Origin of the sequence: Plantactinospora endophytica, from assembly GCF_016862915.1 — a bacterium.
Lineage (GTDB): Bacteria > Actinomycetota > Actinomycetes > Mycobacteriales > Micromonosporaceae > Plantactinospora > Plantactinospora endophytica.
Genome location: NZ_BONW01000021.1, coordinates 403288 through 459916, shown reverse-complemented (window position 1 = coordinate 459916; position 56629 = coordinate 403288). Strand labels below are relative to the sequence as shown.

At 69.9% G+C, this 56629-nt stretch carries 60 protein-coding genes, 4 tRNA genes and 1 pseudogene (1 of these 65 cut by a window edge); 60 read left to right on the top strand and 5 right to left on the bottom strand.

Going from position 1 to position 56629, the window contains the following annotated elements:
• Positions 1-53: 53 nt before the first annotated feature.
• Positions 54-626 carry a Uma2 family endonuclease gene (locus tag Pen02_RS23110; RefSeq protein ID WP_203868143.1) on the bottom strand — a complete coding sequence of 191 codons (573 nt, stop codon included), beginning with the start codon at positions 624-626 and terminating at the stop codon, positions 54-56.
• Positions 627-815: 189 nt separating this feature from the next.
• Here Pen02_RS23110 and Pen02_RS23105 point away from each other — a divergent pair.
• The 8 genes and pseudogenes from Pen02_RS23105 to Pen02_RS23070 all read left to right on the top strand — a co-directional run.
• Positions 816-1424 (top strand): annotated as a pseudogene (locus Pen02_RS23105) (NuoI/complex I 23 kDa subunit family protein); the annotation flags it as partial.
• A gap of 230 nt (positions 1425-1654) precedes the next feature.
• On the top strand, positions 1655-2158 hold the full coding sequence (locus tag Pen02_RS23100) for an NADH-quinone oxidoreductase subunit J family protein (protein WP_203868142.1): 504 nt from the start codon (positions 1655-1657) through the stop codon (positions 2156-2158).
• On the top strand, positions 2155-2622 hold the full coding sequence (nuoK, locus tag Pen02_RS23095) for an NADH-quinone oxidoreductase subunit NuoK (protein ID WP_203868141.1): 468 nt from the start codon (positions 2155-2157) through the stop codon (positions 2620-2622). The genes Pen02_RS23100 and nuoK overlap by 4 nt, the downstream gene beginning before the upstream one ends.
• A complete protein-coding gene (locus Pen02_RS23090) occupies positions 2619-4559 on the top strand; it encodes an NADH-quinone oxidoreductase subunit 5 family protein (RefSeq protein WP_203868140.1) in 1941 nt (646 codons plus the stop codon). The genes nuoK and Pen02_RS23090 overlap by 4 nt, the downstream gene beginning before the upstream one ends.
• A complete protein-coding gene (locus Pen02_RS23085; protein ID WP_203868139.1) occupies positions 4556-6079 on the top strand; it encodes a complex I subunit 4 family protein in 1524 nt (507 codons plus the stop codon). The genes Pen02_RS23090 and Pen02_RS23085 overlap by 4 nt, the downstream gene beginning before the upstream one ends.
• Before the next feature lie 16 nt (positions 6080-6095).
• A complete protein-coding gene (locus Pen02_RS23080) occupies positions 6096-7697 on the top strand; it encodes an NADH-quinone oxidoreductase subunit N (protein WP_203868138.1) in 1602 nt (533 codons plus the stop codon).
• 130 nt (positions 7698-7827) lie between these two features.
• Positions 7828-8712, top strand: coding sequence for a zinc metalloprotease HtpX (gene htpX / locus Pen02_RS23075; protein ID WP_203868137.1), 885 nt, complete (start codon positions 7828-7830; stop codon positions 8710-8712).
• Positions 8713-9050: 338 nt separating this feature from the next.
• Entirely contained in the window at positions 9051-10316 is a 1266-nt protein-coding gene (locus tag Pen02_RS23070) for an MFS transporter (protein ID WP_203868136.1), read from the top strand.
• Between the two features lie 163 nt (positions 10317-10479).
• Here the strand turns inward: Pen02_RS23070 and Pen02_RS23065 are convergent, their stop codons facing one another.
• Together Pen02_RS23065 and Pen02_RS23060 are read right to left on the bottom strand one after the other, a co-directional pair.
• Complete coding sequence (locus tag Pen02_RS23065) at positions 10480-11976, bottom strand: FAD-binding oxidoreductase (protein ID WP_203868135.1); 1497 nt, start codon at positions 11974-11976, stop codon at positions 10480-10482.
• A gap of 343 nt (positions 11977-12319) precedes the next feature.
• The gene (locus Pen02_RS23060; RefSeq protein WP_107269378.1) at positions 12320-12814 is read right to left on the bottom strand and encodes a YajQ family cyclic di-GMP-binding protein; all 495 of its coding nucleotides are present in this window, start codon (positions 12812-12814) and stop codon (positions 12320-12322) included.
• A gap of 146 nt (positions 12815-12960) precedes the next feature.
• Between Pen02_RS23060 and Pen02_RS23055 the strand changes: the two genes are divergently transcribed.
• The 3 genes from Pen02_RS23055 to Pen02_RS23045 all read left to right on the top strand — a co-directional run bounded on the left by Pen02_RS23055 (position 12961) and on the right by Pen02_RS23045 (position 14116).
• A tRNA-Tyr gene (locus tag Pen02_RS23055) sits at positions 12961-13041 on the top strand.
• Between the two features lie 200 nt (positions 13042-13241).
• Positions 13242-13850, top strand: a complete 609-nt coding sequence (locus Pen02_RS23050; protein WP_203868134.1) for a cadmium resistance transporter — start codon at positions 13242-13244, stop codon at positions 13848-13850.
• A gap of 107 nt (positions 13851-13957) precedes the next feature.
• Positions 13958-14116, top strand: a complete 159-nt coding sequence (locus Pen02_RS23045; protein WP_203868133.1) for a hypothetical protein — start codon at positions 13958-13960, stop codon at positions 14114-14116.
• 67 nt (positions 14117-14183) lie between these two features.
• On the opposite strand, the gene Pen02_RS23040 is transcribed toward Pen02_RS23045, so the two are convergent.
• The gene (locus Pen02_RS23040; RefSeq protein ID WP_203868132.1) at positions 14184-15104 is read right to left on the bottom strand and encodes a Vgb family protein; all 921 of its coding nucleotides are present in this window, start codon (positions 15102-15104) and stop codon (positions 14184-14186) included.
• A 93-nt stretch (positions 15105-15197) separates the two neighbouring features.
• On the bottom strand, positions 15198-16835 hold the full coding sequence (abc-f, locus tag Pen02_RS23035; protein WP_203868131.1) for a ribosomal protection-like ABC-F family protein: 1638 nt from the start codon (positions 16833-16835) through the stop codon (positions 15198-15200).
• A 210-nt stretch (positions 16836-17045) separates the two neighbouring features.
• On the opposite strand from abc-f, the gene Pen02_RS23030 reads away from it, so the two are divergent.
• From Pen02_RS23030 to map, 49 genes are all read left to right on the top strand, one after another.
• Positions 17046-17621 carry a TetR/AcrR family transcriptional regulator gene (locus Pen02_RS23030; protein WP_203868271.1) on the top strand — a complete coding sequence of 192 codons (576 nt, stop codon included), beginning with the start codon at positions 17046-17048 and terminating at the stop codon, positions 17619-17621.
• Positions 17622-18096: 475 nt separating this feature from the next.
• On the top strand, positions 18097-18225 hold the full coding sequence (locus tag Pen02_RS42600) for a hypothetical protein (protein ID WP_275413597.1): 129 nt from the start codon (positions 18097-18099) through the stop codon (positions 18223-18225).
• Between the two features lie 42 nt (positions 18226-18267).
• Positions 18268-20796, top strand: a complete 2529-nt coding sequence (locus Pen02_RS23025) for a putative bifunctional diguanylate cyclase/phosphodiesterase (RefSeq protein WP_203868130.1) — start codon at positions 18268-18270, stop codon at positions 20794-20796.
• A 118-nt stretch (positions 20797-20914) separates the two neighbouring features.
• Positions 20915-20987 (top strand) — tRNA-Thr (locus Pen02_RS23020).
• A gap of 25 nt (positions 20988-21012) precedes the next feature.
• Positions 21013-21085 (top strand) — tRNA-Met (locus Pen02_RS23015).
• A gap of 132 nt (positions 21086-21217) precedes the next feature.
• The gene (gene rpmG, locus Pen02_RS23010; RefSeq protein ID WP_013288652.1) at positions 21218-21385 is read left to right on the top strand and encodes a 50S ribosomal protein L33; all 168 of its coding nucleotides are present in this window, start codon (positions 21218-21220) and stop codon (positions 21383-21385) included.
• A 315-nt stretch (positions 21386-21700) separates the two neighbouring features.
• On the top strand, positions 21701-22147 hold the full coding sequence (locus Pen02_RS23005) for a MaoC family dehydratase N-terminal domain-containing protein (RefSeq protein ID WP_203868129.1): 447 nt from the start codon (positions 21701-21703) through the stop codon (positions 22145-22147).
• 1 nt (position 22148) lies between these two features.
• Positions 22149-22541 (top strand): MaoC family dehydratase, encoded by a 393-nt coding sequence (locus tag Pen02_RS23000; RefSeq protein WP_203868128.1) that lies wholly within the window; start codon positions 22149-22151, stop codon positions 22539-22541.
• 151 nt (positions 22542-22692) lie between these two features.
• Positions 22693-22765: transfer RNA gene (locus Pen02_RS22995), tRNA-Trp, on the top strand.
• A gap of 276 nt (positions 22766-23041) precedes the next feature.
• Positions 23042-23431: a preprotein translocase subunit SecE gene (gene secE / locus Pen02_RS22990; RefSeq protein WP_203868127.1), complete on the top strand. Its 390-nt coding sequence runs from the start codon at positions 23042-23044 to the stop codon at positions 23429-23431.
• A 38-nt stretch (positions 23432-23469) separates the two neighbouring features.
• A complete protein-coding gene (gene nusG, locus Pen02_RS22985) occupies positions 23470-24189 on the top strand; it encodes a transcription termination/antitermination protein NusG (protein WP_203868126.1) in 720 nt (239 codons plus the stop codon).
• Positions 24190-24383: 194 nt separating this feature from the next.
• Positions 24384-24815 (top strand): 50S ribosomal protein L11, encoded by a 432-nt coding sequence (gene rplK, locus Pen02_RS22980; RefSeq protein ID WP_203868125.1) that lies wholly within the window; start codon positions 24384-24386, stop codon positions 24813-24815.
• Positions 24816-24903: 88 nt separating this feature from the next.
• Positions 24904-25617 carry a 50S ribosomal protein L1 gene (rplA, locus tag Pen02_RS22975; protein ID WP_203868124.1) on the top strand — a complete coding sequence of 238 codons (714 nt, stop codon included), beginning with the start codon at positions 24904-24906 and terminating at the stop codon, positions 25615-25617.
• Positions 25618-25790: 173 nt separating this feature from the next.
• Complete coding sequence (locus Pen02_RS22970; RefSeq protein WP_203868123.1) at positions 25791-26681, top strand: ATP-binding cassette domain-containing protein; 891 nt, start codon at positions 25791-25793, stop codon at positions 26679-26681.
• Positions 26678-27367: a hypothetical protein gene (locus Pen02_RS22965; RefSeq protein WP_203868122.1), complete on the top strand. Its 690-nt coding sequence runs from the start codon at positions 26678-26680 to the stop codon at positions 27365-27367. The genes Pen02_RS22970 and Pen02_RS22965 overlap by 4 nt, the downstream gene beginning before the upstream one ends.
• Positions 27368-27775: 408 nt before the next feature.
• On the top strand, positions 27776-28318 hold the full coding sequence (gene rplJ / locus Pen02_RS22960) for a 50S ribosomal protein L10 (RefSeq protein WP_203868121.1): 543 nt from the start codon (positions 27776-27778) through the stop codon (positions 28316-28318).
• A 61-nt stretch (positions 28319-28379) separates the two neighbouring features.
• Positions 28380-28763 (top strand): 50S ribosomal protein L7/L12, encoded by a 384-nt coding sequence (gene rplL, locus Pen02_RS22955; RefSeq protein ID WP_203868120.1) that lies wholly within the window; start codon positions 28380-28382, stop codon positions 28761-28763.
• A gap of 664 nt (positions 28764-29427) precedes the next feature.
• The gene (gene rpoB / locus Pen02_RS22950; protein ID WP_203868119.1) at positions 29428-32859 is read left to right on the top strand and encodes a DNA-directed RNA polymerase subunit beta; all 3432 of its coding nucleotides are present in this window, start codon (positions 29428-29430) and stop codon (positions 32857-32859) included.
• Between the two features lie 177 nt (positions 32860-33036).
• A complete protein-coding gene (locus Pen02_RS22945; RefSeq protein WP_203868118.1) occupies positions 33037-36924 on the top strand; it encodes a DNA-directed RNA polymerase subunit beta' in 3888 nt (1295 codons plus the stop codon).
• A gap of 101 nt (positions 36925-37025) precedes the next feature.
• On the top strand, positions 37026-37373 hold the full coding sequence (locus tag Pen02_RS22940) for a hypothetical protein (RefSeq protein WP_203868270.1): 348 nt from the start codon (positions 37026-37028) through the stop codon (positions 37371-37373).
• A 223-nt stretch (positions 37374-37596) separates the two neighbouring features.
• On the top strand, positions 37597-38481 hold the full coding sequence (locus tag Pen02_RS41925; RefSeq protein WP_239141103.1) for a hypothetical protein: 885 nt from the start codon (positions 37597-37599) through the stop codon (positions 38479-38481).
• 492 nt (positions 38482-38973) lie between these two features.
• Complete coding sequence (rpsL, locus tag Pen02_RS22930; protein WP_101368150.1) at positions 38974-39348, top strand: 30S ribosomal protein S12; 375 nt, start codon at positions 38974-38976, stop codon at positions 39346-39348.
• A gap of 1 nt (position 39349) precedes the next feature.
• On the top strand, positions 39350-39820 hold the full coding sequence (rpsG, locus tag Pen02_RS22925) for a 30S ribosomal protein S7 (RefSeq protein ID WP_101368149.1): 471 nt from the start codon (positions 39350-39352) through the stop codon (positions 39818-39820).
• 93 nt (positions 39821-39913) lie between these two features.
• Positions 39914-42010 (top strand): elongation factor G, encoded by a 2097-nt coding sequence (gene fusA, locus Pen02_RS22920; RefSeq protein ID WP_203868117.1) that lies wholly within the window; start codon positions 39914-39916, stop codon positions 42008-42010.
• Between the two features lie 236 nt (positions 42011-42246).
• Positions 42247-43440 carry an elongation factor Tu gene (gene tuf / locus Pen02_RS22915; RefSeq protein ID WP_203860672.1) on the top strand — a complete coding sequence of 398 codons (1194 nt, stop codon included), beginning with the start codon at positions 42247-42249 and terminating at the stop codon, positions 43438-43440.
• 356 nt (positions 43441-43796) lie between these two features.
• Positions 43797-44105 (top strand): 30S ribosomal protein S10, encoded by a 309-nt coding sequence (rpsJ, locus tag Pen02_RS22910; protein WP_007073037.1) that lies wholly within the window; start codon positions 43797-43799, stop codon positions 44103-44105.
• A gap of 11 nt (positions 44106-44116) precedes the next feature.
• Positions 44117-44782 carry a 50S ribosomal protein L3 gene (rplC, locus tag Pen02_RS22905; RefSeq protein WP_203868116.1) on the top strand — a complete coding sequence of 222 codons (666 nt, stop codon included), beginning with the start codon at positions 44117-44119 and terminating at the stop codon, positions 44780-44782.
• Complete coding sequence (rplD, locus tag Pen02_RS22900; RefSeq protein ID WP_203868115.1) at positions 44779-45432, top strand: 50S ribosomal protein L4; 654 nt, start codon at positions 44779-44781, stop codon at positions 45430-45432. Before rplC ends, rplD begins: the two co-directional genes overlap by 4 nt.
• A complete protein-coding gene (gene rplW / locus Pen02_RS22895) occupies positions 45429-45731 on the top strand; it encodes a 50S ribosomal protein L23 (protein WP_101368144.1) in 303 nt (100 codons plus the stop codon). The genes rplD and rplW overlap by 4 nt, the downstream gene beginning before the upstream one ends.
• 12 nt (positions 45732-45743) lie before the next feature.
• Positions 45744-46583, top strand: coding sequence for a 50S ribosomal protein L2 (gene rplB, locus Pen02_RS22890; RefSeq protein ID WP_203868114.1), 840 nt, complete (start codon positions 45744-45746; stop codon positions 46581-46583).
• Positions 46584-46598: 15 nt separating this feature from the next.
• The gene (gene rpsS, locus Pen02_RS22885; RefSeq protein ID WP_101368142.1) at positions 46599-46880 is read left to right on the top strand and encodes a 30S ribosomal protein S19; all 282 of its coding nucleotides are present in this window, start codon (positions 46599-46601) and stop codon (positions 46878-46880) included.
• Positions 46881-46917: 37 nt separating this feature from the next.
• The gene (gene rplV / locus Pen02_RS22880) at positions 46918-47409 is read left to right on the top strand and encodes a 50S ribosomal protein L22 (protein ID WP_203868113.1); all 492 of its coding nucleotides are present in this window, start codon (positions 46918-46920) and stop codon (positions 47407-47409) included.
• Positions 47409-48287: a 30S ribosomal protein S3 gene (rpsC, locus tag Pen02_RS22875; protein WP_203868112.1), complete on the top strand. Its 879-nt coding sequence runs from the start codon at positions 47409-47411 to the stop codon at positions 48285-48287. The genes rplV and rpsC overlap by 1 nt, the downstream gene beginning before the upstream one ends.
• 3 nt (positions 48288-48290) lie before the next feature.
• A complete protein-coding gene (rplP, locus tag Pen02_RS22870) occupies positions 48291-48716 on the top strand; it encodes a 50S ribosomal protein L16 (protein ID WP_192765393.1) in 426 nt (141 codons plus the stop codon).
• A complete protein-coding gene (gene rpmC / locus Pen02_RS22865) occupies positions 48716-48952 on the top strand; it encodes a 50S ribosomal protein L29 (RefSeq protein WP_101368138.1) in 237 nt (78 codons plus the stop codon). The genes rplP and rpmC overlap by 1 nt, the downstream gene beginning before the upstream one ends.
• Positions 48949-49224: a 30S ribosomal protein S17 gene (gene rpsQ, locus Pen02_RS22860; RefSeq protein WP_203868111.1), complete on the top strand. Its 276-nt coding sequence runs from the start codon at positions 48949-48951 to the stop codon at positions 49222-49224. Before rpmC ends, rpsQ begins: the two co-directional genes overlap by 4 nt.
• 113 nt (positions 49225-49337) lie before the next feature.
• The gene (gene rplN, locus Pen02_RS22855; protein WP_089244879.1) at positions 49338-49706 is read left to right on the top strand and encodes a 50S ribosomal protein L14; all 369 of its coding nucleotides are present in this window, start codon (positions 49338-49340) and stop codon (positions 49704-49706) included.
• A gap of 3 nt (positions 49707-49709) precedes the next feature.
• The gene (rplX, locus tag Pen02_RS22850) at positions 49710-50024 is read left to right on the top strand and encodes a 50S ribosomal protein L24 (RefSeq protein WP_203868110.1); all 315 of its coding nucleotides are present in this window, start codon (positions 49710-49712) and stop codon (positions 50022-50024) included.
• The gene (gene rplE / locus Pen02_RS22845) at positions 50021-50590 is read left to right on the top strand and encodes a 50S ribosomal protein L5 (RefSeq protein ID WP_372445645.1); all 570 of its coding nucleotides are present in this window, start codon (positions 50021-50023) and stop codon (positions 50588-50590) included. Before rplX ends, rplE begins: the two co-directional genes overlap by 4 nt.
• 41 nt (positions 50591-50631) lie before the next feature.
• Positions 50632-50817 carry a type Z 30S ribosomal protein S14 gene (locus tag Pen02_RS22840; RefSeq protein WP_007073023.1) on the top strand — a complete coding sequence of 62 codons (186 nt, stop codon included), beginning with the start codon at positions 50632-50634 and terminating at the stop codon, positions 50815-50817.
• Positions 50818-50971: 154 nt separating this feature from the next.
• Positions 50972-51379, top strand: a complete 408-nt coding sequence (gene rpsH / locus Pen02_RS22835) for a 30S ribosomal protein S8 (RefSeq protein ID WP_091426388.1) — start codon at positions 50972-50974, stop codon at positions 51377-51379.
• A 16-nt stretch (positions 51380-51395) separates the two neighbouring features.
• Positions 51396-51938 carry a 50S ribosomal protein L6 gene (rplF, locus tag Pen02_RS22830; RefSeq protein WP_203868108.1) on the top strand — a complete coding sequence of 181 codons (543 nt, stop codon included), beginning with the start codon at positions 51396-51398 and terminating at the stop codon, positions 51936-51938.
• On the top strand, positions 51935-52324 hold the full coding sequence (gene rplR / locus Pen02_RS22825) for a 50S ribosomal protein L18 (RefSeq protein ID WP_203868107.1): 390 nt from the start codon (positions 51935-51937) through the stop codon (positions 52322-52324). The genes rplF and rplR overlap by 4 nt, the downstream gene beginning before the upstream one ends.
• A gap of 68 nt (positions 52325-52392) precedes the next feature.
• Positions 52393-53007: a 30S ribosomal protein S5 gene (gene rpsE / locus Pen02_RS22820; RefSeq protein WP_101368132.1), complete on the top strand. Its 615-nt coding sequence runs from the start codon at positions 52393-52395 to the stop codon at positions 53005-53007.
• Positions 53007-53189 (top strand): 50S ribosomal protein L30, encoded by a 183-nt coding sequence (rpmD, locus tag Pen02_RS22815; protein WP_013735939.1) that lies wholly within the window; start codon positions 53007-53009, stop codon positions 53187-53189. Before rpsE ends, rpmD begins: the two co-directional genes overlap by 1 nt.
• Positions 53189-53632: a 50S ribosomal protein L15 gene (gene rplO, locus Pen02_RS22810; RefSeq protein WP_203868106.1), complete on the top strand. Its 444-nt coding sequence runs from the start codon at positions 53189-53191 to the stop codon at positions 53630-53632. Before rpmD ends, rplO begins: the two co-directional genes overlap by 1 nt.
• A 237-nt stretch (positions 53633-53869) precedes the next feature.
• A complete protein-coding gene (gene secY, locus Pen02_RS22805) occupies positions 53870-55201 on the top strand; it encodes a preprotein translocase subunit SecY (protein WP_203868105.1) in 1332 nt (443 codons plus the stop codon).
• Entirely contained in the window at positions 55202-55855 is a 654-nt protein-coding gene (locus Pen02_RS22800) for an adenylate kinase (protein WP_203868104.1), read from the top strand.
• 10 nt (positions 55856-55865) lie between these two features.
• Positions 55866-56629, top strand: the 5' portion of a protein-coding gene (gene map / locus Pen02_RS22795) for a type I methionyl aminopeptidase (RefSeq protein WP_203868103.1). The gene runs 85 nt beyond the window's last position; 764 of the gene's 849 nt are visible here — the first part of the coding sequence; the start codon lies at positions 55866-55868; its stop codon lies beyond the right edge, outside the window.

The following is a 56629-nucleotide window of genomic DNA, read 5'->3' as shown; positions in this document are numbered from 1 at the left end:
CGGGAGCAGCCCGCCTGGAAGGTAGCGACGGGCGTCGGGTGCGCCGGGGGTAGCTAGAGGTGGCGCGGGGTCAGCCGGCTGATCGGCAGGTTGACCGGCCAGGGTTCACCGACGTCGACGGACTTCGTCCACCGGCCCGTCTCGACGTAGACCTCTTCGACAGGGTCGATCCGATGAGTGTGTACGACCAGACCGTCATCGATCTCGATGCGCCAGTAGTAGGGAATTCCGGCCTTGCCGTACAGGGCCGGTTTGAGAATCCGGTCCATCGACTGCGAGCCCTCGGAGACGATCTCGACGGCGAGCACCACCTCGTGCGGCTCGTACCTCGCCGTGCGGCGGGCGGCTGCGGCTGCGGTGGTGACCAGCACGTCCGGGATGAACGAGCGGCGCTGGCTGATCCGCACCTCGACGCCCTGGGTGACGTCGTACTGGTCGGGGCAGTCCTCGTCCAGAGCGGCGGCGAGCCGCCAGGCGATGGTCTGGTGTGCCGCGGTGGGGGAGGGCGGCATGATCAGGAGTCCGTCGAGAAGTTCGCGGCGGTGGCCGTCGTCGGGCATGGCGTCGAGGTCGTCGGTCGTCCACCCACCCGCCGGCGGGTACGGACCGTTCAAGGCCGCGGTCACGACTTCCCTCTCGCGGTGCCGGGCTGGCTCACATCACCCGAAGCCACCGTACCGCGTCAACTGGGCGGGGGTGGTCGCGCCGGAACGGCTGACACGGCAGGATGGGCGCATGAGCGAGCGCAGCGAGCGAATCAGCGGGCTCAGCGCCGACGAGTCTCAGAACGGCCGGGTCCGGAGCGGAGTGCCGGCATGAGCGTCCCGGGCGAGGGGTTGGCGAAGGGGCTCGCCGTCACCCTCAAGACGATGACCCGCCGCTCGCACACCCAGCAGTACCCGGACGTCGCCCCCGACCTGCCGCCACGGTCCCGGGGCGTGATCGCGCTGCTGGAGGAGAACTGCACCGTCTGCATGCTCTGCGCCCGGGAGTGCCCGGACTGGTGCATCTACATCGACTCCCACAAGGAGGAGGTGGCGGTGCCCGGCGCGGCCCGGCCGCGTCAGCGCAACGTGCTGGACAGGTTCGACATCGACTTCTCGCTCTGCATGTACTGCGGCATCTGCATCGAGGTCTGCCCCTTCGACGCGCTCTACTGGTCCCCGGAGTTCGAGTACGCCGAGTACGACATCCGGGACCTGCTGCACGACAAGGAGCACCTCGGGGAGTGGATGGCGACCGTGCCGCCGCCGCCCGCGCACGACCCGAACGGCGAGCCGGCCAAAGAGGAGACCGCCGCGCTCAAGGCCGCCGCACCGGGCGCGGCCGGGGACCGGTCGGCCGGTCCGGCGGTACGCACCCGCCGCCCGGCCCGCCCCGCCACCGCCCGCCCCGGGACGACCCCGGCCTCCGCTCCGCCGGCTGCCGACGAGCCCACCTCTGCCCCACCGGCCTCCGCTCCGCCGGCTGCCGACGAGCCCACCTCTGTCCCACCGGCCGCCTCGCCGGTGACCGACCGACCCGCCTCCGCCGAGCGGCCGACCTCCGCCGAGCGGCCGACCTCCGCCCCACCGGCCGCCGACCGGCCCAGCTCCGGGCCGCCCGCCTCGACGCCCCCGTCCAGTTCCGGGCCGCCGGTCGACGGGGAGTCGCCGTGACCGCCGCCGACGTGCTGATGCTGGCCCTCGGCGCGGTGGCGGTCGGGGCCGGCGTACTCGTGGCCTCCACCCGGCACCTGGTCCGGGCCGGTCTCTACCTGGTGGTCTGCCTCGGCGCGGTGGCCGGGCTCTACCTGGTGCTCACCGCCGAGCTGGTGGCCTGGGTGCAGTTGCTGATCTACGTCGGCGCGGTGGTGGTGCTGCTGCTCTTCGCGGTGATGCTCACCCGGGCACCGATCGGCGCCGCCGACGACCTGGACCGGCCCGGCTGGCCGGCCGCACTGGTCGGCGGCGGGAGCGGCCTGGGCCTGGCCGCCCTGCTTGTCGACGCGTACCGGTGGTCCACCGTGGACCTGCCGGAGCCGGGCACCGCCGAACGCCTCGGCACGGAACTCTTCCGCGCCTGGGTGCTGCCGTTCGAGGTGCTCTCCGTGCTGCTCCTGTCCGCCCTGGTCGGGGCGATCGCGATCAGCGTACGGATTCCGGAGCGGCGCAGGTGAGACCCGCCATCCCGTACGTCGTCGCCGCCCTCCTCTTCGGCCTGGGCGTCTACGGCGTGCTGCGTCGGCGCAACGCCGTACTGGTGCTGATGTCCGTCGAGTTGATGCTGAACGCGGTGAACCTGCTGCTGGTCACCGCCGACGCCGCCCCGCTGCACGCGGCAACCGGCCGGCCTGCTCCGACGGTCGACGGTGCCGCCGCGCTGCCGCTGACCGGGCAGGCGTTCACGCTCTTCGTCATCGTGATCGCCGCCGCCGAGGTGGGGGTGGGGCTGGCGATCGTGCTCCAGCTCTACCGGCTGCGCGGCACGGTGACCGTCGACGACGTACGCCTCGACACGCACACCCCGGACACCGGGCCACGGGCGATCGTGGAGGCCCCGGCACCGGGAACAGCGGTAACAGCAGCGGAAAGAGCAGCGGGCAGAACGGCCGGACCGGCGACCGAAGGGCCGGGGCGATGAGCGCGGCGACGGTCTCCGGCGCGCTGCTGCCGGCCGTACCCTTCGGACTCGCCCTGGTCGGGCTGCTGCTGCCGCAGCGGTCCCGGGCCGTCGCGGCGGCGCTCGGCATCGGCGGCGCGGCGGTGGCGCTGGCGGCGGCGATCGCGCTGGTCGTCGCCCTCGACGGCCGGGGCACCGAGGCGAGCGCCGAGTGGATCGACTTCGGCGGGCTGTCGGTCAACCTCTCCCTGCGGCTCGACCCGGCCGCCGCCCTGGTCGCAGTCGCGGTGGCGACGGTCGCGCTGGCCGTGCAGGTCTACTCGGTCGGCTACCTGCACGACGACGACCGGTACGCCCCGTACGCCGCCCAGGTCGGCCTCTTCACCGCGGCGATGCTGCTGGTGGTGGTGGCCGGTGACCTGATCATGCTGCTGGTCGGCTGGGAGGTGATGGGCATCTGCTCCTATCTCCTCATCGGCCACGACCGCCGGCTGCCGGAGGCGCCGGCCGCCGCCGTGAAGGCGTTTCTGGTCACCCGGGTCGGCGACGTCGGGTTCCTGCTCGGCATCGTGATCCTCGGGGTGGCGGCCGGCAGTTTCCGGATCACCGACGTGCTGGCCCACGACTTCGGCACCGGCACGCTGACCGCCGCCTGCCTGCTGCTGCTCGCCGGGGTGGCCGGCAAGAGCGCGCAGTTCCCGCTGCACACCTGGCTGCCGGACGCGATGGCCGGCCCGACCCCGATCTCGGCGCTGATCCACGCCGCGACGATGGTGGCGGCCGGGATCTACGCGGTGACCCGGCTCTTCCCGCTCTTCGAGCGGGCTCCGGCGGCGCTCGCCGTGCTCGGCGTGATGGCCGCGGTCACCCTGCTGCTCGGCGCGCTGGCCGCGACCGCCCAGGACGACATCAAGCGGGTACTGGCCTGGTCGACGGTCTCTCAGCTCGGCTACATGGCCGGGGCGCTCGCCGTCGGCTCACCGCCGGCCGCGCTCTTCCACCTGCTCAGCCACGCCGCCTTCAAGGCGCTGCTGTTCCTGGCCGCCGGTGCGGTGATCCACGCCGTCGGCAGCAACCTGATGTCCGCGATGGGCGGGCTGCGCCGGCCGATGCCGGTCACCTTCTGGTGTACCGCGATCGGGCTCGCCGCGCTGGCCGGGGTGCCGCCGCTGGCCGGGTTCTGGAGCAAGGACGGCATCCTGGTCGTCGCCGAACAGGCGGCCCTGCACCACGCCGGGCCGACCGCCGCCTGGGTGGGCTGGCTGGTCTGGCTCGCCGGGCTGCTCGGGGTCGGGCTGACCGCCTGGTACGCCACCCGGCTGCTGCTGCGTACCTTCCTCGGCGAGTCCCGGGCCCAGACGCATCCGGTCGACACCCCGGCCGCGTACGCGAGTCCGGCGTCCGCGATCGACGCGCCGGCCGGGTCGCCCGCGCACACCCCGGCCGGGGCGCCGCACGATCCGCCGGGGCTGCTGCGCTGGCCGGTGATGCTGCTCGCGGTGCCGAGCGTGGCACTCGGGCTGGCCGTCTTCGTCACCCCGTTCCGGGACGCGCTGGCGATGGACGAGACGCACCTGGACAGCTTCGTGATCATCCCGGTGGCGCTGCTGGCGGCCGGTGCCGGGCTCGCCTGGTGGCGCTGGCGGGCCGATCCGGCCGCCGATCCGGCGACCGGACTGGGGCCGCTGCGCCCGGCCTTCGCCCGGGCGTTCTGGCTCGACGAGGTCCAGCACGCCCTGGTCGTACGGCCGGTGCGGGCGCTCGGCCGGCTGGCCCGGCGGGCCGACGAGGGGCTGGTGGACGGGGCGGTCGAGGGGACCGGCCGGGGGACCGCCGGACTCGGCGGCGGACTGGAGCTGCTGCACCGGGCCGGGGTGCCCCGGGCGGTGGTGGCGGTACTCGGCGGCGCACTGCTGCTCGGCCTCGCCGCCGCACTGGCCCTCGGGGGTGCGGTGTGACCCTCGGCGGGCTCGGCCTGGTCGCCACGCTGGCGGTGCCGGCGGTCGGCGCGGCGGTGCTCGCGGTACTGCCGGGCCGGTTCGACCGGGCCGCCCGGATCACCGGTACGGCCTTCGCCGCCGTGACTCTGGTGCTGGCCGCGCTGCTGGCGATCGGCGCCACCGACACCTGGACCGCCTACCAGCCGCAGTCCGCCGGAGCACCCGGCATCCACCCCTGGCACGAGCTGGACCTGAGCTGGGCGCCCGGGCTCGACCTGCGGTTCCAGCTCGGCGTGGACGGGGTCTCCTATCCGCTGGTGGTGCTGACCGCGCTGCTGACGCTGCTCTGCTGCGCGTACACCTGGTGGCGGGTGCCGGCGCCCGGGCGGGGTCGCAGTCTCGTCGCGCTGCTGCTGGTGGTCGAGGTCGGCATCCTCGGTACCTTCCTCGCCCTCGACCTGGTGCTCTTCTTCCTCTTCTTCGAGGTCGTCCTCCTCCCGATGTACGCGATCATCGCGGTCTGGGGCGGCGAGGACCGGCAGCACGCGGCCCGGAAGTTCGCCCTCTACACCCTCTTCGGCTCGGTGTTGTTGCTGGTCGGCGTCTTCACCGTGGTCACCGCCGCCGGCACCGCCGACCTGACCGAGCTGACCGGCGGCACCGGCCTGTCCCGGGGTACCCAGATCGCCGCGTTCGTGCTGCTGGCGATCGCGTTCGCGGTGAAGAGCCCGCTGTGGCCGCTGCACTCCTGGCTGCCGGACGCACACACCCAGGCGCCGACGGTCGGCAGCGTGATCCTGGCCGGCGTACTGCTGAAGATGGGCACGTACGGGCTGATCCGGGTGGCGGTCGGGGTGGCGCCGGAGGGGGCGAGGGCAGCCGCCGGAGTGCTCGGGGTGCTGGCGGTGGCGGCGATCATCGTCGGCTCGCTGGTCTGCCTGGCGCAGAGCGAGCTGAAGCGGCTGATCGCCTATTCGAGCGTCGGGCACATGGGTTTCGTACTGCTCGGCATCGCCACGCTCTCCGCCACCGGCATCCAGGCGGCGCTGATCGGCAACATCGCACACGGCGTCATCACCGGCCTGCTGTTCTTCCTCGCCGGTGCGGTCAAGGACCGGGCGCACACCGGAGCGCTGGCGGAGCTGGGCGGGCTGCGCGAGAGTACGCCCCGGCTCGCCGGGCTGCTCGGCTTCGCCGCCATCGCCTCGCTGGGGCTGCCCGGTCTGGCCGGGTTCTGGGGCGAAGCCTTCGCGGTGGTGGCCGCCTGGCGGGTGGGCGGTCCGCTCTGGACCACCCTGGCGGTGCTCGCCGCGCTCGGCGGGGCGTTGACGGCGGCGTACCTGCTGCGGCTGCTGCGCCGGGTCACGCACGGGCCGGCCAGCCCGGCGGTGCTGACCCTGACGCCGGGACTGTCCGGGGCCGAGGTACTCGCCTGGGGGCCGCTGGTGCTGCTCGCCCTCGCCATCGGGCTCGCCCCGACCCTGGTGCTCGGCTACGCCGAGGTGCCGGTAGGGGCACTGCTGGAGGCGATCCGATGAGACCCTCAGCCGGCGGGTGGATGCCGTGATCCAGAGCGTGGACAACGTGGCGCTGCTGCCGGCGTACCTGGCGGCCGGCACCGCCGTACTCGTGTTGCTGGCCGACCTGCTGGTGGCCAGGCGCGGCGCGACGGTGGCCGTCTTCGCGGCCGGGGCCGCCGCCACCGCGCTCGGCGCGGCGCTGGTCGGCGCGGCCGGCCCTCGGCGGACGTTCTGCGCCGGCCCCGACTGTTCCTACCTGGCGAACGGCCGGGCGGCGCTGGTCGGCTGCCTCTTCGCGCTGCTCACCCTCGGCGTGTTGGCGCTCTCCGCCCCGCTGCTCCGCTCCGGCCAGGTGCCACCGGGGGAGTACTGCTTCCTGCTCGCCTGCTCGATGACCGGCGGCGTCGTACTCGGTGCGGCCGGTGACCTGATCACCCTGGTCGTCGCCCTGGAAACCCTGACCCTGCCGCTGTACGTGCTGGTCGGGCTCCGGCACCGCAGTGTCGCCGGTGCCGAGGCGGCGCTGACGTTCTTCGTGGTCAGCGTGGTCGCCACCGCCGTCACCCTGCTCGGCGCCGCGCTGCTCTACGCGGCCACCGGGGCGGTGCACCTGAGCCGGCTCGCCGCCGTCTTCGAGGCGGAGGCGAACCGACCGGTGCCGGTCGGCGGCGACTTCTCGACCGGCCCGCCGCTGCTGGACCTGCCGTTGACCGTGGTCGGGGTGGCGCTGGTGGTGCTCGGGCTGGCCTTCAAGGTGGCGGCGGTGCCGTTCCACGCCTGGGCGCCGGCCACCTACGACGGCGCACCGGTGCCGGTGGCGGCGTACCTGTCCACCGCCTCCAAGCTCGGCGGCGTCGTCGCGCTGCTCGCGGTCGTCGCGACCGCGCTGCCGGCCGAGGTGACCGGCCCGCTGCTGGCGGCGGTGGCGGTGCTGACGATGACCGTCGGCAACCTGGTGGCGTTGCGGCAGCGCCGGATGGTCCGGCTGTTGGCCTGGTCGTCGGTGGCCCAGGCCGGCTACATCGTCGCCCCGCTCGGCGCGCTGGCGCTGTCGGCCGGCCGGACCGCCGAGGCGCTCGACACGGCGGTCGCGGCGGCGGTGGCGTACACGGTCTTCTTCGTGGTGTTGGAGTTGGCCGCGTTCGGGGCGGTGGTGGCGCTGCGGCCGGCCGCCGTAGACGGTGGCGAGATCGCCGACTACCGGGGCGCGGCCCGGCGCCGACCGTGGGTCGGTGCGGCGTTCGTGCTCGCGCTGGTCGGGCTGGCCGGGTTGCCGCCGGGGCTGGCCGGGCTGTTCGCCAAGGTCACCGTCGTACGGTCACTGCTGGCCGGCGAGGCCGGCTGGCTCGCCGTCGTGGTGGCGCTGAACGCGGTGATCGGGCTCGCCTACTACGTACGGGTGGCCGCCACCCTCTACGCCCCGGAGCCGGCGGCCGACCGGGCCGGCGACGCGGCTGCGGCCCCGGTCGTCCCCGCCGATCCGGGTGCCCCCGCCGCGCCCGTCGGCGCCCCGGTGCCGGGAACCGGACCGGTCCGGCCGGCCTGGGCGGTTGTCGCCGCGCTGGCCGTCGCCACCCTGGTCGCGATCGCCGTCGGCTTCGCCCCGCAACTGGTCCTGGACGTCGCCGCACTGTGAGATTGGCCGCCCCGGCACGCGAACGGGGCCGTTTCCCAGGTAACTCTCAGTCATATCCGGATTGTTGAGCGGGTACCCCGGTGTTGTACCGGTCAGCGGGCCCACCGGTCCGCGCACCGAAGGAGTTATCGTGCATAGCCATCACAACCGGCTCAAGACAGCCGCGCTTCTTGGCCTGCTCACCGCTCTCATCCTCGGCGTCGGCTACTGGTTCGGCGGCAGCGGCGGTCTGGTGATCGCCGTACTGGTCTCGCTGGCCATGAACGCCGCCAGCTACTTCTGGTCGGACAAGCTCGCACTCCGCGCGATGCGGGCGCAACCGGTCACCGAGGCCGAGTTCCCCGCGCTCTACCAGATGGTGCGGGAGTTGGCGACCGAGGCGAAGCAGCCGATGCCCCGGTTGTACGTCAGCCCGACCATGCAGCCGAACGCGTTCGCGACCGGCCGTAACCCGCAGCACGCGGCGGTCGCCGTGACCCAGGGCATCACCCAGATCCTGGACTACCGGGAACTGCGGGGCGTCATCGGTCACGAACTGTCCCACGTCTACAACCGGGACATCCTGATCTCCAGCGTGGCCGCCGGCCTGGCCGGCATCATCACCATGCTGGCCAACCTCGCCTGGTTCATCCCGCTCGGCGGCGGGGACGACGAGGACTCGCCGAACCCGGCCGTACTGCTGCTGACGCTGATCCTCGGCCCGATCGCGGCCACCCTGATCCAGCTCGCCATCAGCCGTAACCGGGAGTTCCAGGCGGACGCCTCGGGTGCCGCGCTGACCCGGGACCCGCTGGCCCTGGCCAGCGCGCTCCGGAAGATCCACGCCGGTACCAAGGCGCTGCCGCTGCCGGCCGACAACCGGCTGACCAGCACCGCCCACCTGATGATCGACAACCCGTTCAAGGGTGGCGGCGTGGCGAACCTCTTCTCCACCCACCCGCAGATGGAGGAGCGGGTACGCCGCCTGGAGCAGATGGCCAACGCCAACGTCGGTCCGGTCCAGTACCAGCGCTGACGCACCGCCCGCAGGCCAGGTAAGTAGCCGATCGGCCCCGCCTCCCGACACGGGGAGCCGGGGCCGATTCGTCGGGTCCGCTGGGGTCCGGGCCGATCCGCAGGCCGCACCCCGGGCCGCCGGATCTCGGGTCGCCGGACCGCATCCGGTCCCGGGCAGGACCCGAGGCGGTACGGGTACGGACAAGATCGTGACTTCGGGCAAATCGAGTTCAGTGCGCGGGCCGGTCACGTTAGGGTCAGAAGGTCACCCACTCGTTACATTCGCCGACTCGCCCCGGATCGAGCGACCGCGTCCCACGGTGACCAAGCTCCGACGACCCGAGGAGGAACGGTTCCGTGACCGCGCTGCGGCAGTACCTGGGAGTGTGGCGGATCCCCGGCGCGCCGATGCTGCTGATCGCCGGCATAGTCGGCCGGCTCGGCATCGGCATGACCCCGCTCGCACTGTTGATGGTCGTCGAGCAGGTCACCGACCGGTACGCCCTGGCCGCCGTGGCCGGCGGCGTCTACGCGCTCGCCGGAGCCGCGCTCAGCCCGGTCGCCGGCCGGATCGCCGACCGGGTCGGACCGAGCCCGGTACTGCTGGTCACCGCCGTGGCGCACCCGGTGGCGCTGGTCGGACTGCTGCTGGCCAGCCGCGCCGGCTCCGACGCGCTGGTCCTGATCTTCACCGCCTCGGCGGTGGCCGGCGCGACGTACCCGCCGCTGACCGCCGCGATCCGGGGCGCCTGGAACGACCTCACCGATCCCGCCTCCGGCCGGTACGCCCTGCGCAACACCGCGCTCGCCGCCGAGACCACGCTCTTCGAGGTCGTCTTCGTGGTCGGCCCGCTGCTGGTCGCCGCCTTCGTGCTGCTGGCCGACGCCGCCGCCGCGCTGCTCGGTGCCGCCGTGGTGACCCTGGTCGGCACCATGATCGTGGCGCTCGGCCGGGTGATGCGCGGCTGGCGGCCACATCCCCGGGAGAGCCACGCCAAGGGGCTCGGCCCGCTCCGGGTCAGCGGCTTCCCCGCCCTGCTCTTCTGCGTGGCCGGGCTCGGCATCGCCTTCGGCGCCGCCGGGGTGGCCGTGCCGGCGTACGCCTCCGCGCACGATCCGGTCGACGCGGAGAGCGTGGCCGGGGTACTGCTGGCGATGTGGGGGACCGGCAGCGCGATCGGTGGGCTCTGGTTCGGCACCCGCAAGCCGGCCCGGAACGCCGCCCGCCAGTTCGGGCAACTCCTCGGCCTGCTCGCGGCGACGTTCGTGGTCTTCGCGGTGATGCCGAGCCCGATCGCGCTCGGCGTGGCCCTGGTGCTCGGCGGGGCCACCATCGCCCCCGCGCTGACAGTGGAGAACACCATGGTCGGCCGGATCTCCCCGGTGAGCATGCTGAACGAGTCGTACACCTGGGTGGTCACCGTCGCGGTGGGCGCCAGCGCGGCCGGCGGCGCCGGTGCCGGGGTACTGGCCGACCAGGTCGGCGTACCGTGGGCCTTCGTCTTCGCCGGAGCGGCGGTGGCAGCCGCCGCCGTGGTCGCGGCGCTACCCACCGGCTCGATCGCCCGCGCCGAAGCCCAAGCCGAGGTACGCCTGGAGCAGGCCCTCGCCACCGAAAGCTGAGCAGTCACGTCCGTACGACCGGCTTTGAGCGGCGGCCCGCCGACGGCGTCGTACGACTGACGGCGGCGTCCCGACGGACGCAGCGCTGCGCCGGATCACCGGCATGGACCCGCCCAGCCCGCACGCTCGTCGAGCACGGACTGGGCGGGTACCACCAGGTGGCTCACCAGGTTGCGGGCGGAATGCTCTGCTCGTACTGGAAGATGTTGTGCAAGTCGTACTTCGCCTTGATCTTGCGTAGCCGGTCGAAGTTGGCTCCCCAGTAGGCGGTCTCCCAGTCCTGCATCCCGATGTTCGGCACGTTGACGTAGGCGCCGTCCACGTACGGTCGCAGCGCCTGGCTGAACTCGGCGATCCAGGCCTGCGCGACCGGGGTGGTGGCGTCGCCGCTGTTCGGCTCCCCACGGGTGCCCCAGCCGGCGCCGGGCTCGGAGTAGAAGAGCACGTCACGGTGCGGGTACGCCGAGCCGCCCCGAGGTTCCTCCGTCTGCGCCCCCGTGCCGAATGCCTGGGCGAAGAAGTTGCTGTCCTCCGAGGGCGCCTCCAGCATGAACGCGCGGATCAGCTCGATCGCCTTGGTCGGGAACGGCTCACGGGTGAACTGCGAGAAGAACTTCCAGTTCGCCGGTTCGGCATCGGTCGGGATCTGGAATCCGGCGTAGACCTCGCCCCAGCCGCCGGTCTGCACCGTGACCTCGGGAGTGTCGATCGAGAGCAGCGGTTCCAGGATCTCCCGCGCCTCTGCCTCCGTTCCGGCCGCGAGCACCGCGAACAGCAGGATCTGCGACGGGTGGATCTCAAGCTGGGTTCCGAGGCGGTGGTCGGCGAACGGTGCGATCCGTTGCCAGGTGTCGAAGATCTCGGGCAGGTCGTCGAGCCCTTCCCACGTCACCTGAAGGTAGGTGACACTCCGCAGTGGGGCCACCTTGTAGGTGAGCGAGGTGACGATTCCGAAGTTGCCGTTCCCGGCGCCGCGGAGTGCCCAGAGTAGGTCGGCGTGCTTCTCCCGGCTCACCTCGATCGCCCTGGCGCCGTCGGCACCCGAGGCGACGACGACTTCCGCACCGACCAGGCTGTCACAGGCCATCCCGAGATAGCGGGTGAGGAAGCCGAAGCCCCCGCCGAGGGTGGCGCCGGACAGGCCGACGCTTCCCTCCGTACCGGTGGTGACGGCGAAGTTCTGCTGTCCGAGCGTGGTCACCGCCTCCAACTGGTTGAGCCCGGCGCCGACCGTCGCCGTACGGGTGGTGGCGTCGATCTGGGCCGACTTCAACTCGCTGACGTCGATCACGATGCCGTTGTCGACGTTCGACCAGCCTTCGAGGCTGTGCCGGCCACTGCGTACCCGCAGCGCGACGTCGTTCTGCCGCGACCAGGTGAGCGCGTTGACGACGTCCTGGGTCTCCTGGGCGAAGACGATGACCAGCGGGTAGTGGGTGAACAGTTCGTCCCAGCCGAGGCTCGCGTTCGGGTAGTCGGGATCACCGGGGCGGACGATGCGGCCGGTCAACTCTGCCGGCGGGCTCTTCACGCTGTCTGATAATCGCGAGTCGTCGGTCGCGAAGCTCGGGGTGCTGCCGGCGACGATGCCCGGGAGCACGACGGCCCCGGCCCCGGCCGCCGTCGCCTTGAGCAGTTTGCGACGAGAAAGGTCGTGCATGGTCCGCATCCTCTCGATCGGGCCCGCATGAGACTGGACTAAAGGAACTTTCGCCACCATCTGGGCGCAGACCAACGGTAATGCGGAGGACTTCCCCGAAGACATGAAACTGTGTCCGAAAACCCGGTCGAGTGATGCCGACCCACCTCCCGCGCTCGACCAGTAGGGAGCTGCGGGGTTTACGGGCTCGGGGGTACCGCCGCAAGGGGGCGGCTGCGGGCCGCCGCGCCGTCGGCCCGCTCCAGGCGGACCGACGGCAGGCGGGACGAGAGAACCAAACAGAGGAACGATCGGGTACGGGTGACGCGCTCCACTTTCGGCCGACAGGCCGGTCGGCGTCCTCTTACCGGTAGTTGGTGAACTGGAGGGCGACGCCGAAGTCCTCGCTCTTGAGCAGGGAGATCACGGTCTGCAGGTCGTCCTTCTTCTTGCCGGTCACCCGGAGCTGGTCGCCCTGGATCTGCGCCTGTACGCCCTTCGGCCCCTCGTCGCGGATCTTCTTGCTGATCGCCTTGGCCTTGTCCGAGTCGATGCCCTGGATGATCTTGCAGTCGATCTTGTGGACCTTGCCCGACGGGCGCGCCTCGCCGGCGTCCAGGGACTTCAGCGAGATGTTCCGCTTGACCAGCTTCTCCTTGAAGACCTCCAGGGCCGCCTTGACCCGCTCCTCCGTCTCGGCCTGGAGGCTCACCCCCTCCTCGCCCGACCAGGAGATGTCGGCCCCGGTACCCCGGAAGTCGAAGCGGGTGGAGAGCTCCTTCTCGGTCTGCCGGAGGGCGTTGTCGATCTCCTGCCGGTCGACCTTGCTGACGATGTCGAACGACGGGTTGGCTGCCATGATTCCGCTCCTGCTGTGGACGACATGAAGGTGTGCCGGGCCTGCCCGGCGGCGGTACGACATGCCGACGGTACCCGCTTGCGCGATGGCCCGATGCAACCGCTATCCTTGCTTCCGCTGCCGCGTTCGACGTGGCGGCACGCCCTGGCGGGTTGCCCGAGCGGCCAATGGGAGCGGACTGTAAATCCGTCGCGAAAGCTACAGAGGTTCGAATCCTCTACCCGCCACAAGGTGCGAAATCAGCCCCTGACCTGGGACAACCGGGTGAGGGGCTGCTTTCGTTCGATGGCTTCCTGGGATTTGCCCCGGCAGGTCGGCGTTGGCCGTCCGGGGTGTCCTGGTGGCGCTGCCCGCTTCCGGATGAGGCTGCTCCGCTGCAAGCGGCCGTGCCTCGGGCAACCAGGCATGGCACGTAGAGTCCCTGCCCGTGGGAGATCTGGTCGGGACGATCGTCGCGGCGGTCGGGCTGTTCGCCGGTACGAACGTCGACGACCTCATCGTGCTGACCGTGCTCTTCCTCTCCGCACGGGCCGCCGGCCGGCCCCGACCGTGGCAGATCTGGCTCGGCCAGTACGCCGGGGTCGGTGTCCTCGTGCTCGTCTCCGCCGTCGCTGCCCTCGGCCTGACGATCCTGCCCGACCGCTGGGTGGGGCTGCTCGGCCTGGTCCCGTTCGCCCTCGGGGTACGCGGACTCGTCTCGGCGCTCCGCGCCCGGGGCAACGCCGAGCCGCCCGCGCCGGTCGTGGCCACCGGTCTGCTCTCGGTGATCGGCGTGACCGTGGCGAACGGTGCCGACAACATCTCCGTCTACACGCCGACGTTCCGCACCATCGGCGTCGCCGACAGCCTGCTCACCGTGGCGGTCTTCTCCCTCGGCGTCGCGGCCTGGTGTCTGGCCGGATCCTGGCTCGGTTCGCACCAGAAGGTCGTCGAGCTGGTACGACGCTTCGGCCACTGGGTCGTCCCGATCGTCTTCATGCTGATCGGCGCGGTGATCGTGGTCGAGTCCGGCGTACTCGGTCGGCTCGCCGGCTGACCGCTCCCGCGCAGTGGGTTGACCGGATGAAGCGCATGCTGCTGTGGCAGTCACGGGTCCCGGTCGCAGGGGCGGCGGCGGTGGCCCGGCTGGCCTAGCGTCGGTCCATGGTCTCCACCGATCAACTACCCGCGCTGGTGTTCGTGCTGACCGTCTACCTCGCCCTGACCGTGGCCCTGTTCATCGCCCTTTACTGGGTCGTCCGCCTGGCGGTCCGGCACGCGGCCGAGGACACCGACCGCCGCAGGGCGAACCAGCAGCGGTGACGACCGACAGGTCAGCCGACCACCGGCCGCCACAGCTTCGCTTACGATCCCAGCGCACCGCCACCGCTCACGGCTCCACCCGCGCGACGGCACCGGTTTCCAGGGCGACCCAGACCACCCCGTCCGGTCCGACAGTGATCCCATGCGGCTCCGACCCCGGCGTCGGCAGGTCGTACTCCCGGATCGTGCCGTCCGGGTCGAGCCGCCCGACCCGGTTGGCGCCCCACTCCGTAAACCAGTAGCTCCCGTCCGGTCCGGCGGCGATCGCGTGCGGCCGGGCGGCCCGGTCCGGCAGTGGGATCTCGGTGATCCGCCCGTCCGGGGTGATCCGGCCGAGCTGGCCGGCGGCGATCTCGACGAACCAGACCGCGCCGTCGCTGCCGGCGGTGATGCCGACCGGTCCGGCCCCGGCGGTCGGCAGCGGATGTACCCGTACCTCGCCGTCGAGGCCGAGCCGGCCGATCGCGTTCGCCTGGTTGAGGGTGAACCAGAGCGCACCGTCGGGCCCTGCGGTGATCGCCGACGGAAAGCCCTCGACCTGCGACAACGGAAACTCCTTCACCTCGGCTCCGGCCTCAACCTGGGGTCCGCCCGCTACACCGATCCGGCCGATTCGGTCGGAGTTGCTCTCGGTGAACCAGAGCGCACCGTCCGGGCCGGCTGTGATCCCGTACGGGCCGGCGTCCGGTGTCGGGGTCGGATACGAGCTGACCTGCCCGTCGGTGGTGATCCGGCCGATCCGGTGGTCCCGGTACCGGGTGAACCAGAGGGCGCCGTCTCCTCCGGGGGTGATGACGGAGGGTCCGCTCGCCGATTCGTCGAGTGGGTAACGCCGGACCTCCCCGTCGGAGGTCATTCGGACGATTCCCCCGGCATGCACCAGGGTGACCCAGATTGCATGGTCCGGCCCGATGGTGATGCCGTACGGGCCAGCGCCGGAATCGGCTATCGGAAACTCCCGGACCGATGGATGACGTGAGGTTGTCATTCTGTTTCCTTTCTTCCTAATTCCAGTCGTGATGGCGACATTCAGGTGACCGGCAGCGACCGAATTCGCATACCGAACACGGGCACCGTCGAATCAGTCCGGGGCGGTGACGTTGAGCGATTCGGGGCAGAGCACCCCGCCGACCATCACCCGGTGCTCGCCGCGCCACCGCTCACGCAGCCGCCGGTCGTGACTGACCACCACCACCGCGCCTGGATACTCCACGAGCGCGGCCTCCAACTCCTCGACCAGGCCGGGCGAAAGGTGGTTGGTCGGCTCGTCGAGCAGCAGCAGGTCGACCGGCTCGCTGACCAGGCGGGCCAGGGCGAGCCGTTGCCGCTGGCCGGTGGAGAGGTCGCCGACGGCTACCCCGAGCTGTCCACGGTCGAACAGCCCCAGTGCGAGCAGCCGGTCGAGCTGCTCCTCGGGCGGCCCGGCCCGACCTCGCGCGAAGGCGCTGAGCAGCGGTTCCCGGGGTCGTTCGACCCCGACATCCTGGGGCAGGTGGCCGATCCGGCCCCGTCGAACCACCCGGCCGGCGCCGGGCACCAGCTCGCCGGCGAGTACCCGCAGCAGGGTGCTCTTCCCGGCGCCGTTCGCGCCACTGATCAGCAGCCGCTCGCCGCTACGCAGCGTCAACCGGGCCTCGTGCAACCGCCCGTCGACCGCGACGCCGTCCGCGTCCAGCAGCACGCCGGTGGTGCCGCCGGACGCCAGCGAAGCGGTGAACCGCAGCGGGGACGGAGGCGGCGGCACGGGACGCTCGGTCAGCCGACGCAGCCGCTGTTCGGCGTTGCGTACCCGGCTGGCGACGGACTGCTGCACCCGGCCGGCGTTCCGGTCGTACGCCATCTTGTTGCGGTCCTTCATCTCCCGGCCCGGTGCGACCTGCCGCGCGGTGGTCGCCGCCGTCTCCCGCAGCCGGTCGACCTCGGTACGCCAGGCGAGGTGGGCCTGGGCCCAGCGCTGCCGGGCCGCCGCCTTCTCGGCGAGGAATCCGGGGTACCCGTCGCCGTAGCGGACCAGGGTGTGCCGGTCACCGTCCACTTCGAGCAGGGTGTCGGCGACCCGGTCGAGGAAGACCCGGTCGTGCGAGACCACCACCGTGCTGCCGCGCCGGCCGCGCAGGTGCTCCTCCAGCCAGCTCAACGAGTCGTCGTCGAGGTGGTTGGTCGGCTCGTCGAGCAGCAGCACCTCGGTGCCGGCCGAGAGGACCGAGGCGAGGTGCAGTCGCGCCTGCTCGCCACCGGACAGTTCGCCGAGCCGCCGGTTCCGGTCGAGGCCGGCCAGCCCGAGCGCGTGCAGGCTCCGTTCGACCCGGGCGTCGGCGTCGTACCCGCCGCGTAGTTCGAAGACGGTCGTGAGGTCGGCGTACTCGGTCAAATGTCGGTCGTCATCGCCACCGAGCAGCGGCTCCAGCTCGCGCAGTCTGGCCTCGATCCGGCGCAGTTCGGCCAGCGCGTCGTCGACGGCCTGCCGCACCGTCAGGTACCCCGGCAGCGGCGCGTCCTGGCCGAGATAGCCGACGCCGCCGTCGGCGACGACGGTCACCCGCCCCTCGTCGGGTCGTTCCCGACCGGCGAGCAGTCGGAGCAGGGTGGACTTGCCGGAGCCGTTCTCGCCGATGATCGCGGTGCGCTCACCGTCGGCGATCGCGCAGTTCACCGCGTCGAGCACGGTCCGGTCGGCGTAGCGCTTGGTCACGGCATGCAGGCTGAGCTGGGTAGGCATGGTGGGTACTCCGGGCGTCGGCGGGTCGGCCGCCGGTGGTCGGCGGCTCGGGACACGGGGCGCGCTCAGCGGAGCATCGGACTGGTACCCACCTTAAGTCTACGGATGTTGCAGTAAGATCCTGCCATGTCGCCGCCCCGATCGACAACCCGTTCCGCCGCCGGGCCGGTGCGCCGGCCCGGCGGGCGCACCGCCGAGGTCCGCCGCCGGGTGCTCGACGCGGTCCGGGCACACCTGGTCGAGTACGGCTACGACGCGCTCGGCATCGACGCGGTGGCGGAGCGGTCGGGGGTGCACCGCACCACCGTCTACCGGCGCTGGCGCGACGTCGGCGGGCTGCTCGCCGACGTACTCGCGGAGGCCACCGGGGACGACTGGCGACCGCCGGACACCGGCTCGCTGGAGGGCGACCTGCTCGCCCTCAACTCCGAGGTGTACGCGGCGCTGACCGCCGAACCCCCGCTGACCACGGCGCTGATCGCCGCGTCGTTCCGCTCGGCGCCGGCCGCCGACGCACTCCGTGCCTTCTGGGCCGACCGCTACGAACGGTGCGCGGTCGTCGTCGACCGGGCCGTCCGGCGGGGCGAGCTTCCGCCGGGCTGTGACCCGCGCCGGTTACTCGTCGCGGCCACCGCGCCGCTCTACCACGAGTTGCTGCTGCTTCGGACGACTCCGGCCGCGCAGCTCGCCGCCCGGGCCGCCCGGGACGCGACCCTGGCCGCGCGGGCAGGTGCCTTCACGCACAGTGATCCTGGCGACGTCGGGCCGGGCCGGAGACAGGTGTGACGTGATCGCCACCGCCCCGCAGTGTCCGCTGTGGACCACGGAGGCGTGGTGCCCCGAGTGTCCCGATGATGACTGATTCGTCGGTGGCGCTCCGTCCGTATTGAGCGGAGTTAGAAAGTTGCAGCGATTTAGCCGAAATCAGTCGACAACGGTATTTGGCAGGGCTGATCGCGTACGGGTGGTGAGTCTTATTGAGCGCTGAGTGAATCATGTCGGGCATTTGCCGGCGAGTGGGGTTGCGGCCGGCCGGCGGAGTTGTCCCTACCGAACGGTTAGACTTTGCCGATCCCCGGGTGGTCGCTCTTCCGATGGCTTTGCCGGTTCCTCGGACTGTGGCACCATCATGGAACATCTACTCTCCACGACGCTACCTCGACGGGAGCAACCGATGCCTGCATGGAGGTTGGGCCGCCTCATAGGCTCCCTACTTCTGCTCGCGGCGCTCGCCGTCAGTGGCTTTGCCGCGGCGACCGCGGTGACCGATCTGGCTGTGCGGGACCAGAGCAGCCAAACCTGGATCGCCGACTCGACCGACCCCCCGACCGAGGGTGACGCGACCGAGCCGGAGGCCGGGCTCCAGGCCCTCGGCTGGGAGTGGGGCTGACGGCCACCCCCGTGCGGGACGGACTCTTCCATCGGGAGTGGTATGGCTGGGCGCCCACGGTCAGCACGTCGATCGCCTGAGCACGCCTGGCTGATCACCGGTCCGCTGGCCATCTTCGCGGTCGTCCTGGCTGCGGTGCTCGGTGTCCTCGACGGTCCGCCCGGCGAGTGGACGTGGGCGGCCCTGGTGCTCGCTCTCGCGCTGCTGGGTGACACGCCGCTGCTGTTCCACGTCGTCCGACGACAGACCACGGTCATGACGTTCAGCGAGATCCCCCTGCTCTTCGGGCTCTACCTGCTGCCGCCGCTCACCGTCGTCCTCGTCTTCACGCTCGGCTCGCTGATCACCCAGATCTACCGCCGGTTCCCACCGGCGAAGTTGTGGTTCAACGTCGCCAGGTCAGCCGCAGCGGTGTCGCTGGCGAGTCTGGTCGTGCTGGCCCTGCCGGAGATGCAGGGTTTCGGGCCGAGCACCTGGGGGATCCTGGTCGCCGCCGTGACGACCCACGCGCTGGTGACGCTGGGCGCGGTCGCCGGAGTCTTCGCGATCATGCATGGCGCGCAGGCGGGCTGGGAGGTTCTCCGCACCTCCGGTCCCGGCCTGCTCACGGTCATGCTCAACGTGGCCATGGGCCTGGTCATCGTGATCTGCCTCCGGATGACCCCGTGGTCCGCCCTGCTCCTGCTCGCGCTCGCCGCCGGGCTGGTCCTGCTCTACCGCTCGTACGCACAGTTCTTCCGGCAGCACCGGACCCTGGCCGACGTCTACGAACTGACCAAGGCGATGAGCGAGCGCGGTCGGGACGGCACCCTGGCCGACTCGCTGCTGGGCCGGGTCCGGGCGCTGATGCAGGCCGAGTACGCCACCCTCTGGCTGCCCGCCCAGGGCCGGCACCCGGAGGTCCTGCTCACCGCCAGGGTCGAGGACTCGGGACTGCTCGACTTCTCCCGGACCCCGCTGGTCGCCCGGGAACGCGCCACCGGGGAGAGCCGGACCGTCGCCGCCGGCAGCCGGATGGACGGCCACCCGGACGTACGGGAGGCGTTGCGGAAAGCGGGCCTGAAGGACGTGATCGTGACTCCGCTCCGCTCCGGCCAGGCGGTGATCGGATCACTCGAGGTGGTGAACCGGCTCGGTGACATCGGGCACTTCACCCCCGCGGACGTGCCGATCTTCGAGACGATCGCCGCACACGCCGCAGTCGCTCTGGAGAACTCCCGGCTGGTGGACCGGTTGCGCTACGACGCGTACCACGACGGGTTGACCAACCTGCCCAACCGGCGGCGGGTGACCGGCGCGTTGGAAGAGGCGGTCCGGGTACGCGCGCCGAACGAGGTCGTGGCCCTGCTCCTCTTCGACGTGGCAGGACTGCGTCAGGTCAACGAGTCCGTCGGGCACGCGGCCGGCGACCGGGTACTCGTCGAGGTGGCCGCCCGGCTGCGCGCGCTGGCTCCGTCCGCCGCCCTGGTCGGCCGGGTCGGCAGCGACGAGTTCGTGGTGACACTGCGGATGGAGAGTGCCGACGCGGCCCTCGACCTCGCCGTCGAACTGCGCGAGCAGATCCGCGACCGGATGGTCTTCGACGCCCTGGTCCTGGACGTCGACACGGTGGTCGGGGTGGCGGTGCACCCGGACCACGGCGACGATCCGGCGATCCTGCTCCAGCGCGCCGACCTCGCGGTGACCAAGGCGAAGTCCGCGCCGGAGGGGATCCAGTTGTTCAGTCCGGGCCTGGAGTCGCGGTCGTCGCGCCGGCTCGGGCTCGCGGGCGACCTGCGGCGCGCGCTGGACCAGGCCGAGGTGCAGGTGTATTACCAGCCGAAGGTGACGCTGACCGACCGGCGACTGGTCGGGGTGGAGTGCCTGGCCCGGTGGGTGCACCCGGCGCACGGCACGGTCATGCCGGAGGACTTCGTCGCGGTGGCCGAGCACACCGGCCAGCTCGACCAGTTGACCGATCTCGTGTTGGGCGAGGCGCTGCGGCGCAGCCGGGACTGGACCATGGGCGGCGAGCCGCTGGCGGTCTCGGTGAACATCTCCGCGCGCAGCCTGGCCGACCAGCAGTTCCCGGCCCGGGTGCAGAACCTGCTCGGGGAATACGGTGTGGCGCCCGAACAGCTCACCCTGGAGGTCCGGGAGGCCGGCGTACTGGACGGCACCGATCGCGCCGTGCCGGGGCTGCGCCGGCTGCGCGACATCGGCGTACGGCTGGCCGTCGACGACTTCGGCACCGGCCACTCCTCGCTCTCCTACCTGCGCCGCCTGCCGGTCAACGAGGTCAAGGTGGACCGCTCGTTCGTACAGGGGATGGCGACCGACCCGGTGGACCTGGCGATCGTCAACGCGGTGGTGACACTCTCCCAGCAGTTCGGCCTGGCGGTGGTCGCCGAAGGGGTGGAGAGCGAACTCACCCTGGAACTGCTCCAGGACATCGGCTGCCAGATCGGGCAGGGCTTCCTGTTCAGCCGTCCGCTGCCGTACGAGCGCCTGGAAGCCTGGTTCGCGGCCCAGACGGAATCGGACAGCCAGCCCGGCCTGGCCGACGTACGGCGACTGCGGGCAGTGCCCTGACCTGCACCGACGGTCTGGGGTCGGTGTCCCGGTCCGGCTACCGGGGATCTGATTTCACCTCGTGCCCCGCGCCGTGTACTCTTACCTCTGCGCGCCACCAGGGAAAGATCGCGTGCGCGCCCCCTTAGCTCAGTCGGCAGAGCGTCTCCATGGTAAGGAGAAGGTCTACGGTTCGATTCCGTAAGGGGGCTCAGAGGGTTCAGCTGGACCCGCCACGGCGGTGTAGCTCAGATGGCAGAGCAAGCGGCTCATAATCGCTGTGTCGCCGGTTCAAGTCCGGCCACCGCTACTCTCGGGCACCGGGGCCAACCCGGAGACCGGAAAAAGGGGGCGCCGATGGCGCCCACTTTGCGTGTCCGCGTGGCAGGCGTCTACGCTGGTACGTCGTAGTTCAGTCCGCTAACGAGGAAGGCGCCCCGCCGTGGCCAAGGCGACCGATGTCCGTCCCAAGATCACTTTGGCGTGTGTGGAGTGCAAGGAGCGCAACTACATCACGCGTAAGAACCGCCGTAACGACCCGGACCGCATCGAGCTGAAGAAGTTCTGCCCCCGGGACGGCAAGCACACCGTCCACCGCGAGACCCGCTGAGCCGGGCCGACGCGAGTCGGTTCACCCAGTCCACCAGGATCGCCGTTCCGGCCCTGGCGAGCGCGCCCTGCGACAGCAGGACCACCGCTCCGCCGAGGCCCGGGCGGCGATCTTGCTGTCTGCGGGAACACCCGCCGCCGGGTATCGGGAGCGACCGGATCGGCCGGATCACGGCCGGCTGGCCCCGCCCCGGCGGCCGTCCCCGATTGCAGGTGCACAGCCTCGTCGATTCTGTCGTCGGCGGGCTGTGTCGATCGCACGGGCCCGCTCGGCGGCGCCCTCGCCGGCTCGCCCCGGCCGTGTAGGTTCGGCGGCATGTCCCTGGACCCGTCCTTCGTCGGCCGCAGCTACCCGCCGACCGAGCCCTACCAGGTGGGGCGCGAGAAGATCCGAGAGTTCGCCACGGCGATCGGCGCCGTCGACCCGGTGTACCACGATCCGGAGGCCGCCCGGGCGCTCGGGCACGGCGACGTGGTGGCCCCGCCGACGTACCCGTTCACGATCACCATGGCGGCCAACCGGCAGATCGTGGACGATCCGGACCTCGGCGTCGACTACAGCCGGGTGGTCCACGGCGACCAGCGGTTCCGCTACACCCGGCCGGTGGTGGCCGGCGACGAGCTGGTCTGCGTCAACACGATCGAGGAGATCGTCAACCGGGGCGGGCACGGCTTCATGACCACCCGCACCGAGGTCAACACCAGCGCCGGGGAGCCGGTGGTCACCGTCTGGACCAAGCTCGTCGTACGCGGAGAGGGCTGAGATGGACCTGTCACCTCGTACCTTCCGGATCACCCGCGCCGACCTGGTCCGGTACGCGGGTGCCTCGGGCGACTTCAACCCGATCCACTGGAGCGACCGGTTCGCCACCAAGGTCGGGCTGCCCGGGGTGATCGCGCACGGCATGTTCACCATGGCGCTGGTCGGGCGGGCGGTCACCGACTGGGCCGGCTCGCCGGACGCGGTGGTGGAGTACGGCGTCCGGTTCACCCGGCCGGTCGTGGTGCCGGACGACGACGAGGGCACCGAGATCGAGGTGAGCGCGACCGTCCGGGGCGAACCCGAGGACGGGCTGACCCGGCTCGACCTGACCGCCACCTGCCAGGGAGAGAAGGTGCTGGCCCAGGCTCGCGCCGTGATCCGTACCCCGGCCTGACCGCGCCGGCGACGGAGGCCGGAGCAGGTACGACGGGAACGCCGGGACACACCGGTTGGGAAACTCGTGCCTCTACCCGTACACTGGTCCGCCGTGGGGCAAGTGGCCCCTACTCAGGCGTGCGTACCTGAGTGGGACCGGCTGCCCCCACAGGGGTGTAGCTCAATTGGCAGAGCAGCGGTCTCCAAAACCGCAGGCTGCAGGTTCAAGTCCTGTCACCCCTGCGCCTACGGCCTGACCGGTCCCGGGATCGGCGTCGCCAGCACCTGTGGCGACCGGCTCGTGTTGGTGGTATCGGCGGGGTCGAGCCGCGGCGGTGCGTCCGCCCGGTCCGCTCCCTGACGGATCCGCCGGTCGCGGGCCGTTCCGGGGACGGTCGTCCGGGGGTTCGGTCGAGGGCGGACGACGCCTGCGGCGGAAGCTCCGGGTTCCGGCCGGCGTGACCAGCGCAGCGCGCGTCCACCGACGCGCGTACCAACCACCCGGCGACGGAGGGCGAAGTGGCCGAGAAGAATCGGCGCGACGAGGACGACAACGACCGTCTCGACGACGAGGCGATCGACGACGTTGTCGACGATGACGCCGACGACGAGGCGGACGAGCCGGTCGGGCGTGGTGGCACCGCCACCCGGGAGCGCACCAGGACCGACTCGGCGGACGGCAGGCCCAAGACGAGGACCGAGGGCCGGGTCGGAATATTCGGCCGGCTTGCCCGGTTCTTCCGCGAGGTCGTGGCGGAGCTGCGTAAGGTCATCTGGCCGACCCGTAAGGAGCTGCTGACCTACACCGCCGTGGTGGTCGTGTTCGTCGCCGTGGTGCTGACGATCGTGGCCGGGCTGGACTACGCCTTCGCCCGTGGCGTGCTGTGGGTCTTCGGCGGCTCCAGCTGACCACCTGCCCCACCAGATAGTGACGGAAGTGAGCGAGCGTGCCTGAGTACGACGAGACCGCCGAGACCCCGGACGAGCAGTCCGCGGTGGCGACGGCGAGCGGTAACGAGTCGGTCGAGGCCGCCAGCGAGCCGGAGTTCGGCGCCGAGCAGGCGCCGGACGAGGACTACGACCCGGTGGCCGAGCTGCGGCAGAAGCTGCGGTACGCGCCCGGCGACTGGTTCGTGGTCCACTCGTACGCCGGTTACGAGAACAAGGTCAAGACCAACCTGGAGACCCGGATCACCAGCCTCGACATGGAGGAGTTCATCTACCAGGTCGAGGTGCCGACCCGGGAAGAGGTCGAGGTCAAGAACGGCAAGCGCCTCCAGGTCCAGAACAAGGTCTTCCCGGGCTACATCCTGGTCCGGATGGAGCTGACCCCCGAGTCGTACTCCTGCGTGCGCAACACCCCGGGAGTTACCGGCTTCGTCGGTGCGACCGACCGGGCCGACCGGCCGGCGCCGCTCTCGCTGGACGAGGTGCTCAAGTGGCTCGCCCCGGCGGTGGAGACCGAGACCAAGAAGGCGAAGCCCGAGGTCAAGGTGCTCGACTTCGAGGTCGGTGACTCGGTCACCGTGACCGACGGCGCCTTCGCGTCGCTGCCGGCCACGATCAGCGAGATCAACGCCGACCAGCAGAAGCTCAAGGTGCTGGTGTCGATCTTCGGTCGGGAGACCCCGGTCGAGCTGAACTTCAACCAGGTCGCCAAGATCTGACCGTACGGGCCCGCCTGGCGGTCCACGCCGTACCCGGATCCGCCCGGCCCCGGTCGGCCGGGCCGACCTCGGCGCGTCGCCCGCGCGGGCGCTGCGCTACTCTTGAACGTCGCCCGCACATAGGCGTGCTTGACCGTGCGCGCCGACGGGTGACCTCAGGTGCACGTTCCCCAGTTTCAAGCCCAGGAAGAGACATGCCTCCGAAGAAGAAGCTCGTCAAGACGTTCACGCTTCAGCTCCCGGCGGGCCAGGCCACCCCGGCACCGCCGGTCGGTCCGGCGCTGGGTCAGCACGGTGTCAACATCATGGAGTTCTGCAAGTCGTACAACTCGCAGACCGAGGCGCAGCGCGGCGACATCGTGCCGGCCGAGATCAGCGTGTACGAGGACCGGACCTTCACCTTCGTGCTGAAGACCCCGCCCGCCGCCCGCCTGCTGATCAAGGCTGCCGGCGTGCAGAAGGGCTCCGGCGTCCCGCAGAGCCAGAAGGTCGGCTCGGTCACCCGCGCCCAGCTGCGCGAGATCGCCGAGAAGAAGATGGCCGACCTGAACGCCAACGACATCGAACAGGCCGAGAAGATCATCGCCGGCACCGCCCGGTCGATGGGCATCACGGTCAAGGAATAGTTCCTCCCGCCACCCTGACCAGCACGACCAGTTCGTGGGAGGGCCGCGGCACCGCCCGGCCCGCCAGACACCACAGGAGTAATCAGAGATGCAGCGCAGCAAGAGCTACCGCAAGGCCGCCGAGGCCATCGACCGGGACAAGCTCTACACCCCGATCGAGGCCGTCAAGCTGGCCAAGGGGAGCAGCACCGTCAAGTTCGACGCCACGGTCGAGGTCGCGATGCGCCTCGGCGTCGACCCCCGTAAGGCCGACCAGATGGTCCGGGGCACGGTCAACCTGCCGCACGGCACCGGCAAGACCGCCCGCGTGATCGTCTTCGCGGCCGGCGCCAAGGCCGAGGAGGCGACCGCCGCCGGAGCGGACGTGGTCGGCACCGACGAGCTGGTGGCCCGGATTCAGGAGGGCTGGCTGGACTTCGACGCGGCCATCGCCACGCCGGACCAGATGGCCAAGATCGGTCGGATCGCGCGGATCCTGGGCCCGCGCGGTCTCATGCCGAACCCGAAGACCGGCACGGTGACCATGGACGTCACCAAGGCCGTCTCGGAAATCAAGGGCGGCAAGATCACCTTCCGGGTGGACAAGCACTCCAACCTGCACCTGATCATCGGCAAGGCCTCGTTCTCCGAGGCCCAGTTGGTCGACAACTACGCCGCGGTGCTCGACGAGGTGCTCCGGTCCAAGCCGTCCGCGTCCAAGGGCAAGTACCTCAGGAAGGTCACCCTGACCACCACCATGGGCCCCGGCGTTCCGGTCGACCCGAACGTGGTGAAGAACCTGCGGGAGTCGGCCGAGGCCTGAGCCTCCGCCGAACCGGTCAGTCCCGTACGACGCGGGGCGCCCAGCGAGCAGATCGCCGGGCGCCCCGCGTCGGCGTTTCCCGCCCAGCCCGTCTCGTCCGGGTGAGGTCGGCTGCCCTCGTCCGGCACCCGGCCCGTCCGCGCTCCCGGCGGGACTGTGGCACCCTCCTATGCGTGCGACTAGATCAGGTCTGGCTGCGGTACGGCGCCCGCGCCCCGTGGGTGCTGCGGGCGGTCGAGGTGGAGATCGGTCCCGGGCAGAGCGCTGTCGTGCTCGGCCGCAACGGCGTCGGCAAGTCGACACTGCTCCAGTTGGCCGTCGGTGTGCTGAGCCCGACCCGGGGCGTGGTGCGGGACCGGCCCCGGACGGTCGGCTGGGTGCCGGAGCGGTTCCCGGCCGACCAGCCGTACACCGTCGAGCAGTACCTCACCGGGATGGCTCGGGTCCGGGGACTCTCCGGTGCGGCGGTGGCTCGTACCGTGGGCTCCTGGGTCGAGCGCCTGGGGCTGGCGGCGTACCGGGACGTCCGGATGCCGGCGCTCTCCAAGGGCACGGCGCAGAAGGTCGGGCTGGCCCAGGCGCTGCTCCGGCCGCCCGGTCTGCTCGTGCTCGACGAACCGTGGGAGGGGCTGGACGCGGCGACCCGGGAAGTCGTTCCGGAGCTGATCGGCGAGGTGCTCGACGACGGCGGCGCCGTGCTGGTCAGCGACCACCGGGGCGAGACGGTCCGGCTGCCGTACGCCGCGCAGTGGACCGTGGCCGACGGGACCGTCTCGGTCGTCCGGCCGGCCGCCGACGGCACGCGGGCCAGCGGATCCGGGACCACCGTGGTGGAGATCAGCGTACCGACCGCGCGGGCACTGGAGACCGTCGCCGCCCTGCGCGCCGCCGGTCACCAGATCCTCCGGGTACGCCCCGCCGAGCCGCCGCCCACCGGCCACGTCGACCACCCGGCCGACCCGCCCGATCGGGTCCCGGATGACGGTGCCGCCCCGGTGGGGCCGGTCGACGGGGGCGACGACCGCCTGGCCGACCGGGCGGGTGCGACCGGGGAGGCGTCGTGACGGCGCTGGCCCGGATGCGGCTCGCCGGGTTCGTCCGGACGGCTCGGGCACTGCCGCCGCTGATCACCGGACTGGTGGCGCTCAGCGTGCTGTACGGCGGCGGCGCCGCGCAGGCCGCCGAGGCGTACGGGGTCTCCGCCGTGGTGCTCTTCCCGGTCCTGGCCTGGCAGACGAAGCTGCTGCTGGACACCGAACCGGACATCCAGCGCCGACTCGCCGTGGTGGCCGCCGGCCGGCGGGCGGAACTGACCGGTGGACTCGTCGCCGCCCTGCTGGCCGGGCTGGCCCTGGTCCCGATCGCGCTCGTGCTGCCCTGGCTGGTGGGCGGGGTGACCGGGCCCGAGCGGCCCGGGGACCTGCCGATCGGGCTGGGCCTGGCCGTCGGACTCTGGGCACACCTGCTGGTCCTGCCGGTGGCCGTCGCGCTGGGCGCTCTCGCCAGCCGGGCGGCCACCAGCAGCCCGCTGTACGGGCTGACCGCACTGGTCGGCGGAGTGGTCGGGGCGTACGTGTTCGGGCTGAAGGATTCGGTCCTGCCCTGGATCGCGCCACCGGTACTGGCCACCGCCAGGGTCAGCACCGGCGGGCCGACGGGGTGGTCCGTGGCGCTGCTGACCGGGCACGCCCTGCTCTGGAGCGCCCTGGCACTGGCCGGGTACGCCTGGCTGCGCCGCCGCCGGACGTAAGCCGGGAAGACCATCGGACGTGAGCCGGGAGGACCGCCGGACCTGAGCCGGGGACGGCGGAGGGGAACCCGTCGGACGCCGGGCGTGACCCGGGCCACCTCGGGTGATTTGGCTGTCTCGGCCGGCATACCGTACTCTGGTATTTCGGTCAAGCTTGCTTGGCCGACGTTCTACCCAGAGACCGCTGGTCACCGTGCCCCGGCACGGTCGAAGGTCCCGCTCGACGGGCGGCCCGCGCAGGGAGAGACGGTAGCGTGCCAGGTCGTGTCCGCACGACCCATCCCGCCCCGTGCGCCCTGCGCCGGGGCTTCTCTCGTTGTGGCGGAACCTCCGATCCCGCCCGGGCAACCGATCGCGCCGACGGCCGTTCGGGGCGTGACCAGCCTGGAGCAATGAGAGAGGAGGGACATGGCGGACAAGCCGGTTCGGGCCGACAAGGCCACCGCCGTCGCCGAGCTCACCGAGTACTTCCGTAACTCGGGGGCCACCGTGCTGACCGAGTACCGCGGTCTGACGGTTTCCCAGCTGACCCAGCTACGCCGCTCGCTCGGTCGGGACACGACCTACGAGGTGGCGAAGAACACGCTGGCCAAGCGCGCCGCGACGGACGCTGGCATTGCCGGGCTCGACGAGCTGTTCACCGGTCCTACCGCGCTGACCTTCGTCTCCGGAGACGTGGTCGAGGCGGCGAAGGGTCTGCGGGAGTTCGCGAAGGCCAACCCGAAGCTCGTCATCAAGGGTGGCGTCTTCGAGGGCCGGGCGATCACCGCTGACGAGGTCAACAAGCTCGCCGACCTCGAGTCCCGCGAGGTGCTGCTGGCCAAGATGGCCGGCGCGATGAAGGGCAGCCTGAGCAAGGCCGCTGCCCTGTTCCAGGCGCCGCTGGCGCAGACCGCCCGCCTGGCGGCTGCCCTGCAGGACAAGCGTGAGAAGGAGGAGCAGGCCGCCTGAGCGGTCAGCCCTCCGGTAACCCCGATATTCGTGTAGGAATTAGGAAAGGACGCCAGACACCATGGCGAAGCTCAGCACCGACGAGCTGCTCGACGCGTTCAAGGAGATGACGCTGATCGAGCTCTCCGAGTTCGTGAAGCAGTTCGAGACCACCTTCGACGTGACCGCCGCCGCGCCGGTGGCCGTCGCTCAGGGCGGCGCGGCGGCCCCGGCCGCCGAGGCCGAGCCGGAGCAGGACGAGTTCGACGTCATCCTGGAGGCTGACGGCGGCAAGAAGATCCAGGTCATCAAGGTCGTGCGTGAGCTGACCGGCCTGGGCCTGAAGGAGGCCAAGGACCTCGTCGAGGCCGCGCCGAAGGCCGTCGTCGAGAAGGTCAACAAGGAGACCGCCGACAAGGCCAAGACCAAGCTCGAGGCCGAGGGCGCGAAGGTCACCCTCAAGTAGTTCCGCTCCACGTCGCCGCCGTGCGGTCCGTACCCGATCCGTGCTCCGTTCCGCCGAGCGGGGTTCGCGGGGTACGGACTGCCGGAGGCGACCGCGTCCGCGAAGTGAGCTGACGCACAGCAGTACCGCCGACGGGCGGCGATCCGGCGCCGGATCGCCGCCCGTCTCCGTCCGCTGACAGGCTGCGACCGTCGATGATCAGGGCTTTGGCGGCTCGGACGGCTGTCGTCCGGGCGGCCGGGCGGACACCCCCGGATGGCGACCCGGCCAAAGACGTCACCCGACCCGGGCATCAGCCCTTGACGCGGCACGAAGCGGCAGGCACGCTGACATCAGCAAGACCTTCCGCGCTTGCGACGGCCGACACCTGGGTAACAGCCACGGCAGCACCACGAGCCGCTGGTGATCACGGGGCCTAGCGGGTTGCGTGCGGGACGTGTTGAGCGCGCTCGGCGCGCGCCAGCCGAAGGTTGGCGACACGTTCTGCAACGCCCTGCCGTGGTGGGCTGGACAGCGGTTAGCCGCTCGGCTACACTGCTAGTTTGCGCTGCCTTCCGACTTGACCCCTGCTCGGAATGTCCGATTATGGATATTTGGAGTGGGGCCATTGGAGTGCACGCGTGACAGCCGCATCTAGCAGCACCGGTCCTCGGAAGGACGCATCTTGGCAGCTTCCCGCCCTGCGAAGACCAGTCGTACGTCGAGCGCTTTCGCGCCCCGCCGAATCTCCTTCGGCAGGATTACCGAACACCTCGAGGTCCCCAACCTCCTCGCCATCCAGAACGAGTCGTTTGACTGGCTGGTCGGCAACGAGGCTTGGCAGGGCCGGTCGGCCGACGACCCGCACGCTCGATCGGGTCTCGCCGAGATCCTCGACGAGATCAGTCCCATTGAGGACTTCTCCGGCACCATGTCGCTTTCCTTCTCCGCGCCGCGCTTCGACGAGGTCAAGGCCTCGATCGAGGAGTGCAAGGAGAAGGACCTGACCTACTGTGCCCCGCTGTTCGTGACCGCGGAGTTCACCAACAACACCACCGGCGAGATCAAGAGCCAGACGGTGTTCATGGGTGACTTCCCGATGATGACGCCGAAGGGCACCTTCATCATCAACGGCACCGAGCGCGTGGTGGTCAGCCAGCTCGTCCGGTCCCCGGGCGTCTACTTCGACAAGCAGCCGGACAAGACCTCCGACCGCGACCTCTCCAGCGTCAAGGTCATCCCGAGCCGGGGTGCCTGGCTGGAGTTCGACATCGACAAGCGCGACACCGTGGGTGTCCGCATCGACCGCAAGCGCCGGCAGGCCGTCACCGTCCTGCTCAAGGCGATCGGCTGGACCAACGAGCAGATCCGCGAGCGGTTCGGCTGGTCCGAGCTGATGATGACCACCCTGGAGAAGGACCACATCGCCGGGGTGGACGAGGCGCTGCTCGACATCTACCGCAAGCTCCGGCCGGGCGAGCCCCCGACGCGGGAGAACGCCCAGACCCTGCTCGACAACCTCTTCTTCAACCCGAAGCGGTACGACGTCGCCAAGGTCGGCCGATACAAGTTCAACAAGAAGCTCGAAGTCGACGTGCCGATCAACACCGGCACGCTGACCGAGGACGACATCGTCGCCACCGTGGAATACCTCTGCCGGCTGCACGCCGGTGAGGAGGGCTACGAGGCCGACGACATCGACCACTTCGGCAACCGCCGGCTCCGTACCGTGGGCGAGCTGATCCAGAACCAGGTTCGGGTCGGCCTCTCCCGGATGGAGCGGGTCGTCCGGGAGCGGATGACCACCCAGGACGTCGAGGCGATCACGCCGCAGACCCTGATCAACATCCGTCCGGTGGTGGCGGCGATCAAGGAGTTCTTCGGTACGTCGCAGCTTTCCCAGTTCATGGACCAGACCAACCCGCTGGCGGGCCTGACCCACCGGCGCCGGCTGAGCGCGCTCGGCCCGGGTGGTCTGTCCCGGGAGCGGGCCGGCTTCGAGGTCCGGGACGTGCACCCGTCGCACTACGGCCGGATGTGCCCGATCGAGACGCCGGAAGGCCCGAACATCGGCCTGATCGGCGCCCTGTCGACCTTCGGCCGGGTCAACCCGTTCGGCTTCATCGAGACGCCGTACCGGAAGGTGGTCGAGGGTCGGGTCACCGACCAGATCGACTACCTGACCGCCGACGAGGAGGACCGGTTCGTCAAGGCGCAGGCCAACACCGCGCTGCGCGCCGACGGCACCTTCGCCGAGGACCGGGTCCTGGTCCGCCGGAAGGGCGGTGAGGTCGACTTCGTCGCGCCCACCGCGGTCGACTACATGGACGTGTCGCCGCGCCAGATGGTGTCGGTCGCCACCGCCATGATCCCGTTCCTCGAGCACGACGACGCCAACCGGGCACTGATGGGCGCGAACATGCAGCGCCAGGCGGTGCCGCTGGTCAAGGCCGAGTCGCCGCTGGTCGGCACCGGCATGGAATACCGGGCCGCGGTCGACGCCGGTGACGTGGTCGTCGCCGAGGTCGGCGGCGTGGTCGAGGACCTGTGCGCCGACTACGTGACGGTGCACCAGGACGACGGCCACCGGCGTACCTACCTGCTGCACAAGTTCCGCCGGTCCAACGCGGGCTCCTGCGTCAACCAGAAGCCGGTCGTCTTCGAGGGCGACCGCGTGGAGGCCGGCCAGGTCATCGCGGACGGTCCGTGCACCGACGACGGCGAGATGGCGCTCGGCCGCAACCTGCTGGTCGCGTTCATGCCGTGGGAGGGCCACAACTACGAGGACGCGATCATCCTGTCGCAGCGCCTCGTGCAGCAGGACGCCCTCACCTCGATCCACATCGAGGAGCACGAGGTCGACGCCCGGGACACCAAGCTCGGTCCGGAGGAGATCACCCGCGACATCCCGAACGTCAGCGAGGAAATGCTCGCCGACCTCGACGAGCGCGGCATCATCCGGATCGGTGCCGAGGTCGTCACCGGGGACATCCTGGTCGGCAAGGTCACGCCCAAGGGCGAGACCGAGCTGACCCCGGAAGAGCGGCTGCTCCGCGCGATCTTCGGCGAGAAGGCGCGCGAGGTCCGGGACACCTCGCTGAAGGTGCCGCACGGCGAGACCGGCACGGTCATCGGCGTACGGACGTTCAGCCGGGAGGACGGCGACGAGCTGCCGCCGGGCGTCAACGAGCTGGTCCGGGTCTACGTGGCGCAGAAGCGGAAGATCCAGGACGGTGACAAGCTCGCCGGCCGGCACGGCAACAAGGGCGTCATTTCCAAGATCCTGCCGGTCGAGGACATGCCGTTCCTGGAGGACGGCACCCCGGTCGACATCGTGCTCAACCCGCTCGGCGTGCCGAGCCGGATGAACATCGGCCAGGTGCTGGAGACCCACCTCGGGTGGGTCGCCAAGACCGGCTGGCAGGTCGAGGGTGACGACGCCGAGTGGAAGCGGGCGCTGCGTTCGATCGACGCGCACGAGTCCGAGCCGGACACCAACGTGGCGACGCCGGTCTTCGACGGCGCCAAGGAGGAGGAGATCTCCGGTCTGCTCTCGTCGACCCTGCCCAACCGGGACGGCAAGCAGCTGATCGGCGCGAGCGGCAAGGCGCAGCTCTTCGACGGACGTTCCGGCGAGCCGCTGCCCGACCCGATCGCGGTCGGCTACATCTACATCCTCAAGCTGAACCACCTGGTCGACGACAAGATCCACGCTCGGTCGACCGGCCCGTACTCGATGATCACGCAGCAGCCGCTGGGTGGTAAGGCGCAGTTCGGTGGCCAGCGGTTCGGCGAGATGGAGTGCTGGGCGATGCAGGCGTACGGCGCCGCGTACGCGCTCCAGGAACTGCTGACGATCAAGTCCGACGACGTACTCGGCCGGGTCAAGGTGTACGAGGCGATCGTCAAGGGCGAGAACATTCCCGAACCGGGCATCCCGGAGTCCTTCAAGGTGCTGCTCAAGGAGCTTCAGTCGCTGTGCCTCAACGTCGAGGTGCTCTCCAGCGACGGTGTGGCCCTGGAGATGCGCGAGACCGACGACGAGGTCTTCCGGGCCGCGGAGGAACTCGGCATCGACCTGTCCCGGCGTGAGCCGAGCTCGGTCGAAGAGGTGTAGGTGGGCACGGTGGGTCTGGGGCGGCTCAACCCGCTCCGGCGCGGGTTCCGGGGCGCGACGCGCAGCGGGCGTGCCGGAATCCGCGAGGTCAGGCTTGATCCCTCCGCGGGTTGAGCCGCCCCAGACCCCGGCCCCGGGTGTTAGCAACGAAACGACACGACACGAGGGACATATAACGTGCTCGACGTCAACTTCTTCGACGAGTTGCGGATTGGCCTGGCTACCGCTGACGACATCCGTCAGTGGTCGCACGGCGAGGTCAAGAAGCCTGAAACGATCAACTACCGCACCCTGAAGCCGGAAAAGGACGGGCTCTTCTGCGAGAAGATCTTCGGCCCGCAGCGGGACTGGGAGTGCTACTGCGGTAAGTACAAGCGGGTCCGGTTCAAGGGCATCATCTGCGAGCGCTGCGGCGTCGAGGTGACCCGCTCCAAGGTGCGGCGTGAGCGGATGGGCCACATCGAGCTGGCCGCGTCGGTCACGCACATCTGGTACTTCAAGGGTGTGCCGAGCCGGCTGGGCTACCTGCTGGACCTGGCGCCGAAGGACCTCGAAAAGATCATCTACTTCGCGTCGTACGTGGTGACCAGCGTCGACACGGAGGCGCGGCACCGTGACCTGTCGACGGTGGAGAACGAGATCCTCGCCGAGAAGCGGCAGGCCGAGAACAGCCGCGACTCGGAGATCGAGAAGCGGGCCGCCAAGCTCGAAGCCGACCTGGCCGAGCTGGAGGCCGAGGGTGCCAAGGCGGACGTACGGCGCAAGGTCAAGGAGGGCGGAGAGCGCGAGATGCGCCAGATCCGCGACCGGGCCCAGCGCGAGATCGACCGCCTCGACGAGGTGCTGGACACCTTCCGCAAGCTGGAGCCGAAGCAGCTCGTCACCGACGAACTGCTCTACCGCGAGCTGCGGGACCGGTTCGGCGAGTACTTCACCGGTGGGATGGGCGCCGAGGCGATCAAGGCGCTGGTCCAGAACATGGACCTGGACGCCGAGGCCGACAACCTCCGCGAGATCATCCGTACCGGCAAGGGCCAGCGGAAGATCCGGGCGCTCAAGCGGCTCAAGGTCGTGGCGGCGTTCCTGAACACCCGCAACTCGCCGCTCGGCATGGTGCTGGACTGCGTACCGGTGATCCCGCCGGACCTGCGCCCGATGGTGCAGCTCGACGGTGGCCGGTTCGCGACCTCGGACCTGAACGACCTCTACCGCCGCGTGATCAACCGGAACAACCGGCTCAAGCGACTGATCGACCTCGGCGCACCCGAGATCATCGTCAACAACGAGAAGCGGATGCTCCAGGAGGCCGTGGACGCGCTGTTCGACAACGGACGGCGTGGTCGGCCGGTCACCGGTCCGGGTAACCGGCCGCTGAAGTCGCTCTCCGACATGCTCAAGGGCAAGCAGGGGCGGTTCCGGCAGAACCTGCTGGGCAAGCGGGTCGACTACTCCGGTCGTTCCGTCATCGTGGTCGGCCCGCAGCTCAAGCTGCACCAGTGCGGCCTGCCCAAGCAGATGGCGCTGGAGCTGTTCAAGCCGTTCGTGATGAAGCGGCTGGTCGACCTCAACCACGCGCAGAACATCAAGTCCGCCAAGCGGATGGTCGAGCGGCAGCGGCCGGTCGTCTGGGACGTGCTGGAAGAGGTCATCGGCGAGCACCCGGTTCTGCTGAACCGGGCGCCGACCCTGCACCGGCTGGGCATCCAGGCATTCGAGCCGCAGCTCGTCGAGGGCAAGGCGATCCAGATCCACCCGCTGGTCTGCACCGCGTTCAACGCGGACTTCGACGGCGACCAGATGGCGGTGCACGTACCGCTGTCCGCCGAGGCGCAGGCCGAGGCCCGGATCCTGATGCTCTCGTCGAACAACATCCTCAAGCCGGCCGACGGCAAGCCGGTCACCATGCCCACCCAGGACATGGTCATCGGTCTCTACCACCTCACCCACCTCACCCCGGGTGAGATCGGCGAGGGTCGGGTGTTCAGCTCGGACGCCGAGGCGCGGATGGCCTTCGACAACGGCGAGCTGCACCTGCAGACCCCGGTGAAGATCCGGCTGCGTGGTGTGGTCGAGGTGGACAACGGGGCCGGCGCGCAGCGCTGGACCGCGCCCGAGGGCTGGACCCAGGGCGAGCCGCTGACCGTGGAGACCACGCTCGGCCGGGTGCTCTTCAACGAGACCCTGCCGGTCGGCTACCGGTTCGTGAACTACGAGATCCGCAAGGGCCAGCTCTCGGCGATCGTCAACGACCTCGCCGAGCGGTTCCCGAAGGTGGCTCTGGCGGCGACGCTCGACGGGCTCAAGGAGGCCGGCTTCCACTGGGCCACCTGGTCCGGCGTGACGATCGGCATGGAGGACGTCATCGCGCCGCCGCGCAAGCGGGAGATCCTGGAGCGGTACGAGAAGGAAGCCGCGCGGATCGACAAGGACTACCAGCGGGGTCTGATGACCGCCGAGGAGCGTCGCGGCGAGCTCATCGAGATCTGGACCAAGGCGACCAACGAGGTCGCCAAGGAGATGGAGACCGCGCTGCCGCAGGAGAACCCGCTGTGGAAGATGATCAACTCGGGTGCCCGCGGTAACCTGCTCCAGCTCCGCCAGATCGCCGCGATCCGTGGTCTGGTGGCCAACCCGAAGGGCGAGATCATCCCGCGGCCGATCAAGGCCAGCTACCGGGAGGGCCTCTCCGTGCTGGAGTACTTCATCTCCACGCACGGCGCCCGGAAGGGTCTCGCCGACACCGCGCTGCGTACCGCCGACTCGGGTTACCTGACCCGTCGTCTGGTGGACGTCTCGCAGGACGTGATCATCCGCGAGGAGGACTGCGGCACCGACCGCGCGATCCCGATGCAGATCGCGACCCAGCTCGACGGCAGGCTGGTGGCGCACGAGCACGTCGAGACCAGCGTGCACGCGCGTACCCTGGCCGACGACATCAAGGGTGCCGACGGCAACCTGGTCGCCGAGCGGGGTGCGGACATCAACACGATCCTGGTCGACAAGATCGTGGCGGCCGGGGTGGACAGCGTACGGGTCCGCAGCGTGCTCACCTGCGAGTCCAAGCTCGGCGTCTGCGGTGCGTGCTACGGCCGCTCGCTGCCGACGGGCAAGACCGTGGACGTCGGCGAGGCGGTCGGCATCATCGCCGCCCAGTCGATCGGTGAGCCGGGTACCCAGCTCACGATGCGTACCTTCCACACCGGCGGTGTCGCGGGTGAGGACATCACCCAGGGTCTGCCCCGGGTCCAGGAGATCTTCGAGGCCCGGGTCCCGAAGGGCAAGGCGCCGATCGCCGACACCCCGGGCCGGATCCGGATCGAGGACGGCGAGCGGTCGCGCAAGATCATCGTCGTGCCGGACGACGGCAGCGACGAGATCGTGTACGACAAGATCTCCAAGCGGGTGCCGCTCCAGGCGCACGACGGGGACCACGTCGACGTCGGTCAGAAGCTCACCAAGGGCACCATCGACCCGCACGAGCTGCTGCGGATCCTCGGCCCGCGGGCGGTCCAGGTCCACCTGACCCAGGAGGTCCAGGAGGTCTACCGGTCGCAGGGTGTGCTCATCCACGACAAGCACATCGAGATCATCATCCGCCAGATGCTCAAGCGGGTGACGGTGATCGACTCCGGCGCGACCGAGTTCCTGCCGGGTGTGCTGGTCGACCGGGCGCTGTTCGAGTCGGAGAACCGCCGACTCGTCTCCGAGGGCGGCGAGCCCGCGGCAGGCCGGCCGGTGCTGATGGGTATCACCAAGGCGTCGCTGGCCACCGACTCGTGGCTGTCGGCGGCGTCCTTCCAGGAGACCACCCGGGTGCTCACCGACGCGGCGATCCACGCCCGGAGCGACTCGCTGATCGGTCTCAAGGAGAACGTCATCATCGGTAAGCTCATCCCGGCCGGTACGGGCATCAGCAAGTACCGCAACATCCGGGTCGAGCCGACCGAGGAGGCGAAGGCCAAGGTCTACTCGATGACCGGCTACCCGGAGACCGACTACGGGTTCGGGCCGGCCAGCGGCCAGGCTGTTCCGCTGGACGACTTCGACTTCGGGTCGTACCGCTAGGCAACACGGCCAGACGCCCCGCCCGTCGTTCGACGACGAGCGGGGCGTCTCGCTTTTCCGGCGCCGGGTGTCGGGTTGGGTAGGCTGACGTGGTGACGACGATGCCGGCCGCCGGTCCGGTGACCCGCCATCCGCTCGACCCGGATCCGGTGCGCTCCACCAAGTCGCGGGCGGTCTTCGCCCTCGGCCTGGTGGCGCTGCTGACCGGTGTACTCGTCGGGGGCATCGTGCCGGCGACGATGGCGATGCTGCTGGCCCGGCAGGCCCGCCGCGAGGCGTACGCCTCGGGCGGTTATCTGACCGGTGCCGCCTGGCTGCGGCGCGGTGAGCGGATGGCCTGGGCCGGCCTGGTGCTGGCCGCGACCTCGGTGGTGGCCGCGACGATCATCGGCGTGGTCAACCTGGCGAACGGCTCGGTCGGCCAGGACTTCGCGCCGGGCGTCGACTGAGCGGCTCCGGCAGCCGGGGTCGACCGGGCGATGCCCCGGCCGCCCGGGGCGATCATCGGCGAGCCGGGCCATCGGACGTAACCGGGCGGGTGGGAACTGGCCGCGCGGCGGTAACCTGACCTTGGCACGACGTGTCGGGTCCGATCGGCGGAACCGGTCGGCCGGTCGCTCCCGCCGTGGTCGGCGGCTCGGTGGTTCTTCGGTGGTTCTCAGGGGGAGTTTCGTGACGGAGGAGGCGCAGCCACCCGGGGTGGAGCGCGCGGCGGACGGGACGCCGGGGCAGCAGCCCGCCGGGCAGGAGTCTCGCCACCACGAGCCCTCGTACACGTTGCCGCCCGATGCGACGGTGTCGTCGACCGCTCCGAACCCGGTGACCCCGAGCCCGGCGACCTCCAGTCCGAGCCCGGTGACCCCGGTGGCCTCCGGTCCGAGCCCGTCCGGGTCCCCGGTGCCGGCGATATCCGCCTGGGGGCCGGTCCCGGCCGCGGGAAGTACGCCGCCGGTCACCGCGTACCCGGTGGCGGAGCCGCTCCGGGTCGCGGTGCCGAGCGGCGCCCCGGCCGGCTACCCCGGAACGGCCGGGCCGCATGGCGGGCCGAGCGGGGCCGGCGGTGCCGGACCGGCGGCGGTGCCGGCGCCGCCCCGGGAGTCGCTGCGCTCGCCGAGCCGGGTGGACACGGTGCCGGGTACGCCGTTCGGCCTGGTCTATCTCGACGTGGCTCCGGTCACCTCGGGGCCGGCGGTGGCCTCGCTGGTCACCGGGATCGGCTCGGTGCTCGTCGCCCTCGCCGGCGGATGCCTGGGGCTCGTCGGCGTCTCGGGTGGCTGGGGCGGCTGGGTGGCCGGCGCCTTCGCGGTGCTCGCCGGGCTGCTCGGGGTGGCCGGGGTACTGCTCGGCGAGCTGGGCCGCCGACAGACCTCGCCCGCCGGTACGGCCGCCTGGCCGTGGCGTCGCCGGGCGGCCGGCGGCGCGGCGTCGGCCGGTACGGCGCCACCGGTCCGGTTCACCGGCCGAGGGCTGGCCATCTCCGGGCTGGTCTGTGCCGGGGTGGGTCTCGCGCTGACCGTGCTGGCGGTGGCCGTGGCGGTGCTGCTGCAACTGGCCTGAGTGCCGGCGCGGCGGCGGCTGGGGCGGGCGGCTGTCGGGTTGCCGGGCCGACGGGCCGATCCTGAGATCAGCCGGTACACTTGAAAACCGGCAGTGCTTGTCGGGAGCGACGCGGAGATCCGGGCCTCGCCGGGGGTTGGTGGACAACCTCCCTGAGTCCAGTTTTGACGTGCCCACTCACGGTAGGTACTCTTTCCTCTCGTGCCCGGGCTTGCCCGGGCAACTCGTGCGTGTGCCCGAGCCCACATGGTGGCAATCGAGCAACGTCACGACAAAGTCGAAACGAGTCGGCTACGCCCCAGCGTGCCGACGAGCTGGAATCCGGCGTCGACGAGCGACGACGGGAAACCGCGAGCGGGCGACACGCCCGACCGCGGGTGCCGGGACCGTCACCTGACGGCCCTGGTTGGAAGGTAGGAGAGCCGCCCGCACGGGGGGCTAAAGACACACGGCGCGGTCGCAGACAGGCGGCCGAAGGGAGCGGAAAACCCGGTGCCCACGATCCAGCAGTTGGTCCGCAAGGGCCGCCAGGCGAAGACGAGTAAGACCAAGACGCCGGCGCTGAAGGGGAGTCCTCAGCGGCGCGGCGTGTGCACGCGCGTGTACACCACCACCCCCAAGAAGCCGAACTCCGCGCTGCGCAAGGTCGCTCGGGTGAAGCTCAGCAGCCAGATCGAGGTGACCGCCTACATTCCGGGCGTCGGGCACAACCTCCAGGAGCACTCCCTCGTCCTGGTCCGCGGCGGCCGGGTGAAGGACCTTCCGGGCGTGCGCTACAAGATCGTCCGCGGTTCGCTGGACACCCAGGGTGTCCGCAACCGCAAGCAGGCCCGCAGCCGTTACGGCGCGAAGAAGGAGAAGAGCTGACATGCCGCGTAAGGGCCCTGCTCCGCGCCGGCCGCTGGTCGCCGACCCGGTCTACAACTCGCCGCTGGTCACCCAGCTGGTGAACAAGATCCTCCTGCGCGGCAAGCGTCAGCTCGCCGAGCGCATCGTCTACGAGGCCCTGGAGGGCTGCCGGGAGAAGTCCGGCACCGACCCGGTGGTCACCCTCAAGCGGGCGATGGACAACGTGAAGCCGACCCTGGAGGTGCGCAGCCGCCGGGTCGGTGGCGCGACCTACCAGGTGCCGGTCGAGGTCAAGCCGCAGCGTGCCACCACGCTCGGCCTGCGCTGGCTGGTCACCTACTCCCGCGCCCGTCGGGAGAAGACGATGGTCGAGCGGCTGATGAACGAGCTGCTCGACGCGAGCAACGGTCTTGGCGCCGCCGTCAAGCGGCGTGAGGACACCCACAAGATGGCCGAGTCCAACAAGGCCTTCGCGCACTACCGCTGGTAACGGCCATCCGGGCTCCGGCGCGGTCCGCCGCGCCGGGGCCCGGCAACGGTCGCGATCACATCGACGACGACGAGACGACAAGTAGGGATTGAAGTGGCCGCCGCAGACGCGCTCGCCAACGTACGCAACATCGGCATCATGGCGCACATCGATGCCGGTAAGACCACTACCACCGAGCGGATCCTGTTCTACACCGGCATCACCTACAAGATCGGTGAGGTCCACGAGGGCGCTGCCGTCATGGACTGGATGGAACAGGAGCAGGAGCGGGGGATCACCATCACCTCCGCCGCCACCAAGTGTGAGTGGAAGGGCCACACGATCCAGATCATCGACACGCCCGGCCACGTCGACTTCACGGTCGAGGTCGAGCGGTCGCTGCGGGTGCTCGACGGTGCGGTGGCCGTCTACGACGGTGTCGCCGGTGTGGAGCCGCAGACGGAGAACGTCTGGCGTCAGGCCGACAAGTACAACGTCCCCCGGATGTGCTTCGTCAACAAGCTCGACCGGACCGGGGCGGACTTCTTCCGCTGCGTGCAGATGATGATCGAGCGGCTCAACGCCACCCCGCTGGTGTTGCAGGTGCCGATCGGCCTCGAAGGCGACCACATCGGCGTCGTCGACCTGATCGGGATGCGCGCGCTGACCTGGCGCGGCGAGACCCAGAAGGGCGAGGACTACGCGGTCGAGGAGATCCCGGCCGACCTCGCGGACCTGGCCGCCGAGTGGCGCGAGAAGCTGATCGAGACGCTCGCCGACGTCGACGACTCGGTGATGGAGAAGTACCTCGAGGGCGAGGAACTCTCCGTCGACGCGATCAAGGCCGCCATCCGGCGGGCCACCATCGGTGGCAAGGCCAACCCGGTGCTCTGCGGCTCGGCCTTCAAGAACAAGGGCGTCCAGCCGATGCTCGACGCGGTGGTGGACTTCCTGCCGTCGCCGCTGGACATCCCGGCCATCGAGGGCACCGCCACCGACGGCGAGACCCCGTTGCAGCGGAAGCCGGACAAGAAGGAGCCGTTCTCCGGGCTGGCGTTCAAGATCCAGACTGACAAGCACCTGGGCAAGCTGACCTACGTCCGCGTCTACTCGGGGACGGTGGAGTCCGGATCGCAGGTGATCAACTCCACCAAGGACCGCAAGGAGCGGATCGGCAAGATCTACCAGATGCACGCCAACAAGCGGGAAGAGCGCAGCTCGGCCCAGGCTGGCGACATCATCGCGGTGCAGGGTCTCAAGCAGACCACCACCGGCGACACCCTCTGCGACCCGGCCAACCCGGTGATCCTGGAGTCGATGACCTTCCCCGAGCCGGTCATCGAGGTCGCGATCGAGCCGAAGACCAAGGCCGACCAGGAGAAGCTGAGCACCGCCATCCAGCGGCTCGCCGAGGAGGACCCGACCTTCCGGGTCAAGCTCGACGAGGAGACCGGCCAGACCGTCATCTCCGGCATGGGCGAGCTGCACCTGGACATCCTGGTGGACCGGATGCGCCGCGAGTTCAACGTCGAGGCGAACATCGGCAAGCCGCAGGTGGCGTACCGGGAGACCATCCGCCGCAAGGTGGAGAAGGTCGAGTACACCCACAAGAAGCAGACCGGTGGTTCGGGTCAGTACGCCCGGGTCATCGTCAGCCTCGAACCGCTGCCGCTGGACAACGACTCGCCGACGTACGAGTTCGCGAACGCGGTCACCGGTGGGCGGATCCCGAGGGAGTTCATTCCGTCGGTGGACGCCGGTGCCCAGGACGCGATGCAGTACGGCATCCTCGCCGGCTTCCCGCTGGTGGGCGTGAAGCTCACCCTGCTGGACGGCCAGTACCACGAGGTCGACTCCTCGGAAATGGCGTTCAAGATCGCCGGTTCGATGGTGCTGAAGGACGCGGCCCGCAAGGCCGATCCGGCACTGCTCGAACCGATGATGTCCGTCGAGGTAACGACGCCCGAGGAGAACATGGGCGACGTGATCGGCGACCTCAACTCCCGCCGAGGCATCATCCAGGCGATGGAGGAGCGCTCCGGCGCTCGCATCGTCCGGGCCCTGGTGCCGTTGTCGGAGATGTTCGGCTATGTCGGCGACCTGCGGTCGAAGACCCAGGGCCGGGCTAGCTACAGCATGCAGTTCGACTCCTACGCCGAAGTTCCCGCGAGCGTGGCGAAGGAGATCATCGCGAAGGCGACGGGTGAGTGAGCGGAAACGCGCACTGACCCGTGGCCGGGCCGGTGATACCGCGAGTGCTGCGGGCGGGTAATCTCGCCCGCGGCGCCCACGGGCCGGGCTGCGAGACCGGGCCTGAAGGTTTCACCGCCGCAAGACCCACATGACTTCCCGTCCGGGAACCCTCGGTCGGAAAGGCTGTCGACAGAGTCCTGAGCGCCGAATGGCGTGCCGGGCGTACGAACCAAGAAGTCCACAGGAGGACACCAGTGGCGAAGGCGAAGTTCGAGCGGACTAAGCCGCACGTCAACATCGGCACCATTGGTCACATCGACCACGGTAAGACGACGCTGACGGCGGCCATCACCAAGGTCCTGCACGACAAGATGCCGGACCTGAACCCGTACACGCCGTTCGACGAGATCGACAAGGCGCCGGAGGAGAAGGCCCGCGGTATCACGATCTCGATCGCACACGTCGAGTACCAGACCGAGGCGCGGCACTACGCACACGTCGACTGCCCCGGTCACGCCGACTACATCAAGAACATGATCACCGGTGCCGCGCAGATGGACGGCGCGATCCTGGTGGTCGCGGCGACCGACGGCCCGATGCCGCAGACCCGCGAGCACGTGCTGCTGGCCCGCCAGGTCGGCGTTCCCTACATCGTCGTGGCGCTGAACAAGAGCGACATGGTGGACGACGAGGAGCTGCTCGAGCTCGTCGAGCTCGAGGTCCGCGAGCTGCTGTCGGCGCAGGAGTACCCCGGTGACGACCTGCCGGTCGTCCGGGTCTCGGCGCTGAAGGCGCTCGAGGGCGACCCGGAGTGGACCGACAAGCTCATGGACCTGATGAGCGCTGTCGACACCGCCATTCCGCAGCCGGAGCGGGAGACCGAGAAGCCGTTCCTGATGCCGATCGAGGACGTCTTCACGATCACCGGTCGGGGCACCGTGGTCACCGGTCGCGCCGAGCGCGGCATCCTCAAGCCGAACGAGGAGGTGGAGCTCGTCGGTATCCGCGAGAAGTCGCAGAAGACGGTCTGCACCGGTATCGAGATGTTCCGCAAGCTGCTCGACGAGGCCCGTGCGGGTGAGAACGTCGGTCTGCTGCTCCGGGGCATCAAGCGCGAGGACGTCGAGCGCGGCATGGTGGTCGTCAAGCCCGGCACCACCACCCCGCACACGGAGTTCGAGGCGACCGTCTACATCCTCTCCAAGGAGGAGGGTGGCCGGCACACCCCGTTCTTCCAGAACTACCGTCCGCAGTTCTACTTCCGGACCACGGACGTCACCGGCGTCGTCACGCTGCCCGAGGGCACCGAGATGGTCATGCCGGGTGACAACACCACGATGGCCGTGAAGCTGATCCAGCCGATCGCGATGGAGGAAAACCTCAAGTTCGCGATCCGCGAGGGTGGCCGTACGGTCGGCGCGGGCTTCGTCACGAAGATCGTGAAGTAATCAAGTAATTCAGGTAACCCCGATTAGCGTTGCCGTGCGGTAGTACGGCATACTGGTCAGGTTGCGTACCGGCGGGGTGGTTGGCTGCCCAGCAGTCAACCACCCTTGCTGGGCGTCCGGAGGTAGTTGATCTACGTCCGGCGCCCCGATACTTCCCGCACGGGCGGGACCGCCTCGGACTTTCCGGGGTGGAGTCCGGCCCCGGGGTGCGACACGCCCGACCGCGGGGGTCGGACAGCACGGGAACTGGGCAGCGCCCGAGCCCGGCATGGCACATCCCGCTTCCCTCCGGGACAGCGGCTCCGCTGGAGCGGGCGGGCGGGACGGACAAGGCGAGAGAAGGAACAGAGGCCACCATGGCGGGACAGAAGATCCGCATCCGGCTCAAGGCGTACGACCACGAGGTGGTCGACTCCTCGGCGCGCAAGATCGTTGAGACGGTGACGCGTACCGGGGCTCAGGTCGCGGGCCCGGTGCCGCTGCCCACGGAGATCAACCGTTTCTGCGTGATCCGTTCGCCGCACAAGTACAAGGACTCGCGTGAGCACTTCGAGATGCGCACGCACAAGCGTCTGATCGACATCATCGACCCGACCCCGAAGACGGTCGACTCGCTCATGCGCCTCGACCTGCCGGCTGGCGTCGACATCGAGATCAAGCTGTAGGGACCGGACTAATGGACAGGCAAGTGAAGGGCATCCTGGGCGCCAAGCTCGGCATGACCCAGGTCTGGGACAACAACAAGGTTGTCCCGGTGACCGTGGTGCAGGCCGGACCGTGTGTCGTGACCCAGGTCCGCACCGCTGAGAAGGACGGCTACTCCGCGGTCCAGCTGGCGTACGGCGCGATCGACCCCCGGAAGGTCAAGAAGCCGATCACCGGCCACTACGCCAAGGCGAACGTGGCGCCGCGCCGGCACATCGTCGAGCTGCGCACCGCCGACGCCGAGGAGTACGAGCTGGGCCAGGAGGTCAGCGTCGAGGCGTTCCCCGTGGGCGCGCCGATCGACGTGACCGGCCGGACCAAGGGCAAGGGCTTCGCCGGTGTCATGAAGCGGCACGGCTTCCACGGCCTGCGCGCCAGCCACGGTGTCGAGCGCAAGCACCGCTCGCCGGGCTCGATCGGCGCCTGCGCCACCCCGGGCCGCGTCTTCAAGGGCGTCCGGATGGCCGGCCGGATGGGTGGGGTGCGGTTCACCGTGCAGAACCTCACCATCCAGGCGGTGGACCCGGAGAACAACCTGCTGCTGGTCCGCGGCGCCATCCCCGGCCCCAAGGGCGCGCTGGTGCTGGTCCGCTCGGCGGCGAAGGCCGACGCGAAGAAGGGCGGTGCGGCCAAGTGACCACCGTTGACGTGCTGGACGCCGAGGGCACCAAGACCGGCTCCGTCGAACTGCCGGCCGAGGTCTTCGACGTACAGGCCAACATCGCGCTGATGCACCAGGTCGTGGTCGCCCAGCTCGCCGCCGCGCGGCAGGGCACGCACAAGGTGAAGACCCGCGGCGAGGTCGCCGGTGGCGGCAAGAAGCCGTACAAGCAGAAGGGCACCGGTCGGGCCCGGCAGGGCTCGATCCGCGCGCCGCAGTTCGCCGGCGGTGGCGTCGTGCACGGGCCGGTCCCGCGCGACTACAGCCAGCGGACCCCGAAGAAGATGAAGGCCGCCGCGCTGCGTGGCGCCCTCTCGGACCGGGCCCGTGGCGGCCAGGTGCACGTGGTCGAGACCTTCGTCTCCGGCGACAAGCCGTCGACCAAGGCGGCCCTCACCGCGCTGCGCAAGGCGACCGAGGCCAAGCGGGTGCTCGTGGTTCTCAACAGCACCGACGAGCTGAACTGGCTGTCGCTGCGCAACGAGGCCCGCGTGCACCTGCTGGAGGTCGGCCAGCTCAACACGTACGACGTGCTGGTGGCCGACGACGTGGTCTTCACCAAGGAGGCCCTGGACGAGTTCCTGGGTGTCCGTGGTGGGGCGCAGGGTGAGGAGAGCGAGAAGTGAGCACCATCGCCGACCCGCGGGACATCATCTTCGCGCCGGTCGTCTCGGAGAAGAGCTACAGCGAGCTGAACAAGAACTGGTACACCTTCCTGGTGCACCCGGACGCCAACAAGACCGCCATCAAGATCGCGATTCAGCAGATCTTCGACGTGCGCGTCCTGACGGTGAACACCCTCAACCGCGAGGGCAAGCGCAAGCGCACCCGCACCGGGTACGGCAAGCGCAAGAACACCAAGCGGGCGATGGTGAAGCTGGCTGACGGTGACCGTATCGAGGCCTTCGGCGGCCCGGTCAGCTGAGGGGTATAGACAATGGCTATCCGTAAGTACAAGCCGACGACGCCGGGCCGGCGTGGCTCCAGCGTCGCCGACTTCGCCGAGATCACCCGGTCGACGCCGGAGAAGTCGCTGCTGGTTCCGCTGCCGAAGAAGGGCGGGCGTAACGCCCACGGCCGGATCACCACGCGGCACCACGGTGGCGGGCACAAGCGCCAGTACCGTCTGATCGACTTCAAGCGGGTCGACAAGGACGGCGTACCGGCGAAGGTCGCGCACATCGAGTACGACCCGAACCGCACCGCGCGGATCGCGCTGCTGCACTACGCCGACGGCGAGAAGCGGTACATCATCGCGCCGAAGGACCTGAAGCAGGGCGACCGGGTCGAGTCCGGTCCGGGCGCCGACATCAAGCCGGGCAACAACCTGCCGCTGCGCAACATCCCGGTCGGTTCCACCATCCACGCGGTGGAGCTGCGCCCGGGCGGTGGCGCCAAGCTGGCCCGTTCGGCCGGCGTCGGCATCCAGCTGCTGGGCCGGGAGGGGGCGTACGCCACGCTGCGGATGCCCTCCGGCGAGATCCGGCGGGTGGACGTGCGCTGCCGGGCCACCATCGGCGAGATCGGCAACGCCGACCAGTCAAACATCAACTGGGGCAAGGCCGGCCGGATGCGCTGGAAGGGTCGTCGCCCGACCGTCCGTGGTGTGGCGATGAACCCGGTCGACCACCCGCACGGTGGTGGTGAGGGTAAGACCTCCGGTGGTCGTCACCCGGTGAACCCGCAGGGTAAGCCCGAGGGTCGTACCCGGCAGAAGGGCAAGGCGAGCGACCGCCTCATCGTCCGCCGCCGCTACGCCACCCGTAAGCGCGGCTAAGGGAGATAGGTAGACATGCCTCGCAGCCTGAAGAAGGGCCCGTTCATCGACGACCACCTGCTCAAGAAGGTGGAGACGCAGAACGAGAAGGGCTCGAAGAACGTCATCAAGACCTGGTCGCGCCGCTCGACGATCATCCCCGACATGCTCGGGCACACGATCGCCGTGCACGACGGGCGCAAGCACGTCCCGGTGTTCATCACCGAGGCGATGGTCGGCCACAAGCTCGGTGAGTTTGCGCTGACCCGTACGTTCAAGGGTCACGAGAAGGACGACCGGAAGAGCCGCCGGCGCTGAGCGCCGACCACGGATAAAGGATCAAGGGGTTTCAGCGATGCCAGTAAAGGGCGACGCTCCGGTGCTTCCGGGCGCGCGGGCGGTTGCGCGACACGTGCGCATCTCGCCGACCAAGGCGCGCCGGGTGGTCAACCTCGTCCGCGGTCTGCCCGCGAAGGAGGCGCTCACGGTGCTGCAGTTCGCGCCGCAGGCGGCGAGTGAGCAGGTTTACAAGGTGCTCGCGAGCGCGATCGCCAACGCGGAGAACAACGAGCGGCTGGACCCCGACGCGTTGCTCGTCAGCGAGGCGTTCGTGGACGAGGGCCCGACGATGAAGCGCTTCCAGCCGCGGGCGCAGGGCCGGGCGTACCGGATCCGCAAGCGGACCTGCCACATCACCATCGCGGTGGAGGCCGTCGCACCGGCGGCGCCGGGCGGCGGCCGGGGCGCGGCGAAGAAGGCCGCTCCGGCCAAGGCGACCGCGCCGGCCGAGACCGGGTCGACGAGCGAGAGCGCGGAGACGCAGAGCAAGACGGAGGGTGCCGAGTAATGGGTCAGAAGGTTCACCCGCACGGGTTCCGGCTCGGCATCTCGACCGACTGGAAGTCCCGCTGGTACGCGGACAAGCTCTACAAGGACTACATCGCCGAGGACGTCAAGATCCGGCGGATGATGTCCAAGGGCCTGGAGCGGGCCGGCATCTCCAAGGTCGACATCGAGCGGACCCGGGACCGGGTCCGGGTCGACATCCACACTGCCCGGCCGGGCATCGTCATCGGCCGGAAGGGCGCGGAGGCCGACCGGATCCGTGGCGAGCTGGAGAAGCTGACCGGCAAGCAGGTGCAGCTCAACATCCTCGAGGTGAAGAGCCCGGAGTCGGACGCGCAGCTCGTCGCGCAAGGCGTGGCCGAGCAGCTCTCCAGCCGGGTCAGCTTCCGCCGGGCGATGCGTAAGGCCATGCAGTCCGCGATGAAGAACCCGATCGTGCGGGGCATCCGGGTGCAGGTCTCCGGCCGGCTCGGCGGCGCCGAGATGAGCCGTACCGAGTTCTACCGCGAGGGTCGGGTGCCGCTGCACACGCTGCGGGCCAACATCGAGTACGGCTTCTTCGAGGCCCGGACCACCTTCGGCCGGATCGGCGTGAAGGTCTGGATCTACAAGGGCGACGCCGTACCCGGCCGGGAGGCCCCGGCCGAGGCGGGTCCGGCGCGTCCGCGCCGCGAGCGGGGCGACCGTCCCGACCGGCCGCGTCGTGGCCGTTCCGGTTCCTCCGGCACCACTGCCGGTGGCACCGAGGCGGGCCGGGCCGCGCAGGCGGAGATCTCCGGTACGCCCGCCGAGGCGACGAACGACAGCGCCGCGCCGGCTACCGCCGCGGCGACTCCGGCGGGTTCCGCCGGAACGGACAGCTCAGCGCAGGAGGGCTGACAGATGCTGATGCCGCGTAAGCCCCCGAAGGGCTTCCGCAAGCCGCACCACCCCGACCGCCACGGCGCGGCGAAGGGTGGCACCCGGGTGGTGTTCGGCGAGTTCGGAATCCAGGCGCTCGAGTCCGCGTATCTGACCAACCGGCAGATCGAAGCGGCCCGTATCGCGATGACCCGGCACATCAAGCGTGGTGGCAAGGTCTGGATCACGGTCTTCCCGGACCAGGCCCTGACCAAGAAGCCGGCCGAAACCCGGATGGGTTCCGGTAAGGGCTCGCCCGAGTGGTGGGTGGCCAACATCAAGCCGGGGCGGGTGCTCTTCGAGATGTCCTTCCCCAACGAGCAGATCGCGCGAGAGGCGATGCGTCGCGCGATCCACAAGCTCCCGATGAAGTGCCGCATTGTGACGCGCGAAGTGGGTGAAAGCTGATGGCCGCGGGCGTGAAAGCCGGCGAGCTGCGTGAGCTCTCCGAGGAGGAGCTGGTCAGCCGGCTCCGGGAGGCCAAGGCGGAGCTGTTCAACCTCCGCGTCCAGTCGGCGACCGGACAGCTGGACAACAACCGCCGGCTCCAGGTCATCCGCCGGGAGATTGCCCGGATCTACACGATCATGCGTGAGCGTGAGCTTGGGCTTTCGGCCGCGCCGACTGAGGTGACTGCATCATGAGCGAAGAAACCACCGCGAAGGCGCGGGCCCAGCGCAAGGTCCGTGAGGGCCTCGTGGTCAGCGACAAGATGGAAAAGACCGTGGTCGTCGAGGTCGAGGACCGGGTCAAGCACGCGCTGTACGGCAAGGTCATGCGCCGCACCAGCAAGCTGAAGGTGCACGACGAGCAGAACGCGTGCGGCACCGGCGACCGGGTTCTGATCATGGAGACCCGTCCGCTGTCCGCCACCAAGCGGTGGCGGGTCGTGGAGATCCTCGAGAAGGCCAAGTAACAGCCGTACCGCAGGCTAAGGGTTCCGCCAAGCTCAGCCGGCACGGACTTCGGTCAACGAAGGCAGGGCCGGGAAGTCCGCCGGCTGAGAACTGGCAGACATAGGAGATAGACGTGATTCAGCAGGAGTCGCGACTGCGTGTCGCCGACAACACGGGTGCCCGGGAGATCCTGTGCATCCGGGTGCTCGGTGGCTCCGGTCGGCGCTACGCGGGCATCGGCGACGTCATCGTGGCCACGGTCAAGGACGCCATTCCCGGTGCCGGTGTGAAGAAGGGCGACGTCGTCAAGGCGGTCGTCGTCCGCACCGCGAAGGAGAAGCGGCGGCCGGACGGCTCGTACATCCGATTCGACGAGAACGCGGCCGTGATCATCAAGGATGGTGGCGACCCGCGCGGTACCCGTATCTTTGGCCCGGTTGGCCGTGAGCTGCGGGACAAGCGGTTCATGAAGATCATCTCGCTCGCGCCGGAGGTGTTGTAAACCGTGAAGGTCAAGAAGGGCGACACGGTCATCGTCATCGCCGGCAAGGACAAGGGTGCCAAGGGCAAGGTCATCGCGGCCTACCCGCGGCAGGACAAGGTCCTGGTCGAGGGCGTGAACCGGGTCAAGAAGCACACCCGCATCCGCACCACCCAGCGCGGTGCGAAGACCGGCGGCATCGTCACCCAGGAGGCAGCGATCCACGTCTCGAACGTGATGGTCCTGGACTCCGACGGCAACCCGACCCGCGTCGGGTACCGGTTCGACGAGGGTGGCCAGAAGGTCCGCATCGCGCGTAGCACCGGTAAGGACCTGTGATGACGGCAACCGAGACCAAGACGCTGCCCCGGCTCAAGCAGCGGTACCGCGAAGAGATCGTGGGCCAGCTCCGCGAGCAGTTCCAGTACGGGAACCCGATGCAGGTGCCCGGGCTGGTCAAGATCGTCGTCAACATGGGTGTCGGCGAGGCCGCCCGGGACGCGAAGCTGATCGACGGCGCCGTACGCGACCTGGCCACCATCTCCGGCCAGAAGCCGCAGGTACGCCGGGCCCGCAAGTCCATCGCGCAGTTCAAGCTCCGCGAGGGCATGCCGATCGGCGCCAAGGTGACCCTGCGGGGCGACCGGATGTGGGAGTTCCTGGACCGGCTGCTCTCGATCGCGCTGCCCCGGATCCGCGACTTCCGCGGCCTGGACGGGCGCAAGCTCGACGGGAACGGCAACTACACGTTCGGCCTGACCGAGCAGTCGGTGTTCCACGAGATCGACCAGGACCGGATCGATCGCGTCCGGGGCATGGACATCACCGTGGTGACCACCGCCAAGACCGACGACGAGGGCCGGGCGCTGCTCAAGCTCCTCGGCTTCCCGTTCAAGGAGAGCTGAGCGGCCGTGACTGATCGAAACAAGGAGAACTGAGGACTGATATGGCGAAGAAGGCGCTGATCCTCAAGGCCGCCGCGAAGCCGAAGTTCTCGGTTCGCGCGTACACCCGCTGCCAGCGGTGCGGTCGGCCGAAGGCGGTCTACCGCAAGTTCGGCCTCTGCCGGGTGTGCATCCGGGAGATGGCCCACCGTGGTGAGCTGCCCGGCGTGTCGAAGGCTTCCTGGTGACACTGCGCCCCATCCGTGGGTGGCGGAGCGAGCACCGTGACGCCACCCGCTTTGGGCCCAGCCACGTCCCGACCGATATCCGGGGCGAGGATCGCAACGCCGTAGGCCCGGGCCACTGCCCTGGGAACCCCGGCGAGAAAGGCTGACGAGATCCATGACGATGACCGACCCGATCGCAGACATGCTGACGCGTCTGCGTAACGCCAACCAGGCGTACCACGACCGGGTGACGATGCCCTACTCGAAGATCAAGGCGAACATCGCCGAGGTCCTCAAGGCCGAGGGCTACATCGCGACCTGGGCGGTCGAGGAGCCCGAGGAGGGCGCCGTCGGCAAGCGACTGGTCGTCGAGCTGAAGTACGGCCAGAACCGCGAGCGGAGCCTGGCCGGCATCAAGCGCGTGTCCAAGCCCGGCCTCCGGGTGTACGCCAAGTCGGACGGGCTCCCGCGGGTGCTCGGTGGACTGGGCGTGGCGATCATTTCGACGTCCCAGGGACTGCTGACCGACCGGCAGGCCCGCAAGCGGAGCGTTGGCGGGGAAGTCCTCGCCTTCGTCTGGTAACGGGAGACTGAGAGAAATGTCGCGTATTGGACGTAAGTCGATCCCGGTGCCGTCCGGCGTCGAGGTGACCATCGACGGCTCGACCGTCAAGGTCAAGGGGCCGAAGGGCGAGCTGTCGCACACCCTGGCCGAGCCGATCAAGGCCGAGCGGGGCGAGGACGGCCAGCTGCACGTCAGCCGGCCCAACGACGAGCGCAAGGCCAAGGAGCTGCACGGCCTGAGCCGTACGCTGGTCGCGAACATGATCGTCGGGGTGACCGAGGGGTACCGCAAGACCCTGGAGATCGCCGGCACCGGTTACCGGGTCACCGCCAAGGGCAGCGACCTGGAGTTCGCGCTCGGCTTCTCGCACCCGGTGCAGGTGAAGGCCCCGGCCGGAATCACCTTCACCGTCGAGCGGCCCACCCTGTTCCACGTGGCCGGCATCGACAAGCAGCAGGTCGGTGAGGTCGCCGCCAACATCCGGAAGATCCGTCCGCCGGAGCCGTACAAGGGCAAGGGCGTCAAGTACCAGGGCGAAGTCATTCGCCGCAAGGCCGGAAAGGCAGGTAAGAAGTGACCGCCACACTGCTCAAGCGTCGCCGCGGAGTCGCCGCCAAGCGCGCCATCGGGCGGGCGCGTCGGCACTTCCGGGTCCGCAAGACCGTCACCGGCACCGCCGAGCGGCCGCGGCTCGTGGTCACCCGCTCGCTGCGGCACATCACCGCGCAGATCGTGGACGACGGCAAGGGCCACACGCTGGTCTACGCCTCAACCATGGACGACTCGATCCGGGGCAGCGAGGGCGACAAGAGCGCCCTGGCGGGCAAGGTCGGCGCGCTCGTCGCCGAGCGGGCCAAGGCGGCCGGTATCGACAAGGTCGTCTTCGACCGCGGTGGCAACCAGTACGCGGGGCGGATCGCTGCGCTGGCCGACGCGGCCCGCGAAGCCGGGCTCGAGTTCTGACGGCATCTGATGCGCAGTCAGACGAGGATCGAAACTAACCCCGTCACGATGAGAGAGGAAAGCTGCTGATGCCAGGTCAACAGCGCCGTGGCGGCGGGTCCGGTGGCAACGAGGGTGGTCGCCGCGACAACCGCCGTGAGGGCGGTCGCGGAAACGCGCCCGCCGAGAAGACGCCGCACCTTGAGCGGGTCGTCGCCATCAACCGGGTTGCCAAGGTCGTGAAGGGTGGTCGTCGCTTCAGCTTCACCGCCCTCGTGATCGTGGGCGACGGCGACGGCACGGTCGGGGTGGGCTACGGAAAGGCCAAGGAGGTGCCCGCGGCGATCGCCAAGGGTGTCGAGGAGGCCAAGAAGCACTTCTTCAAGGTGCCCCGGATCGGTGCCTCGATCCCGCACCCGGTGACGGGCGAGGACGCCGCCGGTGTGGTGCTGCTCAAGCCGGCCAGCGCCGGTACGGGTGTCATCGCCGGTGGTCCGGTCCGCGCCGTGCTGGAGTGCGCGGGCATCCACGACGTGCTCTCCAAGAGCCTCGGTTCGTCCAACCCGATCAACATCGTGCACGCCACCGTCGCCGCCCTGAAGGGGCTGGAGTCGCCGGAGGCGGTCGCGAAGCGTCGGGGTCTGCCGGTAGAGGACGTCGCCCCGGCCGCCATGCTGGCGGCCCAGGCGGGGGTGACGGCCTGATGGCACGCCTGAAGGTGACCCAGGTCCGGTCCGGCATCGGGACCAAGCACAACCAGCGCGAGTCGCTGCGGTCGCTCGGTCTCAAGCGGATCAACGACGTGGTGGTCAAGGAGGACCGCCCCGAGATTCGGGGCATGATCTTCACCGTGAGCCACCTCGTGAAGGTCGAGGAGGTCGAGTAATGACGATCAAGGTCCACCACCTGCGCCCGGCCCCCGGAGCCAAGACCGAGAAGACCCGGGTGGGTCGCGGTGAGGGTTCCAAGGGGAAGACCGCCGGTCGCGGTACCAAGGGGTCCAAGGCCCGGAAGAACATCTCGGCGGCGTTCGAGGGTGGGCAGATGCCCATCCACATGCGGCTGCCGAAGCTGAAGGGCTTCAAGAACAAGTTCAAGGTCGTGTTCCAGGTGGTCAACCTGGACCGGCTCGCCGAGTTGTTCCCGGAGGGCGGCCAGGTCGGTCCGCAGGAGCTGGTCCAGGCCGGCGCCGTCCGCAAGGGTCAGCCGGTGAAGGTTCTCGGTACCGGGGAGCTGGGCGGGGTCGCCCTCCAGGTGTCGGCGCACGCGTTCAGTGCGTCGGCCAAGGAGAAGATCACCGCTGCCGGCGGCTCGGCGACGGAGCTGTAGGGACATCGCGGTCGGGGCGCTCGCTCAGTTCACGGCAACTGGCGGGCGCCACGACCTCGTGGGGGGCCATTCGCCCCGTTAACATCGGAAGCGGTGAATGTTCTCCGGGTGGATCTGCCCGGGAGCGCGCCGGACTGTTAGAGTCCGATCCCAGCTATGGGTATCGGGTCCACCACCCGACAACCACCCCGTCCCGCCAGGAACCACCGGCGGCCCGCCTCGCGCAGGAGGAAGAAGTTGCTCTCCGCCTTTCTCAGTGCGTTCCGCACGCCTGACCTGCGCAAGAAGCTGCTGTTCACAGTAGGCATCATCGCGGTCTACCGGCTCGGTGCGACGCTGCCCAGCCCGGGCGTCTCCTACGGCAACGTGCAGAAGTGCATCCAGACCATGGAGTCGGGTGAGGGCAACGGTGTCTTCAACCTGCTCAACCTGTTCTCCGGCGGCGCGTTGCTGTCGCTGTCGGTCTTCGCGCTGGGCATCATGCCCTACATCACCGCCTCGATCATCCTGCAGCTGCTCACCGTGGTCATCCCGCGGCTGGAGGCGCTCCGCAAGGAGGGCCAGTCCGGCCAGGCGAAGATCACGCAGTACACCCGGTACCTCACCCTCGGCCTGGGCGTCCTCCAGGCGTCGGCGTTCGTGGCGCTGGCCCGGTCCGGCCAGCTCTTCAACGGGATGTGCCAGGAGTTCCCGATCATCCCGGAGGGCACCGGCCTGCCGAGCTGGCTGACCGTGACCGTCCTGGTGATCACGATGACCGCCGGCACCGGCATGGTGATGTGGCTCGGCGAGCTGATCACCGACCGGGGCGTCGGCAACGGCATGTCCGTGCTGATCTTCACCTCGATCGCCGCCCGGCTCCCCAGCGAGGGCTGGACGATCAAGAACAACAAGGGCTGGGCGATGTTCGGCCTGGTGCTGGTGCTGGTCCTGGTGGTCATCACCGCGGTCGTCTTCATCGAGCAGGCGCAGCGCCGGATCCCGGTCCAGTACGCCAAGCGCATGATCGGCCGGCGGATGTACGGCGGCACCTCGACCTACATCCCGCTCAAGGTCAACCAGGCGGGTGTGATCCCGGTCATCTTCGGCTCGTCGCTGCTCTACCTGCCGACCCTGCTGCTCCAGTTCTTCGACCAGAACAACCTCAACGGTTGGCAGACCTGGGTGCAGAACCACCTGGTGCAGCCGGACAGCCCGACCTACATCAGCGTCTACTTCCTGCTGATCATCTTCTTCACGTACTTCTACGTCTCGATCACGTTCAACCCGACCGAGGTCGCGGACAACATGAAGAAGTACGGCGGGTTCGTCCCGGGCATCCGGCCCGGCAAGCCGACCGCCGACTACCTCGACTTCATCCTGAGCCGGATCACCCTCCCGGGCGCGCTCTACCTGGGCCTGATCTCGATCCTGCCGAACTTCTTCTTCATCTGGCTGGACAACCAGCAGTTCCAGAACTTCCCGTTCGGTGGCACCGCTGTGCTGATCATGGTCGGCGTCGGGCTGGAGACCGTGAAGCAGATCGAGAGCCAGCTCATGCAGCGGAACTACGAAGGGTTCCTGCGGTAGATGCGACTCGTTCTGGTCGGTCCCCCCGGGGCGGGCAAGGGGACCCAGGCCGAGTTCATCGCCGCCCACCTCGCCGTGCCCAAGATCTCGACGGGGGACATCTTCCGGGCCAACGTGTCGCAGGGCACCCCACTGGGTGTCGAGGCGAAGCGCTACATGGACGCCGGCAAGCTGGTACCGGACGAGGTGACCATCAACATGGTCCGGGACCGGCTCGCCGAGCCGGACGCCGCCGAGGGGTTCCTGCTCGACGGCTTCCCGCGGACCACTCCGCAGGCCGCCGCGCTGGACAAGCTGCTGGCCGACCTCGGCACGGCGCTCGACCTCGTGATGGAGCTGGTGGTCGACGACGACGAGGTGATCAGGCGGCTCTCCGGCCGGCGTACCTGCCGGGGTTGCGGCAAGGTCTGGCACATCGAGTTCGACCCGTCCTCCGTCGAGGGGATCTGTGACCGCTGCGGCGGGGAGCTGTTCCAGCGGGACGACGACAAGGCGGAGACGATCGCCGAGCGGCTGCGCGAGTACGCCAGCAAGACCGCACCGTTGATCGACTACTACGGCGCGCAGGGCAAGCTCGTCGGCATCGACGCCACCGGGCCGGTCGAGGACGTCACCGTCCGGGCTATCGACGCCCTGCGGTCGTACGGCGGATAGGCTGGGCACCATGCGCCGTCCCCAGCTGGACATCCAGCTGAAGACCCCGGAGCAGATCGAGCTGATGCGCGCTGCCGGGCTGGTCGTCGCGGCGGCACTGGACCGGATGCGGGCAGCCGTGGCGCCCGGCGTCTCCACCGCCGACCTCGACGCGATCGCCGAGTCGGTGATCCGGGAGGCCGGCGGCACCCCGTCGTTCAAGGGCTACCACGGCTATCCGGCGTCGATCTGCTCCTCGGTCAACGAACAGGTCGTGCACGCCATCCCGGCCCCCACCCAGGTGCTCCGGGACGGCGACCTGATCTCGATCGACTGCGGCGCGATCCTCGACGGCTGGCACGGCGACGCCGCGATCACCGTCGGAGTCGGCGAGGTACGCCCGGAACTGCTCCGGATGGCCGAGGTCGCGCAGGACGCGATGTGGGCCGGGATCCGGGCCGCAGCGCGCGGCATGCTCAGCGGTCGCGGCCGACTGACCGACATCTCGTACGCGGTGGAGCGCGCCGTCCGGGCCGCCGGCCGCTACGGCATCGTCGAGGGGTACGGCGGGCACGGCATCGGCACCGAGATGCACCAGGACCCGCACGTGCTCAACCACGGTCGGCCCGGCCGTGGCCCCAAGCTGGTACCCGGGATGGCGCTGGCGATCGAGCCGATGGTGACCCTGGGCTCGCCCCGGACCGTGGAACTGGACGACGGCTGGACGGTGATCACCCGGGACGGGTCGATCGCGGCCCACGTCGAGCACACGATGGCGCTGCTGGACGACGGTGT

Excerpts from the sequence above, each read along its gene's own strand:
- Pen02_RS23090 (WP_203868140.1), top strand. The coding sequence starts at position 2,619 with ATGAGCGCGGCGACGGTCTCCGGCGCGCTGCTGCCGGCCGTACCCTTC.
- Pen02_RS23065 (WP_203868135.1), bottom strand. The coding sequence starts at position 11,976 with ATGCACGACCTTTCTCGTCGCAAACTGCTCAAGGCGACGGCGGCCGGG.
- Pen02_RS23060 (WP_107269378.1), bottom strand. The coding sequence starts at position 12,814 with ATGGCAGCCAACCCGTCGTTCGACATCGTCAGCAAGGTCGACCGGCAG.
- Pen02_RS23045 (WP_203868133.1), top strand. The coding sequence starts at position 13,958 with ATGGTCTCCACCGATCAACTACCCGCGCTGGTGTTCGTGCTGACCGTC.
- Pen02_RS23040 (WP_203868132.1), bottom strand. The coding sequence starts at position 15,104 with ATGACAACCTCACGTCATCCATCGGTCCGGGAGTTTCCGATAGCCGAT.
- abc-f (WP_203868131.1), bottom strand. The coding sequence starts at position 16,835 with ATGCCTACCCAGCTCAGCCTGCATGCCGTGACCAAGCGCTACGCCGAC.
- Pen02_RS23025 (WP_203868130.1), top strand. The coding sequence starts at position 18,268 with ATGGCTGGGCGCCCACGGTCAGCACGTCGATCGCCTGAGCACGCCTGG.
- Pen02_RS23005 (WP_203868129.1), top strand. The coding sequence starts at position 21,701 with ATGTCCCTGGACCCGTCCTTCGTCGGCCGCAGCTACCCGCCGACCGAG.
- Pen02_RS23000 (WP_203868128.1), top strand. The coding sequence starts at position 22,149 with ATGGACCTGTCACCTCGTACCTTCCGGATCACCCGCGCCGACCTGGTC.
- rplK (WP_203868125.1), top strand. The coding sequence starts at position 24,384 with ATGCCTCCGAAGAAGAAGCTCGTCAAGACGTTCACGCTTCAGCTCCCG.
- rplA (WP_203868124.1), top strand. The coding sequence starts at position 24,904 with ATGCAGCGCAGCAAGAGCTACCGCAAGGCCGCCGAGGCCATCGACCGG.
- rplJ (WP_203868121.1), top strand. The coding sequence starts at position 27,776 with ATGGCGGACAAGCCGGTTCGGGCCGACAAGGCCACCGCCGTCGCCGAG.
- rplL (WP_203868120.1), top strand. The coding sequence starts at position 28,380 with ATGGCGAAGCTCAGCACCGACGAGCTGCTCGACGCGTTCAAGGAGATG.
- Pen02_RS22940 (WP_203868270.1), top strand. The coding sequence starts at position 37,026 with ATGCCGGCCGCCGGTCCGGTGACCCGCCATCCGCTCGACCCGGATCCG.
- rpsG (WP_101368149.1), top strand. The coding sequence starts at position 39,350 with ATGCCGCGTAAGGGCCCTGCTCCGCGCCGGCCGCTGGTCGCCGACCCG.
- rpsJ (WP_007073037.1), top strand. The coding sequence starts at position 43,797 with ATGGCGGGACAGAAGATCCGCATCCGGCTCAAGGCGTACGACCACGAG.
- rplC (WP_203868116.1), top strand. The coding sequence starts at position 44,117 with ATGGACAGGCAAGTGAAGGGCATCCTGGGCGCCAAGCTCGGCATGACC.
- rplB (WP_203868114.1), top strand. The coding sequence starts at position 45,744 with ATGGCTATCCGTAAGTACAAGCCGACGACGCCGGGCCGGCGTGGCTCC.
- rpsS (WP_101368142.1), top strand. The coding sequence starts at position 46,599 with ATGCCTCGCAGCCTGAAGAAGGGCCCGTTCATCGACGACCACCTGCTC.
- rplV (WP_203868113.1), top strand. The coding sequence starts at position 46,918 with ATGCCAGTAAAGGGCGACGCTCCGGTGCTTCCGGGCGCGCGGGCGGTT.
- rpsC (WP_203868112.1), top strand. The coding sequence starts at position 47,409 with ATGGGTCAGAAGGTTCACCCGCACGGGTTCCGGCTCGGCATCTCGACC.
- rplP (WP_192765393.1), top strand. The coding sequence starts at position 48,291 with ATGCTGATGCCGCGTAAGCCCCCGAAGGGCTTCCGCAAGCCGCACCAC.
- rpmC (WP_101368138.1), top strand. The coding sequence starts at position 48,716 with ATGGCCGCGGGCGTGAAAGCCGGCGAGCTGCGTGAGCTCTCCGAGGAG.
- rpsQ (WP_203868111.1), top strand. The coding sequence starts at position 48,949 with ATGAGCGAAGAAACCACCGCGAAGGCGCGGGCCCAGCGCAAGGTCCGT.
- Pen02_RS22840 (WP_007073023.1), top strand. The coding sequence starts at position 50,632 with ATGGCGAAGAAGGCGCTGATCCTCAAGGCCGCCGCGAAGCCGAAGTTC.
- rpsH (WP_091426388.1), top strand. The coding sequence starts at position 50,972 with ATGACGATGACCGACCCGATCGCAGACATGCTGACGCGTCTGCGTAAC.
- rplF (WP_203868108.1), top strand. The coding sequence starts at position 51,396 with ATGTCGCGTATTGGACGTAAGTCGATCCCGGTGCCGTCCGGCGTCGAG.
- rpsE (WP_101368132.1), top strand. The coding sequence starts at position 52,393 with ATGCCAGGTCAACAGCGCCGTGGCGGCGGGTCCGGTGGCAACGAGGGT.
- rpmD (WP_013735939.1), top strand. The coding sequence starts at position 53,007 with ATGGCACGCCTGAAGGTGACCCAGGTCCGGTCCGGCATCGGGACCAAG.
- rplO (WP_203868106.1), top strand. The coding sequence starts at position 53,189 with ATGACGATCAAGGTCCACCACCTGCGCCCGGCCCCCGGAGCCAAGACC.
- Pen02_RS22800 (WP_203868104.1), top strand. The coding sequence starts at position 55,202 with ATGCGACTCGTTCTGGTCGGTCCCCCCGGGGCGGGCAAGGGGACCCAG.